Genomic DNA, 57,671 nt, shown 5'->3' on the forward strand with positions numbered 1-57,671 from the left:
CCGGACATGGCTTGCCCGTGCTACAGGTGCATAGTGCGGCGCCAGATCGTGCCTGCTATCTGCAGCGGCCGGATCTGGGGCGTAAGTTGGCGCCGGATGCGCGCTTGGCGCTGCAGGCGGCGGCGCCGGCGGGAGGCTGCGATCTGGTGTTGGTGCTGGGCGATGGCTTGTCGGCGCGTGCCGTGGCCAGCCATGCGCCACGCCTGCTCGAGGCGCTGGCGCCCGCATTGCGCGGCGAGGGCTGGTCACTGGGGCCGCTAGTGCTGGCGTCGCAGGCGCGGGTGGCGCTGGGAGACGAGGTCGGTGTCGTGCTCGGTGCGCGCATGCTGGTGATGCTGATCGGCGAGCGCCCGGGGCTGAGTTCACCCGATAGTCTCGGCGTCTATCTGACCGCAGCGCCCCGGGTCGGTCTGAACGACGCGGCGCGCAACTGCATCTCCAATGTCCGGCCAGAGGGGCTGAGTTATCCGCTGGCTGCATACAAGCTGATGTGGTTGTTGCGCGCCGCATGGCGCGACGGTAGCGGGGTGGCGCTCAAGGATGGCAGCGCCGCCGAGGCGGCGTATCTTGCGCTGCAGGCGATAGAGGGCGGGCAGCGAGGTGGGGGTAAGCCAGTTATCTGCTAGCGCTTCGCGTGTAGAATTTTGACATGCCAAGGCAGCGTGGTTTTTTCATTCTGCGCTTTTAGGCAGAGTTCAGGTTTCAGTGCCTGAATGTAAAAAGCCCGGCGGATGATCCGCCGGGCTTTTTGTCTGAGAAGCCTATGCTTAGCGTGTCTCGTGGGCTGGTGTCAGCGTCAGGGTTTCCAGTTCTGCATCGGCCACCACTTCCGGCTCGTCCGCTTCCAGTTCGGTCTCACCGTTGAGAACGCGGTGCATGCGCGCAACATCCAGTGCATTTTCCCACTTGGCGACCACCACGGTGGCCACGCCATTGCCGATCAGGTTGGTGATGGCGCGCGCTTCGGACATAAAGCGGTCAACACCGATCAACAGCGCCAGCCCTTCGACCGGCAGCTTGCCGCCCAGCGTCGCCAGTGTCGCCGCCAGCGTGATGAAGCCGCCGCCGGTCACCGCCGCCGCGCCCTTGGAGGTCAACAGCAGCACGCCCAGAATGCCCAGCTCTTCGGCCAGCGTCAGCTCGACATTGGTCGCCTGCGCGATGAAGATCGCCGCCATGGTCAAGTAGATCGAGGTGCCGTCCAGATTGAACGAGTAACCGGTCGGAATCACCATGCCGACCACCGGCTTGGCGCAACCCAGGTTTTCCAGCTTGCTCATCATGCGCGGCAGCGCGGTTTCGCTCGACGAGGTGCCCAGCACCAGAATCAGTTCTTCCTTGATGTAGGCGAGGAACTTGATCAGGCTAAAGCCGTGCAGCTTGGCGATGGTGCCCAGTACCACAAACACGAAGGCGAAGCAGGTGATGTAGACGCACAGCATCAGGAAGCCCAGCTGCTTGAGCGAGCCGATGCCGTACTTGCCGATGGTGAAGGCCATCGCACCGAAAGCACCGATCGGAGCCAGCTTCATCAGCATGCCGATGATGCCGAACAGGGCGTGCGAGAACTCGTCAAGAATGGAAACCAGCGGCTTGCCCTTGTCGCCCAGACGGGTGAGCGCCAGACCCAGCAAAACCGAGAACAGCAATACCTGCAGGATCTCGCCGCCGGCAAAAGCGCCCACTACCGTGTCCGGAATGATGTGCATCAGAAAGTCGATGGTGCTCATCTCCTTGGCGCCATCGGTGTACTTGGCGATGGAGGAGGCATCCAGCGAAGCCGGATCGACATTCAGGCCGGCACCGGGCTTTAGCACATTGACCACCACCAGACCGATGATCAGCGCCAGCGTGGTGACCACCTCGAAGTAGAGCAGGGACTTGATGCCGACGCGGCCAACTTCCTTCATGTCGCCCATCTTGGCAATACCGACGACCACCGTGGTGAAGATGATCGGCGCGATCATCATCTTGATCAGCTTGATAAAGGCATCACCCAGCGGCTTCATCTTGGCGCCCAGTTCCGGCATGACGGCACCCAGCGCAACCCCGAGCGCGATGGCGAGCAGGACCTGGAAATACAGGCGGGTATAGAGCGGTTTTTGCGGCATGAGGTGGCTTCCTGTTGGCAATTCTGACGGCACGGTTTTTAAGTCGTGAACGCATGCTAGCTGTCTGGAAGTTGCTGGGTAATTGCGGTTTTCCCCATTAGGGAAAGCCGCAATTGTCTCCAGAAGAGTGCGGGTGAGAACAAGAGCATGCGCGCCAGAAAGCGCTGTCGGTGCGGGAGGAATTCAGTGTTTCAAATGATTTGTTATTTTTGTGACAGGCAGTCTGTTAATGCCTGCAACTGGAATTCTGATTTCTGGCTGCTAGAGTGTGGTTGTCGTTTAGTAAACAGACGATCCTTTACTGGCTTAGCGCTTTCCGGTTGGTGGGGTTGGTGTCTGTTTTCTCAGGCAGGATGGTTTTTGTCTAAACTTTTCTGTTCAATTGAAACGGATTGGGAAAGAGTGATGTCAACAAACAAGAAAATACTGCTGGTGTTAAATGGTGTTTTATCCGGTGAAGACACACCTGCTGCACAGGCCATGGGTCGAATTGTCGGCGCGCTGCTGCAGCAAGGGTTCGAGGCCGAGTATGCCTATACGGTGCAAGATGCTGAAATATTCCTCAAGGAAAGCATGGGCTTAGGCGCGATTGGTGTCTATGTCGCGGCGGCGGAGGAGTCGCCTTGCGGTCTGGCGCATATAGGCGAGATGGTCGGCATGGTTCGTGAGCGCAATGCCGATTTGCCGATTTTTCTGCTGTCGGATAGTAATCATGTTTTTTCCATCTTGCCGCTTGATGTCCTGAAAGAAATTCGGGAATACGTCCATATTTACTCGGAAACGCCCAACTTTATTTCCGAGCGAATAAAAACGGCGGTAGAGCAATATAACAAAAATTTGTTACCGGTTTATTTTAAGGCGCTCAAAGAGTTTACCGAGAGTGGCGATTATTATTGGGATTGCCCCGGTCATATGGGCGGGATGGCATATAAGAAACATCCGGTGGGCGCAGAGTTTCTACGCTTTTTCGGTGAAAACATGTTGCGGGCCGATATTGGCGTGGCGACCAGCGAAATGGGGGATTATCTCGAACACGCCGGGCCACCAAAAGCATCCGAAGCCCGTGCGGCCAAGGCGTTTGGCGCCGAGTGGACGTTTTACTGTGTCGGCGGCTCTTCGGCTTCCAACCGGATCGTTGCGCAAGGCGCGATCGGAGCCGATGAAATCTGTGTGGTCGATCGCAACTGCCACAAATCGCTTAACCATGGCCTGACACTCTCGCATGCTCGCCCTGTCTACCTGCAGCCTACGCGTAATGCGTGGGGAATGATCGGCCCCATTCCGACCGAAAGGCTGGGTAAGGAAAGCGTTAAGCAACTGATTCAGGCCAGTGCACTCTCGCAAGGGGCGGCAAGCGCCGCGCCAAGTTATGCGGTAGTGACCAACTGTACTTACGACGGCTTCTGTTACAACGTGGATGATGTGGTGCGCCAGCTAGGCCAGAGTGTGCCGCGCATTCATTTCGATGAAGCATGGTATGCGTATGCCAAGTTCCATCCTCTGTACCGACACCGCTTTGCCATGGGTGCGGCTTCGGATCAGCCGGATGCGCCAACACTTTTTGCCGTGCAGTCGACACACAAGATGCTGCCTGCGCTGTCTATGGCCTCGATGATCCATGTGAAGAGCAGCCCGCGTGCACCGCTGAGTTTTCATGACTTCAACGACGCCTTCATGATGCATGGCACGACCTCGCCTTATTATCCGATCATCGCCTCGATTGATGTGGCCGTGTCCATGATGGAAGGTGCTTCTGGCGAGTCGCTGTTGCAAGAAGCCATCGATGACGCGGTTGCCTTTCGCAAGGCCGTGGTTGCGATCAAGCGCAAATTCGAAGAGGAAGAGGGCGCAGACAGCTGGTTCTTCGATGTCTTGCAGCCGCGCGAAGTCACGGATCCGCAAACACAAGTGCGCTATCGTTTCGAAGAGGCGCCTGCGGGTCTGCTGGGGCGCGAACCATCCTGCTGGCAATTGGGTGCGGATGAAGACTGGCATGGTTTTGCCAGGGAAGATATTGCCGGCACCGACTGCATGCTAGACCCGGTCAAGGTGACCATTACATGCCCGGGCATGCGCGCTGACGGTACGGTCGAGGCGCGGGGCATTCCCGGTTATGTACTGACCAAGTTTCTGGATAGCCGCAGGACAGAAATCGCCCGCACCGGTGACTATACCTTGCTGATTCTATTCTCGGTCGGCACGACCAAGGGTAAGTGGGGTGCGTTGCTGGAGACCTTGCTGGAGTTCAAGCGCCTGTACGACGAAGGCGCGAGCGTGGCCGAGGCGATTCCCGAGCTGGCGCAAGCGCATGCCGTTTATGCTGACATGTCTCTTAAAACGCTATGCGACACGATGCATGGAAAAATGACTGAACTGTCGCTGTTAAAACAGCTGGATGCAGCAGTCAGCGTGGCGCCACAACCGGTGCTGACACCGGCGGCGGCATTCCAGCAAGTCGTCCGCTATAAGGCTGAGCCGGTGAAGGTCGAAGACTTTGCCGGACGGATCGCCGCCAGCATGCTGGTTCCCTACCCACCGGGAATTCCGTTGCTGATGCCGGGCGAGCGGGTTCCGGCTGGCGACAATCCTATCGTGTCCTATCTGAGTGCATTGCAGGTCTTTGACCGGGCATTTCCGGGCTTCGAGCATGAGGTGCATGGCGTCAGCGTCGACGAGCAGGGCAATTTCTGGGTGCGTGCGCTGGTCGAGGATGCGCGCGAGGCGAAGCCATTTGCCGGCGCCAATCTGACGCAAACACGCTCCAGCGCCGTTAAAAAGGGCCGTCACTAGGTCGGCTTATCCTGTGGAGAGCCCGGGCTGCGGCGCAGCCCGGGCTTTATCCGCAATCTGAATCCATCAATTGGAGTTCAACTCATGTCTAGCCAGAACGCTGCAGGCGGAGAAAGTACGCAAGGAAAATTGGGCTTTTTTGCCCTGATTGCGGTGGTGGTCGGGTCGATGTTAGGGGGCGGCGTGTACAGCCTGCCACAGAATATGGCCCAGGCTTCGGCTATCGGACCGGTGATTATTGCCTGGCTGATTACCGGGGTTGGTGTGTTTTTTATTGCCAACGCGTTTCGCATGCTGGCGGATGCACGTCCCGATCTGCAAGCCGGCATTTATATGTATGCGCGCGAAGGATTTGGTCCTTTTGTCGGCTTTATTTCGGCCTGGGGTTATTGGCTGATGGCGGCCTTTGGCAATGTCGCTTTTGCCGTCATTCTGATGGATGCATTCAACTACTTTTTCCCCGGCGTGTTCACCGGTGGGAATAATCTGAATTCGATCATCTTCGGTTCCATCCTGATCTGGGCTTACAACTTTCTGGTGCTGTCGGGCATGAAGGTCTCTGGCATCGTGAATACCATCGGGACGGTAGCCAAGCTGGTGCCTCTGGTTCTATTCATTGTGATCGCCGGATTTGTCATGAGCCCGCATATGCTGGTCAGCGACTTCTGGGGACATGCGGCGGCAAAAACCAGTCAGGACCTGGGCTCGATCGCCTCGCAGGTGATGTCGCCGATGATTGTGGCGCTATGGGCTTTTATCGGGGTTGAGGGTGCCGTGGTGTTGTCCGGCCGGGCCAAAAATAAATCGGATGTGGGCAAGGCCACGCTGATTGGTTTCGTGGTTGCCTTGCTGGTATATGTCTTGCTCTCGGTGCTGCCGTTTGGTATTGCACCGCAATCGGTGCTCAAGAGTGTCGCCAACCCGTCGACTGCCGGGGTTTTGCAGATGGTGGTCGGTGACTGGGGTGCATGGCTGATGAATGTCGGCCTGATTGTCTCGGTATTGGCCGGATGGCTGGCATGGACGATGTTGTGTGCCGAAATTCCGTGGGCAGCCGGCGTGAATGGCACCTTCCCCAAGGCTTTTGCCAAGACCAATAAAAATGCGTCCGCATCGGTCTCGTTGTGGGTCAGCAGCTTCATCATGCAGGCGGCGATGTTGCTGGTGTACTTCTCGAATAATGCCTGGAACACCATGCTGAGCATTACCACGGTCATGGTTTTGCCGGCCTATCTGGCCGCAACCTTGTTCCTGTTCAAAATGTGCAGAAACGGGGATTACCAGAAGTATGTGGGTAGCGATAAGGGGCTGCGCCTGGCTACGGCCAGCGGTGCCATCGGTTTTGTGTTCTGCCTGTTCATGTTCTATGCGGGGGGGCTGCAATATGTGGCCATGATTCCGCTGCTGCTGACGGTCGGGCTGCCGGTCTATATCTGGTCACGCCGAGAGCAGAATCCTTCGGCACCGGTTTTTCAGGGGCGGGAAAAGATGTATTTGCTGGTGTTGATCGGGCTGGATATTGCCGTCCTTGCCTTGTATCTGGCGGGCGTGATCAAGGTATAAGACGGCCTGTGCTGGCTGGGTGGTTCTCGCCATGGCCATGCAGTTAAAAAGGGAAACGGCAGTGCTGCCGTTTCCCTTTTTTGGATCAAGCTACGTCGAGCTCGGCCCAGTCGTCGATATCACGTTGGGTAACCATGGTCTTCTTTCTGCTTGCCCGCGCAGGTCTTGTTGCCGGCTGGCGAGGCTAGGGATGGAATGCCGGACTTTCCGGCGCGGTTGTCTCCACGATCTTCTCTTGTTCTTGGTGGGGCCGCAGTGCGACATCCGGCGTTTATCCGCCGGGGCGAGAGTTATACCAACGTATTGGTGCGGTGCGCAATAGCAAAGACAGGCTGCTGATCCGGAATGTCACGATGCAACTTGGCCCTCCGGCCGCTAAGAGCGTGTTCACGATCTCGCGAGCGAGGGCGAGACAAGGCGAAAACGGCTGAGAAAGCGGAATGTACAGGTGCTACATGAGCATTTCGAAGCTGTTTTTAACGCCGCATCGCCGATGCGCAGCAGATCGTGAACAGGTTCTAAGCGCAGGCCGTAGGTGCTTTAGCCGGGCTGCGGGACGTCGATGATGCGCGGCACGTGACCGGTTAGCGTGAAAAAGCGCGCGAGCGAATCATGCGGCAAGGACAAGGTGGCGGTATTGACCAGCGGATGCGACAACACGGCATCGGCCGTCCATAAGGCCTGATCAATCACCACTTCGACGGCGTGTTCGGCATCGTTGAAGGCGGCCAGCAGCGTCACGGCGCCCGGGGTGAGCCCCAGGTAGCGCAACAGGCGCTCGGGCGAGGCCATACGCAGGCTCTTGACCTCCAGTATGGGGGCCAGTGCTTTTAAGTCGACGCTGTTTTCGGCCGGCATCGACAGCAGAAAATGGCGCTTGCCTTTGTTGTCACATAAAAACAGATTTTTGGTCTCGGCGCCGGGCATGGCTGGGCACAGTCGCGATGCTTCTTCGCAAGTGAATACCGGCGGGTGTTCGAAACGCTGATGGATAAGCGCGTGCTGGTCGAGAAAGGCGGCGAGGGTATCGGTCATGCATAAAAGATAAATTCTGCTCGCTAAATTTGTCAATAGCGTATTTGTAGCGCTATTCATGCATGCGTGCAGTCGCATGGCCAAGCGTTTGTCTAGAGCGCCGCCGGGCGGGCCTTGCGGGCCGGTGTATGGCAAACAAAAAATCATCGCATAGACTGACTGGGTAGCCGGTGCGGCGCTTTGGGTATACACTTTGCCATGAGCTGGTTTTGGACTGTCGTTTTCATGAAGTCATTCGCGCGTCAAACAAGGAGCTGGATGTATGCAAAGCAAACAGGGTAGTGCGGGCAAGTGCCCGGTGTTGCATGGTGCCAATACCGAGGTTGGCAGCACCAATATGAATTGGTGGCCACATGCGCTCAATCTCGACATTCTTCACCAGCATGACAGCAAGACCAACCCCATGGATGCCGGCTTCAACTATCGGGAAGAAGTGAAAAAGCTCGATGTACAGGCACTCAAGCAAGACCTGAAAGATTTCATGACCCAGAGCCAGCCCTGGTGGCCGGCCGACTGGGGCCACTATGGCGGTCTGATGATACGCATGGCCTGGCACTCGGCAGGCACTTACCGCACGGCGGACGGGCGCGGTGGCGCCGGGCATGGCAACCAGCGCTTTGCGCCGCTCAACTCATGGCCGGACAACGTCAACCTGGACAAGGCGCGCCGCCTGCTGTGGCCGATCAAAAAGAAATACGGCAACCGGCTGAGCTGGGCCGATCTGATCGAGCTGGCCGGTACCATGGCTTACGAGTCCATGGGGCTTAAAACCTATGGCTTCTCCTTCGGGCGCGAGGATATCTGGCATCCGGAGCAAGATGTTTACTGGGGCTCGGAGAAAGAGTGGCTGGGTGCTTCCCGCTATCAGGACGACAAGCGCGACTCGCTGGAAAACCCGCTGGCTGCCGTGCAGATGGGCTTGATTTATGTGAACCCGGAGGGCGTTGGTGGCCAGCCGGATCCGCTGCGAACCGCACAAGATGTGCGCGTTACCTTTGCCCGCATGGCCATGAACGACGAAGAAACGGTGGCACTGACCGCCGGTGGCCACACGGTAGGCAAATGCCATGGTAACGGCGACGCCGGCTTGCTCGGGCCGGCACCGGAAGGGGCGCTGCCAGAAGACCAGGGCTTGGGCTGGGTCAATAAAACGCAGCGCGGCATCGGCCGCGACACCGTCTCCAGCGGCCTTGAAGGCGCATGGACCACGCATCCGACTCGCTGGGACAATGGCTACTTCCATCTGTTGTTGAACTACGAATGGGAGCTGAAAAAGAGTCCGGCCGGCGCGCATCAGTGGGAGCCGGTCAATATCAGGGAAGAAGACAAGCCGGTCGATGTCGAGGACGCCAGTATCCGCTACAACCCGATCATGACCGATGCCGATATGGCCATGAAGATGGATCCGGCCTATCGCGTGATTGCCGAGCGTTTTTATCAAGATCATGCCTACTTTTCGGAAGTGTTCGCCCGCGCCTGGTTCAAGCTCACCCATCGTGATCTGGGGCCGAAAACCCGCTATATCGGCCCCGATGTGCCGGCTGAACATTTGATCTGGCAAGACCCGTCTCCCGCCGGTTCGACCGCTTACGATATCGCCGCCGTCAAAGCCCAGATCGCCGCCAGCGGTCTGTCGGTTGCCGATCTGGTGAGTACGGCTTGGGATAGCGCACGCACCTTCCGTGGTTCGGACAAGCGCGGCGGTGCCAACGGGGGCCGCATCCGGCTATTGCCGCAAAAAAACTGGGCCGGTAATGAGCCCGAGCGGCTGGCCCGTGTGCTGGCACGGCTTGAACCCATTGCCGCCCAAAGTGGCGCCAGCGTGGCCGACGTGATCGTGCTGGCGGGCAATGTCGGTGTTGAGCAGGCGGCACGCGCGGCCGGTTTCGCGATCGAAGTGCCGTTTGCCGCAGGCAGGGGCGATGCCAGCCAGGAGATGACCGATATCGAATCGTTTGCCGTGCTGGAGCCTTTGCACGATGGCTACCGCAATTGGCTGAAGCAGGACTATGCGGTCAGTGCCGAAGAGTTGCTGCTCGAGCGTACCCAGCTGATGGGGCTGACCGCGCCGGAGATGACGGTACTGGTCGGTGGCTTGCGCGTATTGGGTGCCAATTACGGCAATAGCAGTCACGGTGTGTTTACCGACCGCGTGGGCGCGCTGAGCACCGACTTCTTTGTCGGCCTGACCGATATGGCTTATAGCTGGCATCCGACGGGCGACGGCTTGTATGTGCTGCGCGATCGCGCTAGCGGCACCGTTAAATGGACGGCAAGCCGGGTGGATCTGGTGTTTGGCGCCAACTCCATCCTGCGTGCCTATGCCGAGGTGTATGCGCAAGACGATAACCAGGAGAAGTTCGTCCGCGACTTTGTCGCCGCTTGGGTCAAGGTGATGAATGCAGACCGCTTCGACTTGAACAGCTAGCGCTGCGCAAGAGGGCGGCAACCGGTAACCGGCAAGGCTTTACGCCTTGCCGGTTTTTATTTTGTCGGCACCCGCGACAGGCTTTGGGGCCCCGGTTTGGCTGCCGTGACGGGGGGCGAGGCCGGTGATGTAAATTGTTTGGCATAATGTCTGTGCTGAGCATTGTCTGTTTCAGCACCTGCCGGGCACTTGCCCAAATATTGGGAGACACTTCCATGCACATCGCGATCCTCACTTTCGACGGCTTTAACGAGCTTGATTCATTCATCGCGCTCGGGATTCTCCGGCGTATCAATACACCCGCTTGGCGCGTGTCGATAGCCAGCCCCACCGCAAAAGTGCGATCTATGAATGGCGTCGTAATCGAGTCGCACATCTCGCTTGACGAGGCGAGTCAGGCCGATGCGGTAATCGTGGGTAGCGGAATGAAAACCCGAGATATTGTCGCGGATGCGGATTTAATGGCGCAGATGCAGTTTGACCCATCCCGGCAATTGTTGGGCGCACAATGCTCCGGCGCACTGCTGCTCGCCAAGCTTGGCGTGCTGGAGGGCATTCCGGCTTGTACCGACCTGATCACTAAGCCCTGGGTGCAGGAGGCGGGTGTCAGCGTTTTGAACCAAGCTTTCTTTGCCAGCGGCAATGTGGCTACTGCGGGTGGTTGTCTGGCATCACCGTACCTTGCTGCCTGGACGATTGCTCGGTTGGCCGGGCTGGAGGCCGCACAAAGCGCACTGTATTACGTCGCCCCGGTGGGCGAGAAAGAAGCGTACGTCGCGCGTGCGATGCGACATATCGAGCCGTACTTGTTCTGATTTTTCGCAGGCTGCGTGTTTTGCCGCGCGCAAAGTGGGGATGCCGCTCACAGCACGTGCTGCGCCGTTGCCATGGCGCAGCGGGTCGTCGAATACTACTTATGCGAGTAGAATCTCACGTTTTGCCTGTGCGATATCCTGTCATGAAAAAAATCCTGGTGTTGGCCTTGGGCCTTGTCTGCGGCGCATCGCCGCTTCTTGCCGCGCCGGCGCCGGCTGATACTCAGCTGCACGACCGTACGCTGGATGCGCTATCCGGCGATGGCAGCGCACAGCTGGTGCGTGCCCCGGCTCGCCGGCTTAGCGATGCCGGTGGCGAACTGGTGCCCGAGCTGGCGCTCAGGCTGGGCTATGACGAGCTGGCGACACTGAGCCCGGCTGACGGCCTGGCGCTGCGCACCGCTGAGCGCGAGAGTAGTGCGGCGCTGGCCGCGGACAGTTATTTCACACCGCTGTCCGCCAGATTTTCGCTCGACGGGCATACGCTGGCGTTTGCCGCCGGCAGTGGCGGCACGCTGCGCGCACTGCGCTGGCAGGCGGGTAGCCCGCCCGAAGCGCTGGTGCCGGACGGCAGCGCCTGGCTCTCGGGTGTCAGCGCAGTCAGCGACGACGGCAAGGTGGTGGCGGGCTGGCTGCTGCGCACGCGCCAGAGTCTGGCGCAGGGTTTTGTCTGGCGCCAAGGGCAGGGGCTGACGGTGCTGGATGCGGCGCTCAGCCTGCCGCGTGCGATCAGTGCCGATGGCCGCACGCTTGCCGGTACGGGGCTTGACGGTACGCTGGGCCAGTTGCGCCAGGATGCGCTGCTGGAACAGTTTGCCAGCGAAGACCCGCTTGGCGGCAACAAGGCGATTGCCGACTGGGCGCTGGTGGCGGCCAGTGACGATGGTCAGCGTCTGGCGGGCTATGTCAAGCGTGCCGACCGTCCTCTGTGGCAAGGTTTCTTGTGGGACCGCGAAACCGGCTTTGTCGAGTCGCCGCACCCCCCGCTGTTTGATGCCAAGGCCGCTGCGCCGGCGCGTTCTGCCGTTGAGCTTGCCGTACTCAAGGCATATGGGCTGGGGGAGGCCAACCGGCTGGGCGCGCTGCGCAAGCATGCCTGGCGCTGGCAGGATGGCAAGGCTGAGATCCTGAAAAAAGACGCCGAGCTTGAGGCGATGTCGCGCGATGGCAAGACCTTTATCGTACGCGACGGCAAGGGGGCGCTGCTCGAAATCGGCCCGCGCGGCGAGCGTGCGCTGGCGCCGTTGCTGCCTGCAGACCTGCAGGGCGAGCTTGCGCTACGGGCAATCAGCACAGACGGACAGCGCTTGTGGCTACGCGATGAGGCCGGGCGCAGTGTACAGCTGCTGGATGGTCAGGTGCTGGCCCCAACGGTGGCTGAGACACGCGCGCAACCGGCCGCATTTTCCGCTGATGGCCGCACCGTCGCCGGCATCTATGTCAACGACCCTGCCGGCGTACGCCCGGTGTTGCGCTGGGAGGGCGGGCGCGTCGATGCGCGCAGCTGCCGCTCCGGCAGTTCGAGTTACGGTCTGGTATTCCTGTCCGGCGATGGCAAGACGCTGGCCGTCAGCCACCCGGATACCTTTTGTCTGTTTCAGGCATGGTGATGCGCGCATGGATGGTGCCCCTGTTGCTGCTGGCGGCCTCGGCCCAGGCGGCGGCACCCCGGCTGCAGAGCGGCGTGCAATTGCTTGAGCAGTCGGCCGATGGCAGTACCCGGCTGGCCTTGTCGCCGGTGGCGGCTGCGCCGGCCGCGCTGCTGGCCCGGCTTAAGCATCTGCCCGAGCTATTGGGCGAGGAGGGCTACCGCTCCGAACCCCTGCATGCTGGCGCACCGCTGTTCGAAGTGGGCGGGCGGCAGAGCGCGGTGAGCGGTTTTGATTATGTGCAACGGGTACGGCTCAGTCGCGATGGTCGCGTCGCTTTGCTCGGTGCCGGGCAAGACGGTGCGCTGGATGCGTGGCGGCTTGGGCGCGACGGCAAGCGCGAGCGGCTGTTGCCCAAGACTGCTGCCGCGTTTAGCGGCGTGATCGATGCCAGCGACGATGGCAAGACCGCCGTGGGCTGGCTGCAGACATCGGCCGACGCCGTGCCGCAGGGCTTTGTGTGGCAGGCCGGTCACGGTTACCGCCTGCTGCCCGATCCGCTGTGGCTGCCGTTCGCGCTGTCCGCCGACGGCACGCGCTTGCTCGCCAGCAGCCGCCGCCCGGACGCGAACACCTTCGCGCGCCAGCACCTGATGCGCAGCCTGCAAGGGCCGCCGGGGAGCGACTGGGGCGATGCGCTCGCGGTTAGTCACGATGCAAAGAGCGCGGTCGGCTACTATTTCGTGCGTCCGCAAAGCAGCGACCCTGCGGCCACTGGCAGCTACCGCGGCTGGTGGTGGCAGGCGGGCACAGGCTACCGCCACAGCGCGCGCGCGCTGTACCTTGATGAGTCGGAAATGGCCGACCCCGTGCGTTTTGCCGCCTTTCGCAGCCAGTTGCTCGCGCTCGCCGGCCTTGGCGCCGACACTACCGAAACGGTGGCAAGCGGCGTCGCGCAGTGGCGGATAGGGGAAGATATGCGCGAGCGTGTCGCCGATGCGCGGCCGGTGCTGTTTGCGCGCGCGGGCGCGCTTGCCGGGTGGAAGGTGTGGCAGGGCGAGGCGTGGCGGATCACCCTCGCGCACGGCGACGAGACCATCGCCGCCGAAACGCTGGCCGGGGCGGGCTTTGGCGAGGTGTTCGCCGTGCGCGCATCCGCCGACGGGCGCGCGCTGCAACTATTGGGCGAAGAAGGGAAGGTGCGCGTGCGTCGTGCCGGCAAGAAGTTCGACCTGGCAGGTGGCCTGCACATGCTGGGGGCGTTCACGCCGGGTGGCGGCCTCTACCTGTGGCCGGACGGCGAAGGGTTTGAGAACCGCCACGTCAGCTGGATCAAGCTGCAAGACGGTGCCCGGGGCACGCTTGCCGCGTGCCCGCTGGCCGACGGGCATTACAGCGAACTTGCCTTGCTGGTGGGCGATGGCGGCAGGACGGTTGCGCTTGGCGGCGACGCCGGTTACTGCGTATACCGTACCGGCTTAGAGGACGAGACCCGATGAAGCGCATGGCCCTGATCTTGCTGCTCGCCCATGGCGTGGCATCTGCCGCCGACTGCCCGGGCCTGGCCGGGCGTTTCGAAATCCTGTGGCCGGGCGAGCCCCCGCAGGCTATGCGCGTGGTGCAAAGCCGGCAGGACGGGCAACTGGCCTACCGCGTCGAGGTCGCCCTGCCTGACGGGCGCTGGGTGGCGCAGCGCGCCAGTACGCAGGCCAACCGCTACCGCTCCGAGCTTGGGTTGCTGCCGCGCTGCGCGCTCATGGTCGAGGGTTACGGCCTGTTCGCGCGGCATCGCGCCGTAGCGTGGACCGGCTTGCCCGGCGCCGGGCAGGCCGAATGGGTGTTCTGGGCGGACAAGTCGCTGTGGCCGGTACGCCGGCTGGGCGACTAACAGCTAAAGCAGAACGGCAAAGGATCTGCTGGGCGCATGCCTTCGGCGTCACGCATAAAGTCGCTGGCGGCAAAGTCGCGCGGGCAGTCGATGTTGTCCAGCGCCTTGACCCGCAGCCTGGAGAAATTGACGCTACCGTTGGCGCGCAGGCCCAGCACGCCGCCGGCAAGCTTGGGGTCGCTGTGGCGCAGCAAGGGCTGGCCGTCGACCCACGCGGTCATCTGTTTGTTGCACACGTTGACGGCGAGACGGTAGCGGCGGCCGGTAAACAGCTCGAACGCCGACTGCACCTGCGAGGGTACGCCGCGGTCGATGTCCGGCAGGCGCAGGTAGCCGACTCCGGCATAGGCACGCTTATCGATGTCGTACAGCACGAAGCGGGAGAAGCGCACGTCGTGCCACGACAGCATCAGCTCGGCCAGTACGCCCTGATGTACGACGACATCGGTCTCGACACGATAGTTGGCCGGCAGCGGCAGGCGCGAACGCAATACCGCCATTTCATTGCCGCCACAGCTGTTTTTTCGGTGCTGCTCGCTCAGCGGGATACAGCTGCCATGCAAAGTACCATCGGCTAGCGCTTGCCACTGGCCGCGTATCACCTGCCAATCACGGGTGAAGGCGGCGGGGTCGGGGGTGGTGCTCGCGCAGCCGGCGAGCGCAAGGGAAACAAGGCACAGGGCTAGGGCTTTCATGCACCTATTCTAACCCCAATTGGGTTTTATTATTTTTATGAAGTGTGTGAATGCATAAGCGGCGGGGGTGTGCAGCAGCCATACTGGCTCTGGTATGGGCTTCGGGGGGCGCGAGTGCCGATGATTTGTTTCAGGGCACACTGATGCCAGTTGGCGCGCAGTGGCAGCTTGAGCGCTGCAACGCAGTCAAAACGCGTTATCGGCTGGTGCTGCCGGCTGGGGCGGATGCACGGCTGGAACAGGCATGGCGCTTGCGTAGTGGTCATCCCGTGCAGCTGACTTTGCTTGGCGAGGCCGTGGCCGAAGAGGGCGCTTACCGGCTTGAAGTACGCGAAGTGCGTGCGCTGCTATCGGGCAGCTGCCATCTGGAAAGCCTGTTCTGAATTTGGCGAGACGGCGCTTGTTACGCTGGCCAGTTTGATCCGAACCTTTCATAAGGAGAGATACGATGCCCCTCAAAGTCTACCTGGCCGGCCCCGACGTGTTCCGTGTCGACGCCGATGCCTATTTTGCCTGCCTCAAGGCCGAACTTTTTGCTTTGGGTCTGGAGGGCGTCTCGCCGCTGGACGGGGAACTGTCCGCGCATGAATCGCCCGCCGCACTAGCTTACGCCATTTATCACGCGAATATCGCGCGCATCGCCGAGGCGGATGCGGTACTGGCCAACCTTGCGTGGTTTCGCGGCACCGAACCCGACTCGGGCACCGCCTTCGAGCTGGGCTTTGCCGCCGCGCTGAAAAAGCCGGTGTTCGCCTACAACGTGCCGGCGGTGCCGATGCAGCGCCGGCTGGCCGGTGAGCTGGCGCTTGTCGCCGATGGCGACACTTTGCGCGATGCGGCGGGGATGGAGGTCGAGAACTTCGGCCTGCCGCTGAACCTGATGCTCGCCGTGAGCGCGCAGTGTCACGAGACGCGCGAGGCGGCGCTCGCCGCACTCGCCGCCTTCCTGCGCCCGGCAGCGCGTTAGTGCCGACATGACAGGTTTTGTCGCAAGGGCGGGCACCCTAGCATTGGGCTTGTCACTCTTGATGGCGGGGGGCGCACAGGCCGCACTGGTCGGCCCCAGCGGTTTTACCCGCGCTGAAATCGCCGACTTCGCGCGTGAGGTGCAGGACGCGCTCGCCCACGCTGACACCCGGCGCCTGGCGCGCCTGAGCCAGTGGCCGCTCAGGGTCAACGTGGCGCAGGGCAAGGTGCGCCTGCTCGCGCGCAGCGCCTTGCGCCGCGAATTCGGCCGGGTATTCCCCCCTGCGCTGATCGCCAGGGTGCGCGCGCAGGACGCGCACGCCCTGTTCGAGAACGCCGACGGGGTGATGTTTGGCGACGGCGAATTGTGGGCGCACGGCGTATGCGAAGACCGCGCCTGCCTGCGCAGCCGTCTGCTGCTGTTTGCCGTCAACCCGCCCTCTCGGTGAAAAGGCAGGCGGCGCGTGCTGCCTGCCTCTGGCTTGGCTGCTGCCGTTCAGGCCAGCATTACCTGCGCCACCAGCAATAGCGCGCCGAATCCCAGCACGAAACCGACCATGGGCAGCACGAAGCGCACCCAGTGGTTGAAGCGCATGCCCAGCATCTGCGTGGTCGCCAGCACGAGGCCGGTCGGTGCCAGATACAGCATCGCGTACTGCCCCCAGTTGTACGCCGAGACGACGATGTAGCGCGGGACGCCGACGGTGTCGGCCAGTGGCGCCATGATAGGCATCGACAGCACGGCAAGACCCGACGAGGACGGCACCACGAAGCCCAGCAGGGTGAAGACCAGCATCTGCGCGACCGCGAACACGCTGCCGTGCATGCCTGCCACCAGGCCGGAGGCGTAGTGCAGCAGGGTGTCCGAGATCATGCCCTGATCGAGCACGATGTTGACGCCGCGGGCGAGGCCGATGATCAGCGACACCCCGACCAGTTCGGACGCGCCCTTGGTAAAGGCGTCGACCAGATCTTTCTCGGCCTCGCCCGAGATAAACATGATGATGATCGCGATGGCGAGGAAAGATGCGGCCATTTGCGGGAACCACCAGCCACCGGCCATTACCCCCCACACCATCAGCGGGAACGCCGCGACAAACAGCGCAAGGATCAGCTTGCGGCGCAGCGTCAAAGGCTCAGCCTCGGTGAGCGAGCCGCCCTCCAAAAAACGCGCGCGAAAGGCCGCGCTGTCCTCGTAGGTGTAGGAGAAGCTCGGGTCGGCCTTGACCCGTTTGCAGTACCAGTAGAGGTAGCCGATCACGGTGGCGGTGCCGACCACCAGCCCGAATACCCGCCACAGGATGCCCTCGGTAAACACGATGCCGGCCGCGTTCGAGGCGATCACCACCGAGAACGGGTTGATCGTCGAGAAGGTAGTGCCCATCGACGCGGCGAGGAAGATGGCGCCGACGCAGACAATGGAGTCGTAGCCCAGCGCGAGGAAGATCGGCACCAGTATCGGGTAGAAGGCGACTGCCTCTTCTTCCAGCCCGCAGGTGGTGCCGCCCAGCGCCATCACCGTGCATACCAGGGCGACGAACATGAATTCATTGCCCTGCGCCTTTTTGGAGAGCGCGACCAGGCCCGAGTTGAATGCGCCGGTCGAGTTGACCACGCCGATCAGTCCGCCCAGCACCAGGATGAACACGATGATGTCGACGCCCTCGATGGTGCCCTTGACCATGCTCTCGGTGACGTCGGAGAGCCCCTTGGGCGACTGCGGCAGCCGCTCGTAGGTGCCGGGGATGGCGATCGGCTTGCGGATGGTGCCGTCGACGAACTGCTTGACGTCGATGCTGACGCCCAGCCGGTCAAGTTCGGCCTGCGTGGCCGGCACTTTGTGGCTGGCGCCGGTCGGCGGCGTGACCACCAGCGTTTGCGCCGTCTTGTCGTACGAGAGCTTGGCGAAGGCACCGGCGGGTACGATCCAGGTCAGGCCGATGGCGACCAGCATAATCAGGAACAGGATGGTGAAAGCGGACGGAAAGGTCTTGAACAGCCGCCAGCGGGGGTGTGTGGCACTCATGCGAAGCTCCTTATCGAAGTCACCCGGCAAAAACCGGTAAGCAAGGTCGCGCGCGGCAGGGCGGCAGGCGTGTGCCGGCCGGCTGGTCGTGGAGGTGACCCGTGAAATCGATAGCGCTATCGCAGGGGCCACGATACGCCGATGGCGTGGCCAGACAACCCCTTTGGGGTATGCGTCATTTGATTGGCATCAAGTAATAGTAAATTGGAATAAAGTGTTTGAGTGGGTGCGCTGGATTTGATATCCGCTGATGACGCGCACCTTGAGCGATGCGGCGGTCGCCGCGCTCGCCGTCTTCCTATGCCCGGTGGCGCCTTCAATCTGTCAGGCCGGGATGGCCGGAAGGGCTCATGCCGCTACGCGCGGCCGGTTCTCACCGCGACCGCATGGGTCACATCATTGCCTTGGCTGCGAACATGACGGCCTGGTGCGCCTTGCCATTGGTCGAGGCATTTTCCTGGTGTAAAGCAGAACCCCATCATGCGGATTGATCCAATGGATTAGCTGCCGGAGTGTGATTATTCACAATAATGGAAATATGAGTTTATATGAATATACTTTGAATAAGTTTATGCTAACACTCTGGCTGCGGTTGACTCCGCTATTTTGTATCGGCTCTTTAAAGAGGAGTGCCCGTGTTCAAGACCCTGAAATCCAGGCTGGTGATACTGTGCGCCGGCCTGCTGTTGCTGTTGGCCGCAATCCTGTTTGCCATCTCGTTTACCCAGATGCGCCGCGCCTTGATCGACAGCAGCGATGCCGAGATCAGCTCGCTTGCGCGCAGCGAGGCCGCCTTGCTCGGCCAGTGGTATAGCGACGAGCTGCGCGACGCCCGCAGTGTCGAGGACGAAACGCAAGCTGCGGACCTTCCCCGTCTGATCGACCGCCAGGCACGCATCAGCGGTTTCGAGAACCTGGGCGTCGCCTACGCAGATGGCCGTTTTGTGTCCGACCACGGCAAGGTGTTGCCCTCCGGCTTCGACGCCCGCACCCGGTCTTGGTATCAGGCGGCTAAGCAAAGCGGCGAGGCAGCGCTGTCCAAACCTTACGTCGACGTTGTCAGCAAGAAGCTGGCCGTCACCCTGAGCGTGCCGTTCAAAGAAAACGGCGCCTTCGCCGGCGTGATCGCTGCCGACGTGCTGGTTGACAAGTTGTTTGCGCAACTGGCCGAGCGCAAGGTGCGCGCTGACGGCTATGTGTTCCTGCTCGACAAGGACGGCACCGTTATCTCGTTTCCGCAAGCCGAGCATGTGCAAAAGCCGGTATCCGAGCTGGCCCCCACGCTGACCGGTGAAACGCTAGCCCGCATGGCGAGCGAAGACGAGGGGCGTTCCGTCGTCGTCGATGGGCGCGAGATGGTCGTTGCCTTGCACCCGGTCGCCGGCACTGACTGGATCGCCGGTGTGGCGATGGATGAGGCGCTACTCGATACGCCGATCACCCGTTTGAGCTATCTCTTGGGCGGTTCGACCTTTGGCGTGCTGCTGGTGTTGGTGCTGGTCGGCGGCAGCGTGATCGGGGGCATGCTTTCCGGTCTGACTCGCCTGCGTGATGCGATGCGCGAAATTTCGCAGGGCGACGCCGACCTTACCCGTGCGCTGCCGGTGAAGGGCGAGGATGAAATCGCCCAGACCGCCGAGGCGTTCAATACCTTCGTCGCCGGCCTGCGCACGCTGTTCGGCAGCCTGCGCGGCGAAGCGGGTCAAGTCGCCAGCGGTGTCGCCGCGTCCAGTCATCTTGTCAGTGAAGTGGCGGCCGGCTCGCGTGCGCTATCCGATGTCTCCAGCGCCAACGCGGCGACACTGGAACAGATTACCGTCAGCATCGCGCAGATTGCCGATGGCGCACAGCAGGCCGACCAGTTGGTGTGCGATACGCGCGGAGAGATGGAAGAGAGCGCGCAGGGCATTCGCCGTCTGTGCGAGGGAATGGAAGGTACGGCTACCAGCGTGCGTGCGCTGGAGGGCATGTTGGGTGTCCTGAATACCCGCGCGCAGGAGATCTCCGGCATCACCGACGTGATCCGTGATATCGCCGATCAGACCAATCTGTTGGCACTGAACGCCGCAATCGAGGCGGCGCGCGCCGGCGAGCAGGGCCGCGGCTTCGCGGTGGTTGCCGACGAGGTGAGAAAGCTGGCCGAGCGTACCGGGCAGGCCACGCAAGAGATCGCCGGTATGGTGGAAGCGATCCGCGAGGAGACCGAGCAGGCGGTCGGCGACGTCAATCGCACCGTCGAATCGGTTGAAGGGGGCGTCCGCGTCTCGCGCGAAGCGGCCCTCCAGATCGAAGACATCCGCCGTGCGATGGGCGAAGTGGTGAGCAAGATGGGCGAGATTAGCCACTCGACCAGCGAGCAACAGGTGGCGACCACCCTGATCGCGCAGAGCACCGAGCAGATCAATGGCCAGGTGCTGGAAAACGACAGCCGACTGCAGGACGTCAGCAGTACGCTGACCGAACTGGACACCGCCGCCCGCCGCATGGGTGACGAATTTGGACGCTTCAAGCTGTAAGCCGCGTTTCTGCTTGGATCAACATGAGCCGGCCAGACGAGAGTCTGGCCGGCTTTTTGTATGCCATGGATGAGCATGCTATTGACTTGCCGGCGCCGCCGAATGGCAAGGTATTGCCTTGGAGTCACCTGACGGGGTCTCCGTTGAACCCGGTCCGTTCCCGTCAGCATCTGGATAGGGAATGGGGCTTGGGCCCTTCGTTTGCGCCGCGGCGGTGGGGCTCTATAGGAACACCCGTGGTGTCATGGCATGGGGTTTTGACTGAGTGAAAAATCGGCGCGGTGGATCGCTCGGGTGTTGGCGAAGGGAAGGGGCCGGGTGTCGTTTTTTTGCCAAGGGCAGTGCTTGATATTTTTTTAAAAATCCTTTTGTAACAATGGCTTGATATTTTCTTGATATGGCGGGGCGATAACTGATCGTGCGATGAGGACAACATTGGCATGCATGGCTAACTTGATCGACGTTTCCCACCCGGCGCCGGAAATTCCCGGTGCCGGTGGCCTCATCAGTTTCGAAAAAGTGGAATTAGGAAGAGATATATGTTCGCTGTTGCAGAAGCCTGTGTAGTAGACGAGTCGATCGAACTGTTTGCTGAAGACGACGCCCACCTTGCGCCTTGCATGGAAGAGACTGTGCAGGATGTATGGCGTGAAGAGACCACTACGCTGACTCGCATCTATCTCAACGAGATCGGGCGCAAGCCTCTTTTGACGCAGGAGGAAGAGCAGCGACTTGCCCGTCGCATGAAGGCAGGGGACGAACGGGCGCGGTGCGAGATGATCGAGCGCAACCTCAGATTGGTGGTGTCTATCGTCAAGCATTATCAGAATCGTGGCGTTGATTTCCTGGATCTGATCGAGGAGGGCAATCTTGGCCAGATGCATGCGCTGGAGAAGTTCGAGCCTGAACTGGGCTACCGCTTTTCGACCTACGCGACCTGGTGGATCCGCCAGAACGCCGAGCGTGCCCTGCTTAACCAGTCTCGCACCGTGCGCTTGCCTGTGCATGTGGGTAAGCAACTCTCCAAGGTGCAGCGCACCTTGCGGGCGCTGGAGAAGGAGGGCGGAGGCGAATTTTCGACGACTGAAGTTGCACGTCGCCTGGCATGCCCGCGCGCGGAAGTGGAAGGATTGCTTGAATTACAGGGGAGGTGTGTCTCTTTTGAGACCCCGTTGGGAAACAATACCGATCTGACCTTGGTTGATGTCCTGGCCGATGATCTGCAGCGCATGCCAGACCAGTTGCTGCATCGCCAGCAGCTGGATCAGGGATTGCAGGGCTGGTTGAGTGAGCTTACCGCCAGACAGCGTGCGGTCATCGAATTGCGGTTCGGGCTAAATGGGGATGAGCCGCTGACGCTGGAAGTGGTGGGCAAACTGCTGGGCATCGGCCGCGAGCGGGTACGCCAGACTCAGATCGAAGCGCTGGAAATCTTGCGCAAGGTCTTGTGTCGTAATGGTATCGATGCGGCCGATGCAGACTGAACGAGTGGTTCGTTCCGTCAGGCTTGTGAGCCTGCGCCTAAAAATGGCGCGCCTCCAATTGCAAGTTGGCCGTTGAGCTTGGCACGATGTAAGGCCTTGTCCGTAACGCATTTTGCCGGGGTTTCGTGTGTTTTTACGACCAAGGGGCTTGTTGCTGCAAGCCCCTTGGTCGTGCCTGTTTCCTTGTGTCGCAGTATCCGGTCCACGTTAGTGACAAGCTCAAACATGGCCGCGCAGCGGACACGAATGCCGAAATTCAAACTCCTTTTGAGGTAACTTCCAGAAGCCACCGCTTTCGCTCTTCAAGCATTAGTAAGGTGTTGATTTTTTATGGTTAAATTTATAATGAGTCGATTGATGGCGGTTCATGTAATGTTGGTGCTTAAAAAGCATGGATTATTTGTATCTCATATGTTAAAATGCTAATTTAGCGAATATTCAGTGGCTATTAATGTCGGAAGCATGCTACCGGGTGGGTGATTGGCTGTTTCTGAGCGAACAGGGGTTATTGCGCGACGAGGCACGTGCTGTCGAGGTGGTGCTGACGCCGCGTGCCGTGCAATTGCTGAGTTATCTGGTCGAGCACGCCGGTGAAGTATTGGGACGGGACGAGTTGATCGATGGTGCGTGGACGCGCGGCGAAGTAACCGACCATGCGCTGACGCAGGCTATTTTCGAATTGCGCCAGGTACTGCGTGGTGAGCGCGATAATGCGGCCTGCTATATCCAGACCGTGCCCAAGCGCGGTTATCGTCTGGTGGCACCGGTTGAGCGCTGTGAGAATAAGTTGTCCGGTGTCGCGCCACCAGCGGCGGCAGTAGCGGACCCCGGGCCTTCTGTTGTCACTGCGGCCCTTGGCGAAAGGCAGTATCCGTGGCGTCGTCCCGTGCAGCTTATTGGGCTGCTGTTTTTGGTATTGTCGTTGGCGGGCTTCTTTCTATGGCCCACATCCGCGACGGATGTGTCGATGTCGGATGTTCTCCCCAACACTCAGCGCATCGCCATTCATATTGAGCCGGCTGGCGACGAGCGCTTGACAGCCTTGCAGTATGGTCTGGGCGGTTTTGCCGCCCATATCCTGTCCATGCGCACGCCTTACGAGGTGACGCAGTTTGTGCCGTCCGGCGACGGGGCGAACTGCTGCCAGAATAGCGCGCGGGTGCTCCGGCTGAGCGTCGAGCGCGTCGGTGAGGCCGATTTCATACATGCGCGTTTCGAACACCGGCTGCGGGGGCTGTCACTGTTTGACAAGCGTTACCCCTTGCTCCCACTTCATGGTGTGATGTCCGCCCTGAGTGCAGACCTGTTGCAGGCCTTGCATTATCCGCGTCCGGCCAAGCCGTTGGCAGCGCCGCCCGCTAAAGACCCTCATAATGCTGAACTTTTCTTCCTAGCGTATTACCGGATTGCCAAGGGCGATAAGGTATCGCTGCGCATGGCGCACGCGACACTCCTGCAGATGACGAACCATCCAAGCCCCAGAACCGAGCTGCTTGCACTGCGCGGCATCGTTGAGCTCGCCTTGAGCGATCTGGATACGGGTGAGGGTGAGCGCTGGTTGAAAGCGTCGGATACGACTTTCGCTATGTTGTCCCAGCAGGAGGACACACCGTATTTTGCCTACCCGGTAGTCTTTGAAGCACGGGCGATGCATGCCTTGTATCAAGGGAGGCAAACCGAGGGTAGAGCGTTAGTTGAGCAGTCGCTGAATCTGCGTGAAATCTGGCGTGCACAGGTCGTGCGCGGCAAGCTGGCCGAGCTGGATGGCCGTCTGGATGAGGCGGCCGATGCCTATAGCCGCGCCTATCTGCTCAAGCCGGATGCCGGCACGCTCGCCTGGATTGCCCATTTGGGCTTTGAGACCAAGCTGGCCGAGCTTGCTCCGCGTCTGAGTGCCCTCGAGGCGCCGGCTATCAAACAGGCTGCTGAGGCGAAGTGAGATGAAGCTGATTCGGCGTTTGCTTGCACGCTTCAGCCGGGACAGGCAGGCGCCAGCTGTCATGGACGATGTCCAGCCCGCCATCGGGTTTCAGTTGGGGCGTTGGCGTTTTCTGGCCCGGCATGCACGGCTGCACGATCCGGTTTGCGGGCGCGAGCGGCCGCTGACCCCGCGCGCGGCCCGCTTGCTTGCCTGTCTGATTGAGCAGCCCGGCATCGTGCTTGCTCCGGCCGAATTGGCAGCGGCGTGTGGCGTCGATGGGGCAGGGCATGCGTTGACCCAGGCGGTATCCGAATTGCGTCAGGCGCTGCGCGACGGCTGTGACGACGCGCCCTGCTATATCCAGACCGTGCCCAAGCGCGGCTACCGGCTGGCGGTGCCGGTCACTGCCGTGACCGCGAGTGCGTGCCCCGCCATATGGCTGGGGGGGCGCTGGCTGTTGTTTGGTGCTTTGCTGGCAAGCTTTTGCGTAATACTGGCCATAGCGTGGCCGCTGCGCATAGTGGATGCTAAGGTGCACCGCTTGCAGGGACTGCCCAATCCCCGCCGCATTATGGTGGTGTTCGAGCCAACGAAGGACGAGAGTTTGAACGCGCGTCTGGTCGGTTTGGGCTCGCTCGCCGCATATACGATTGCCAAGTATTCCCCGTACGAGGTGGTGCAGTCGATCAGTGAGCGCAGTCGGGTGAGCATCCGTAGCGCACGCAGCCTGCAATTGCGCGTCGTGCAGGTCGGGCAGGTTCCGTATCTGCATGCGCGGTTGAGCCATCAGCTTATCGAGCAAGTTCTGCTCGACAAGCACTACCCGCTGCAGTTGCAGGCGCCTGCCATGACGGCGCTGGCCGGTGATGTGCTGCGCGCGCTGCACCAGCCGGTGCCGGAGCAGTTGCCCGGAGCGGATATCGTCGATGACTTGTACGCAAGTGAGCTGTTCTATCAGGGGTATTACCAGTTCTTCAAGGCCGATGCCACCTCGCTGCGCGAGGCGGTCAGGCTGCTGGAAGAGCTGCGCGCGCGCTATCCAACACGTCCGGAAGTGCTGGCACTGCTGGCCACGAGCATGCTGGTGCTGGGCGACTTGGCCACCGATGGCGAGCCGCCCCCCAAGCGTGCCGAAGTGGATGCCATCATGGCGGTGCTGGCAGCGCAGTCTGCATCGCCGCGTTACCAGAGTCTGCTCGTGTATGAGGCGCGCGCGCTGTACGCGCTATACCGTGGCCAGCCGCAGCAGGGGCTGGCTTTGCTTGAGGAGGTCTTGCGCAAGCGGGATAGCTGGCGCGCGCAGGTCATTCGCGGCAAGCTTGCCGAACTGGCCGGGCAGCTTGACATCGCCGCCGATGCCTATACCCGCGCCTGGCTGCTTAGGCCGAACTCCACCACACAGGTCTGGATCCGGCAAATGGCGTTCAAGAGCGACCTTGCCACTGTCGCTCCGGGCTTGGTCGATCAGCACCTGCATGATGCGGATGTCTACGTCAAGTGAATGAAAAGCGCTTAACTAGATGTTAGGTCCCGATCGAAGTCTGGACAGGTGACATGACTTACATTCCGACTGATGAAAGCGGATTGTATCTGACTGATGAGTGCGTCAATCGTGGACGCCACGGTTTGGGACGATTTCTATGCTGCGTGTTCAAATGCCCGTGCAAAAACAGCTGGAGCAACGTCGCCTAAACGGGAGTGCCGGTGCTGACGGTTGTAGAAGATTTCAATGTACTCTGTCATCTCCTCCTGCACGCGCTGCCGGGTTTCGGCGTGACTGTGGTGCACTAGTTCGTTCTTCAGTGTTCCCCAAAAACTTTCCATTGGTGCATTGTCGTAACAGTTGCCTTTGCGTGACATCGATGGCAATAGCCCAGCTTCAGCGATTTGTCGCTGATAATCGTGCGAGCAATATTGGCTTCCTCTATCCGAATGCAGAATCAGTCCGGCAGCAGGACGCTTTTGCGTGAGGGCAAGCGTCAACGCTGCGCCAACCAGCGCCTTGGACATCCGGATTCCCATCGCATCGCACACGATTTCGCTGGTAAAAACGTCTTTGATACCGGCCAGATACAGCCCGCCTTCCGCTACGCGTCACACCCTGAGCCGTTCCTCGGCATACATCTTCTTAAGGCGGCAATTCTCATCTTCCAGTTCTTTGAGCCGAGTCACGAGTGACGCATCCATACCGCCGAACTTGGCATGTCACTTGTAGACGATGGCGGAGCTGATGTCGTATTCACGACACAGCTCCGGTATAGGGCTGCCACCCTCTGCTTGTTTGAGGATGGCGATGATCTGGCTGTCTGAAAAGCGGGATGTCTTCACGCAAAATTCCCTTCAATCCTGATTGGAGAAAATGCTGTTTCAGACGGCAACTAATTTCTGGGGGGATTACCATGGGCGCCGCCCGCCTGCGGCGCAGCCCTTGCTAGAGCCGGGCAGACCCGGTCGGCCACGGCGCCGCACGCTCGAGCTGGGCGGCGAGCCTGAACAGCAGGGCTTCGGCGCCCAGGCGCGCGGTGAACAGCGAGCCGACCGGCAGGCCTCCTGCGGTCCGGTACAGCGGCACCGACATCGACGGCTGGCCGCCGATATTGGCGACGACGGTGAAGCCGGCGGCAGCGGTTGCCGCGCGCGTGTAGTCGTCCATAGGCTGCGTCAGCGCGAGCGCGCCCAGGGGCGGCGCGATCGTCGAGGTGACCGGCGAGAGGATCACGTCGAAGCCGCCGAAAAAACCTTCCATCTTGCGTGACACCTCCTCGAAATTCTGGCGGGCCCGGAACAGGTCTTCCGCGCTGAGCGACGCGGCCCACGCGAGTAGTTCGCGGGTGACGGGTTCCAGTTCTTCCTTGCCCATCGGTCGCGCGAGCTCGCGTTCGCGGTCGAGCACCGCCGTGCGCAGCGCGGTGCGGGTGACGACGCCCTGCGCGCCGAACACCAGTTGCGCGTCGACCGGAAAGACGGCAGGCTCGACATGGTGGCCCAGCGTCTCGAGCAGCCTTGCCGCGTTCTGCAGCGCGGCGCGGGTGTCGGCGTCCAGCGGCGCGCGGGTCAGGCTCTCTTCGACAAGTGCCACGCGCAGCCGGCCCGGTTGCCGGCGGGCTTCTTCCCGGTAGGGCCGCGCAAGCGGGCTGGCCCAGTACGGGCTGCCTGGCTCGTGTCCCTGGGCGATGTCGAGCATCAGCGCCGAGTCGCGCACGCTGCGGGTCAGCGCGTGGCCGACGCTGGCGCCGAACCAGCCTTCGAAGCGGCCGGGGCCCTGCGGGGTCCGGTAGCGGCTGGGCTTGAGGCCGAACAGGCCGCAGTGCGCGGCCGGGATGCGGATTGACCCGCCGCCGTCGGTCGCGTGCGCGACCGGTACGATGCCGGCGGCAACGGCCGCCGCCGCGCCGCCCGAACTGCCGCCGGCCGAGCGCGCGAGATCCCACGGGTTGCGCGTCGCGCCCCACAACTGGGATTCGGTGGTCGGGGTCAGCCCGAATTCTGGGCTCGCGCTCTTGGCGAAGCCGACCATGCCCGCCTGTTCCCAGCGCTCGATCAGCGTGCTGGTCAAGGGCGAGATACGCCCGGCGAACAGGCGGCTGCCGTTGCTGGTGACAGTGCCGGCAATATGGGTGTTCAGGTCCTTCACCAGTAGCGGCACACCGGCGAGCGCTCCGGCGGGGCTTGTGGCGGCGAGGGTGCGGGCACGCTCGTCGTGGCGCAGTACCACGGCGTTGACGGTGCCGTTCAGGGCGTCGCAGCGCGCGAGCGCGGCATCCAGCAGTTCGGACGCGCTAAAGTCGCCCCGGGTCACGCCTTCTGCCATCGCCGTCGCGTCAAGCGCGAGGTAGTCGGCCATCGACAGGCCGCCGCTGCCGGCTGCGCGGGCGGGACGGGGGAATAGGGCGGATACGCCCGCGGCGAGCGCGCCGCAGAGCACGCTGCGGCGGGTGGGGTTGTCGGCTTTGGACGGTTTCATCGAGGTTCTCCTTGTTGGGCTGTCTGCATCCAGCTTTGCAGGTTGCCCCAGCCTGGCGCGCCGGTTGCGCTGTCGCGTGCGACCACCATTGCGTCGCGGAAGGGGTTGAGCCGCGCCACGCTCGCGGGGGTGCGGCAGTCAGCGAAGTACTCGCCATCCAGATGCAGGCGGCCGCGCCACTGGCCGACGTACTGCCCGTCAAAGCCGTGGTAGAGACCGCCGCCCAGGTGAAATCCGGTGTCGGAGATCGGCTGCACGGCCAGCGTGCGCGCTGTGCCGTCGGCCATGGTGAGGTGGAAGTTGCCGCCGGCGAAGCGCTGATTGACGGGGGTGAATGCAAGTTCCGGCCGGATTGCGAGCACCGCTTCGCGCCGCCCGTCCGGGTATTCGAAGTGGCCCTGGGTCAGCGCGTGCTCGAAGCCGGGGCCGCTGTAGCGCAGCAGGTACTGGTGGAAGGCGTAACGGCTGCCGTCGGCGCGCTCAAACAAGAGCGGGTTCCAGATGGCCAGCACATCGATCGCGTCGCTGTCCATCGCCTCGGGTTCAATCTCGGTGAGCGGTGCGCCGACGCCGGGGCGGATCCCCCACGAGTGGTCGCGCGTCATCACCCAGCTATCCTGTGTGACCTCGGTGCGCATGCCCTCGACTTCGATCCAGCCTTCGGCCACACCGCTCTGGTGGTAGCGGATCTGGTCGGCGGTGCGCCGGTAGCCGCTGCGGCTGCGCCTGTCCTCGCGCGCCTCGGCAAAGCAGGGTACGGCACCGGTGAGTAGCAAATCAAATGCGACAGGCTGTACCGCGTTCGCCTGCAGCATCACCCGTACCTGGCGCAAAGGCTCGATGACCTGATAGCGGATCGGGCCCACGTTCACGCTGTCCGGGTCGGCGTCGAGCGCGCGGCTGGCGCGCACGTTCCACTGCTCTGCCTGCCGCGACACGCCGGCGTAGCCGTCGACCACGTTGCGGTTGGCGTACTTGCCGAAGCCGAAACCCACCTGCAGCGAGCCGTCGCGCGCGCCGACCATGCCGCACACCTTCTCGGCCCAGCCGGGGTCGGTGTGCAACACGGTCGCGTGCGTCTCGACGATCTGGTGGTTGAAGCCTTCGTCGGCGCCGGTCAGCGGGCCGATGGTGCCGCCTTGTTGCATGGTCTGCCTTTTCTCGGGGGGTATCGGTGCGACACTAATCCGAAGCCGGCCGGCCGGCATGGTCTTGATGGACGATGCCGACCCGCATGGCCGCCGGTATTGATGGCGGTAATCCGGGATCATTCACCAGCAGGAGCCACCCGATGCGCAAGCCCGTCACACCGACCCATCTCGACCCCATTCGCCACGAGGCGTGGCTTAACGAGGAGCAGGTCAACCGCCAAATGCGCGAACTGCGCGCAAGCTGTCCGGTCAGCTGGTACGAGCGCGCACCGTACCGGCCGTTCTGGCTGGTCACCCGCCACGCCGACATCAAGGAAGTGATGGGGCAAAATGCGCTGTTTATCAACGAACCGCGGCTCGTGCTGGTGGACACGGCGGTCGAGGAAGCGACCGAACAGGCGTACGGCGGGCGTCGCTACGCGGTGCGCACCGTGCTCGACATGGACGGCGACGAACACCGCAGCTACCGCGAGCTTACCCGCGCCTGGTTCATGGGGCCGGGCGTGGTCAAGCTGCAGCAGCGCATCGACGCGCTGGTCGACCGCTATATCGCCACCATGCGCGAGGCGGGCGGGCAGATCGACTTCGCGCAGGAGGTGGCGAGCCAGCTGCCGCTCAGGGTGATCCTGTCCATCCTCGGCCTGCCGGAGAGTGAGGCACCGTTCATCCTGCGCATCACCCAGCAGCTGCTGTCGTCGGCCGACCCCGAGCTGCAGCGCTCACGCGAGGGTGGTGCCGACGTGATGCCCGAAGTCGCAGCCTACTTCGGCCAGTTGCTGGCACAGCGCCGTGCCGACCCGCAGGACGATCTGGCCAGCGTGATCGCCAACAGCCTGGTTGGCGACGAGGCGATCGGCGCGCTGGAGGCGATTTCCTACTACCTGCTGGTGTCGACCGCCGGGCACGAGACGACCGCCGCGTCGATCGCCGGCGGCATGCTCGCCTTCATCCAGAACCCGGAACAGTTGCAGAAGGTGCAGGGCAAGCCCGCCCTGTTGCGTAACGGTGCCAACGAGATCGTGCGCTGGGTGTCGCCTATCCGCCACTTCATGCGCACGGCAACTGAGGACTACACCTTGTCGGGCGCCGACATCCGCGCCGGCGACTCGCTGTGCGTGCTGCTGCCTTCGGGCAACCGCGACGAGGCGGCGTTCGATGCGCCTGACCGCTTCGATATCGAGCGGCCAAGCGAGGGCCACGTCGGCTTCGGCTGGGGCGCTCACGCCTGCCTGGGCCGCCAGGTGGCGCTCGCCGAGATCCGCACCCTGTTTGCCCGCCTGCTGCCGCAGCTCGCTTCGGTGGAACTCGCCGGCACGCCGCGGCCGATCCAGTCCAATTTCACCGGCGGCTACAAGTCGCTGCCTATCCGCTACCGCTTCAGGGACGCCTGATGGACGCGCTGGAACTGGCGTTTCTCGACGAAGGCCCGCGGGAAACGCCGGTGGTGGTGCTGTTGCACGGCTTTCCCGATTCGTCCGCGCTGTGGCGCGCCCAGGCAGCCGCGCTGGTGGCGGCGGGCTTTCGGGTCGTCGTGCCCGATTTGCGCGGTTTTGGCGACAGCCCGGCGCCGGCGGCCACCGACGCTTACGCCTTGCCCTTGCTGATGGCCGACGTGCTGGCCTTGCTCGACAGGCTGGGCGTGGGCGAGGCCGCTCTGGTCGGCCATGACTGGGGTGCCGCGCTGGGCTGGGTGCTCGCCGCGTACCATCCGGCGCGCTTCACGCGCTTTTGCGCGGTCTCGGTCGGCCACCCGTCGCTGCTGTGGGACCTGTCGCTGACCGGCGTCGAGCAGATGGAGCGCTCGTGGTACGTGTGGCTGTTCCAGTTCGAGGACGCGGCCGAGGCGCTGCTGACGCGCGACGACTGGGCGCTGTTTCGCGCGTGGGCGCGCCACCACCCCGAATGCCCGCGGCAGATCGCGCAGCTCTCGCGTCCCGGGCGGCTTTTTGCGGCGCTTGCCTGGTACCGCGCGAACAGCCGGCCGCGCGCATTCGCCGAGGGCGGCTTCAGCCTGCCCCGCCTGCAGGTGCCGGTGCTGACGGTGTGGGGCGAGTCCGATCCGTATGTGGGCGAGGTGGCGCTGCGCGACGCGCATAGGCTGGTCGACGCGCCGTGCACGCATGTGCGGCTGCCGGCCGGCCACTGGCCGATGCTGGATGCGCCGCAGCAGGTCTCGGCGCTGTTGTGCGACTTCGCAGCGGGACGGTTGCCGGGCTAGGGCGCAAGCGAGCCGCGGCAGGCGGCAAGCGTGTCCGAACCCACGCCGCCTGCCGCGAGGTAGGCGTCGACGCTGCCGTAGCGCGTGTCTAGCGCGGCGAAGGCGTCGCAGAGGTAGGCGGCGTCCACGCCCGAGAGCACGGCGAGCGCGGCGTCGTCTGCAGGCACGCCCAGATGGCGGGCGAGGCCGGCTCTCAGGCGCACGCCGCCCGCGCCTTGTGCGGCGCCCTGGCCGTGGCGCAGGTAGTCAAGGACGACCTGGGCTGCGGGCACCCCCATGGCGCGGGCGACCAGCGCGCAGGCGAAGCCGGTACGGTCCTTGCCGGCGGTGCAGTGCACCAGCAGGGGCTCGCCGCGCGCAAGTGGCGTAAAGAGGGCAGGCAAGTGCGGCAAGAAGGCATCGGCGAAGCCGCGATAGAGCGTGCGCATCAGCGCGTGCGCGGACGGCGCATCGGGTGCGCACCGGAAGCGGCCGATCAGCGCCTCGATTGCCGCGTCTGGCGCGCGCACGTCGGTGTCGACCGGTGCGCGCACGCTAACCACCCCCATCAGCGCGCCCCACAGTGACAGTTCGCGGTCGCGTTCCTGCATGCTCCTCAAGTCAAGCACATGGCGGATGCCGAGTGCGCGCGCCGGCCCGATCAGCGCTTGGCCGTGCATCGTGAGCACGCCGGCGCGGTAGAGGCGGCCGCGCGCGAAGGGCAGGCCGGGGGCGACGTCGGCGGGCAGCATCATGTCCACCCCGACGCAGCGTGCGGCCCGAGCAGCATCTGCTCGAGCACGCCGTGCCCGTTGCGGACCGGCTCGCCGTCGACCGTCAGGGTCGCGCGGGTCAGCGACTGCAGGTGGACCTGCGCGAAGTCGTTGGGGGCCAGCGCCCGGCAGTCGCGCGTCTCGCCGTGCACGGCGAACTCGCCGTGGTAGCGGCCGTGCCCCCACTCGGGGTGGTGGTAGCCGGCGCCCTGCATATAGACGCGCTCGCCGCATTCGAGCGCGAGCGTCGCGCCGCGGCCGTCGGCGAGCGTGCCGCAAACGCGCGCGCGCGCAACTTGCCGGCTGCCCGCGGCGTACTCGACGTGCACGAGCGGCTGGGACAGGTGGCAGGGCGCGCCGCCGTCCGTCGGCACCAGTACGCACTGGCGGTTCCAGCCGTTGCCGTGCGCGTCGTCGTTGGTATGGAAATGCACCACCCTATCGTCGAAATGGGTCGGCCCCCACAGCCAGAACCACTGGGGTGGCGCGGCGGGCAGCAGCGGCTGGCCCTCGCGCACGCCGACCGGGCGGATGCCCCACGAGCGGTCGCGCGTGCCGCGCCAGTTGTCGAGGATGACGCGCTCGCCGTCGACGGCCAGTTCGCCCTGCCACAGGCCGAGCTGGGTCATGCGGGTGAGGTCGAGCACCGTGCGCGTGCCGTCGTGCCAGACAAAACGCGGCTCCTCCTGCGGCGCTGTGCGCGCGCTGAACGACAGCGAGCCCTCGAGCCCGAGTCCGGGTGCGTCGACATGCACGGCCAGGCGCGCGAGCGGCTCGACCACCTCGACGCGGATCGGGCCGACCCGGGTGTCCATGCGCTCGGCGCCCAGCGCGCGCGAGGCGAATACGCAGCGCTGCACGCCGTCCCGCTGCACGAAGACATGCGCGTCCATCAGCCCGAGGTAGGGGTAGACGCCGAGCGCGGCGGCGAAGTAGACGCCGCCGTCGCTGCGGTAGGCGTTGAAGTAGTAGCGGTCGTAGAAGTTGCGCTCGCTGCCGGCGTCGGCGAGCGGGACCGGCCGCTGGTGGATCGGGTAGTCGTCGCCGCGGCTGAGCATCAGGCCACCTCCTGCTCGCCGGCGTCGGCCATCAGGCGCGCGAGCACCGTGTAGCCGCCGTTGCAGGTGTCCATCTCGAAGCCTTCGGGCAACAGCCCGCGATCGGCGAACAGCTTGCCCAGGCGCGCCATGATCAGCGCGAGGCGGGTGGCGGCGAGCATCTCGAACCACGGCAAGCCGGCGGCGGACAGGCCGCTGGCGGCCTCCCAGCAGGCGATGGTTTCTGCGCGGGAGGGCAGGTGGGGAAGGCGGGGCGTGCCGTAGCCCTCGCATAGCGAGCAATCGAGTACCAGGAACCAGGCCAGGTCCTCGCGCGCGTCGCCGATATGCGCGCCTTCCCAGTCGAGCGCGGCCTCGACGTGGCCTGCCTCGCCGAACACCAGGTTGCCCAGCTTGGCGTCGCCCCATACCAGGGAGGCGTCGCCCGCGTGCGGGCGGTTGGCGGCAAGCCAGGCAAGCGCGCGGCGGATCAGCGGGTAGGGGCGCGCCTGCGCCTCGGTCCAGTCGAGGAAGGCCGCCAGTTCCGCCAGTTGCGCCGCGAGCGGGTCGGCGTCCGGCGCGAGCCAGGCGAGGCCGGTGGCGCGCCAGTTCACGCGCGCAACCTGCGCGCAAGCGGTCACGCCGGCAAACCAGTGGCTGCGCAGCGCTTCGGGCGACAGCTCCGCCAGCCAGCCCTCGACATGGTATTGCGGGTTCTCGTTCGGCACGCGCCCCGCCACGCGCCGCATCAGGTAGAAGGGGCGGCCGATGAACGAGGGATCTTCCTCGTAGCCGATGAGTGCGGGCACCGGCACTTCGCTGTGCGCCAGCGCAGCCATCACCCGGTACTGCAAGGAGAGGTCGTAGTGCGGGAACAGCGCGTCGCCCGCGGGGGCGGTACGCAGCACCATGGCCCAGTCTTGCCGCCGACCATCGACGGTGAGCGTCGCGTCGACCAGCCAGGTCTCGTTCGAGTAGCCCTGCGCGGGCGGCGTCACCCGGCCAACTTCGGGCGCGCTGCCCGGGTAGCGGCCGGCGAGCCAGCCTTCGAGGGCGCGGGCGAGCGTCACGGGCTGCATGCGGCCTCCTCTTGTTTAGCAGCGCTGCGCGAGCCGTCGCGCCCGGCAATCAGCGCGGCCGCGCGTTCGCCTATCATGATCGCGGTCGCGTTGGTGTTGCCCGAGATCAGCCGCGGCATCACCGACGCATCGGCGACGCGCAGACCCTCGACGCCGCGCACGCGCAGCTCGAGGTCGACCACCGAGCGCGCGTCCGGCCCCATCCGGCAGGTGCCGACCGGGTGGTGGCCGGTCTGTCCGCCGCGGCGGGCGAAGTCGATCAGCGCGTCGCGATCGCGCACATCCGCGCCCGGGTAGACTTCGGCCGCGAGCAGGGGGGCGAGCGAGGGCGCGGCGGCGATGCGGCGCGCCCACTCGATGCCGGCGAGCGTGGTGTCGACGTCGTAGTCGGTGCTCAGGTAGTTGAAGCGCAACTCGGGCTTGCCCGCCGGGTCGCCCGCGCGCAGCGACAGCGTGCCGCGCGAAGTCGGCCGGCACACATTGGGCGCGATGGTGAAGCCTGGCCAGCGGTGCAGGGCCTTGTGCTCGCCGTCCAGTTCGCCCGACACCGGCAGCAGGTGGTACTGCAGGTCGGGGCGGGTCAGTTCCGGGCGGCTCCTGAGGAAGATGCCGACTTCGGCCGCCGGCATCGTCATCGCGCCCTTCTTGCGCCACAGGTAGCGCAGCACTTCGCCGAGCACCCGGACGCCGCCCAGCTTGTGGTTGAGCGAAGGCGCACCGTCCTTGAGCCGCCACATCAGCGGCAGCACCAGGTGGTCCTGCAGGTTCTCGCCGACTTCGGGCGCGTCGCAAAGCAGCTTGATGCCGGCGCGCGCAAGCGCACCGGCCGGACCGACGCCGGAGCGCATCAGCAACTGCGGGCTGCCGACGGCGCCTGCGCAGAGGATGATCTCGCGGCCGGCACGCACCTGCCGGCGCTGCGAACCCTTGCGGTACTCGATGCCGACCGCCCGGCGCCCGTCAAACAGTACGCGGTCCACTTCGGCGCCGGTGAGCACAGTCAGGTTCGCGCGCGGCGACGCAAGATAGGCGTGCGCGGTGGATACCCGGCGGGCGTCCGCCAGCGTCGCCTGGTAGTAGCCGACGCCTTCCTGGCGCGCGCCGTTGAAATCATCCGTCTGCGGGATGCCGGCCTCGACCGCCGCGTCGATCAGCGCCCTGGCCAGCGGTGTCGGGTCGACCTGGTTGGCGATCCGCCACGGCCCTGCGTGCCCGTGCGCGTCGCCTGACAGGTCGCGGTTGTTCTCGGCGCGCAGGAAGTAGGGCTCGACGTCCCGCCAGCCCCAGCCCGTGCAACCCTCGCGCGCCCAGTCGTCGTAGTCTTCGCGCTGGCCGCGCACGAAGAGCAGGCCGTTGATCGACGAGCTGCCGCCGAGCACCTTGCCGCGCGGCAGGTCGATCTGCCGGCCGGCCAGACCCGGCTCGGGCTCGCTCTGGTACGACCAGTTCAGCGGATGGCCCGGTCGTTGGGTGACGCCCCAGCCGGCGGGCATCTCGACGATCAGCTTGCGGTGGTCGCCGCCCGCTTCGACCAGCAGGACGTTCAGCCGGCTGTCCTCGGCGAGGCGCGCGGCAAGCGCGGCGCCGGCGCTGCCGGCGCCGACAACGATATAGTCTGGAGCGGGCATCTCAGTCCTCCTTGATCGCTAGCGCGAAGGCGTCGACGCTGCGGCCGGTACGCGCGCGGTTGACCGGCGCGCCCGGGTCGGCGTGGCCGAAGGAGACGCCGAACAGCAGCTGCCAGCCTTGTTCGATGCCGAACTCGGCGCGCACGAGGTCGGGGTGGAAGCTCAGCGCGGTCTGCGGGCAACTGGCGAGGCCTTCGGCGGCGAGCGCGAGCATGAAGGTCTGCGCGCACATGCCAAGGTCGGCCGCTTCGCGTGTGCCAAAACCCGGCGCGAGGAAGAAGAAGGCCACGTGCGGCGCGCCGAAGAACGCGTAGTTCTGCATGAACTGGTAGGTACGGGCGGCCTTGTCGTCGCGCGCGATGCCGGCGGCGCCGTACAGCGCCTCGGCCGCGCCGAGCTGGCGCTCGCGCCAGACGCCTTCGTAGCGGCCGTCGTAGGGCAGGTCAGGCGCCATGCGCCCGGCGGCCATCTCGGCGCCGATGGCGGCCGCAAGGCGGTCGCGGCACGCACCGGATGCGATGGCGATGCGCCAGGGCTGGGTGTTGCAGTTGGACGGTGCCTGGCAGGCGAGCGCGGCGAGGCGTGCTATCGTCCCGCGCGGCAGTGCCTGGGGCAGGAAGGCGCGCGTGGCATGGCGCGCGGCCACGACCTGTCCGAAAACGGCCGCGCCGTTCGGGTGGATTGCTTCGGGTGCCGACATGTCTACCTCCATCCTTCGCGGCGCGCTAGCGGCCGCGCCACAGCGGTTTGCGTTTTTCGTTGAAGGCACGGATGCCCTCGACCACGTCTTCGCTTGCGCGCATGCGCTCGAGCGCCGGGTAGCCGCCGCTGTCCTGCAGGGCGATCGCTGTTTCAAGCGGCAGCGCAAGCCCCGCCTCGACGCAGGCCTTGGTCGCCCTGAGCGCGAGCGGCGCGCCAGCACTCAGCCGGCGGCACCAGCGCGCGACGGTCTCCTCGAGCGCGGCCGCGTCGGCGACCTCGTTGACCAGACCCCACTCGCAGGCGGTCGCCGCGTCTATGCTCTGGCCGGTGAGCAGCATCTGCATCGCGCGCTTGCTGCCGATCTGGCGGGGCAGGCGGTGCATGCCGCCGGCGAAGGCGACCGCGCCTATCATCGGCTCGGGCAGGCCGAAGCGCGCGTTGTCGCGAGCGACGATGATGTCGCAGGCCAGCGCGATCTCGAAGCCGCCGCCCATGGCGACGCCCTCGACAACGGCCAGGAGCGGCTTGTCGAGGCCGTGGCGGCTGGTGAGTCCGCCGTAGCCTGAGGGTGGAACCTTGTACTCGGCCTTGCCCTCAAGCGCGTCCTGCATCGCGCGGATGTCGCCGCCCGCCGAGAAGGCCTCGCCGCCGGCGCCGCGCACCACGGCGAGCCACAACTCGTCGTCCGCCGCGTAGCGGTCGAAGGCGGCGCTCATCAGCGCATGGGTTTCCGGGTCGAGCGCGTTCATGCACTCGGGGCGGTTGATGGTGACGGTCAGTACGCGGCCGTCGACGCGGGTGAGCACCTTGCTCATGCCGTCGCACCAGCCGCTTCGGCGCGCTCGCGCGCCCAGCGGTAGTTGGCCTTGCCGGCGACCGAACGGGAGAGCTCGGCCTCGAACACGATGGTGCGCGGGATCTTGTAGCCGGCGAGATGCGCGCGGCAGTGCGCGGCGAGGAGCGCCGCGTCCTCCCTGCCCGGCGCGCGGCGCAGGCTGACCACCGCGGCGACGCGTTGCCCCCAGCGCTCATCGGCGACGCCGACCACCAGCGCGTCGGTGACGTCCGGGTGGCGGCGCAGCACGTCCTCGACTTCCTCGGGGAATACCTTCTCGCCGCCGGTGTTGATGCACTGCGAGCCGCGGCCGAGCAAGGTCGCCGTCCGGCCATCCGCCTCCAGCCGGGCAGCGTCACCCAAGAGCGCGTAGCGCACGCCATCGAGCACGATGAAGGTGTCGGCGGTCTTCCTGGCGTCGCCCCAGTAGCCGACCGGCACGTGGCCGGAGCGGGCGAGGATGCCGGTCTCGCCCGGCGCGACGCGCGCGCGCCCGTCCGGCGTCAGCACCGTGAGTGTGGCGTCCAGCGTTAGCTTCATCAGCCCGTCGCCGTCCGGACGCGGCCCCTGCCCGATGATGCCGCCTTCGCTGGTGCCGTAGCCGTTGCCCATCTGCGCGTTCGGCATGTAGACCTTGATCGCGTCCTGCAGGTGGCGGGCGATCGGCGCGCCGCCCGAGCCGAATACATACATGGCCGACAGGTCCCAGCGGCCCGGGTGGGCTTCGAGCGCGTCGCGGATCGGCATCGCCATCGCGTCGCCGACGATCGCGCTGATATTGACCTTTTCCTTCGCCATCACGTCGAGCACATGGCAGGCGTCGAAATGGAGCTTGTCGGAGCACACCACGGTCTGCCCGGCGTAGAGCGCGCACAGCGTCGCCCACATCGCCGCGCCGTGCATCATCGGTGCGACCGGCATGAAGCGCAGCGCCGGCGCGCCCTTGGCGTAGCCGGCCAGCTCTTCGGCGCTCGCCACCGGCTGGCCGGAGCGGCGGTAGAGGTCGCCGCCGCCCAGCGCGCCGAAAAAGAGCGCCGCGTGCGGCCACATCACGCCCTTGGGCATGCCGGTGGTGCCGCCGGTGTAGAGCAGCATCAGGTCGTCGCCGCTGCGCCCTTCTGACGGAGCGGGCAGCGCTGCGCAGGCGAGCGCTGTTTCCAGCGCGTCGCCGGTGGCAATCGCCGTGTGCAGGGTGGGGAAGCGCGACAGCAGCGGCTCGACGGCAGGGGCGAGCGACGCGTCGTAGACGAGCGCGGAAAGCTTCGCGTTGTCGAAGATGTAGGCGAGCTCGTCGGCGACGTAGCGGTAATTGATGTTGACCGGCAGCGCGCCGAGCTTGCACGCGGCGAAGAAGGTCGCCAGATAGTCGGCGCCGTTGTAGAGCAGCAGCCCGACGGTGTCGCCGCGTTTGACGCCGCGGGCGGCCAGGTGCGAGGCAAGGCGCTCGGCGCGCGCCTCCAGCGCCGCGTAGCTGGTGCGGGCATCGCCCGCCACCAGCGCGAGCCGGTCGGGGACAGCGGACGCGACCGCCGAAAAGAGGTCGGCGAGGTTGAAACGGGTTTGCGACATGGGTCTTCCTCCGGAGTTTTTATGGTCAGTTGCCGCGCTGGCAATCGGCTTCGGTGAAGCCCGCCTCGGCGTAGAGCCGCGCATTGTCCTCGCCCAGCCGTGGCGCCTCGCGGCGCACTCCGAAGGCGTGACCGCTGATCGAAAACGGCGGGCATAGCCCGGGGTAGGCGCCAAACAGCGGGTGCTCGGCCGCGAAGGCGACGCCGCGCGCGCGCGCGTCGGCCTGCGCTTCCTCTAGCGTCAGCACCGGGCTTACGCAGGCGTCCAGCCCTTCGAGCCTGGCTATCCATGCAGCGAGCGGCAGCTGGCGGATCTCGTCGGCGAGCTCGGCGCGCGCCGCGCGGCCGGCCTCGCCCGAGAGGTGGCCGCGCGCAATCAGGTCTTCGCGGCCGATGCGCTGGCAGAACGCCTGCCAGAACTTGAATTCGACCGCGCCGACCGCCAGGTGGCGCTCGTCGGCCGTGCGGTAGACGCCGTAGCTGGCCAAGGCCCCGGCGAGGAAGTCCTCGCCACGCGGCAGCTTGCCGCCGGCGGCGGCAAGCCCGGCAAACGCCGGGACATTGAGCACGGTCGCGCTGTCGGCCATCGCGACCTCGACGCGCCGCCCGGCGCCGCCGCGCGCGACGTCAAACAGCGCAGCCAGCACGGCTACTGCCGCGGATAGGGCGCCGCCGGCGATGTCGGCCAGCGGGAAGTTGCCGCTGACGGGGTCTTCGCCTGCCGCGCCGTTCTGGTCGAGGGTGCCGGCGAGCGCCTGATAGTTGAGGTCGTGGCCGGCAAGCATGCTGCGCGCGCCGCTTGCGCCGTAGCCGGTGACCGAGCAGTAGACGAGCTTGGGGTTGACCGCGTTGAGCGCGTCCCAACCGAGGCCCAGCCTGTCCATTACGCCGGGGCGGAAGCCCTCGATCAGCACGTCGGCGCCGCGCACGAGCGAGACGAGCAGCGCGCGCCCTTCGTCGGTCTTCAGGTCGACCGCGAGCGAGCCCTTGTTGCGCGAGAGCATGCAAAAGAGGGCGGAGAACTCGGCCTGGCCCATGCCGCGGGCGGCGTCCCCCCCCTTGGGCGGCTCCACCTTGATCACCTCGGCGCCGAGGTCCGCCAGCTGCAGCGTGCACAGCGGGCCGGGCAGCAGTTGCGTCAGGTCGAGCACCCTGACGCCGGCAAGCGGCGCGCTCATCGTGCTTCTCCCTTGCGCCTGGCCGGCGGCGTGAGCGCCCGCTTGCCGTAGAAGCTTTGGCCGGAGCGCGCCATCTGGTAGACGAGTTCGGGTAGCGCGTAGCGCTCGGCCGACACGTCGCGTGCCAGTTGCTCGCTGCGTTCGATCAGGCGGGGCATGCCCAGCGTATCCATCGCGGCGAACGGGCCGCCCAGATAGGCCGGGAAGCCGACGCCGAGACAGGCGCCGACGTCGCCGTCGGCCGCGTCCAAGAGCACGCCGTCCGCCATGCAGCGCGCGGCGTCCACCAGTTGCGCGTAGAGCATGCGCGCCTTCACCTCTTCGAGTGAGGGCTGGTTTTCGGCCCGCGGCCAGATGTCGGCGAGGCCCGGCCACAGCCGCTTGCCGGCCGCGTCGTAATCGTAGAAGCCCTGTCCGTTCTTGCGGCCGTGGCGGCCGTGGCGGACGACGAGCTCGCTGATTACCGGCACCGACGCGCCCGGCTTGTAGCCGGGGCCGCCGTCACGCGCGCGCTGCAGGGCCCCCTTGTAGGCGAGGTCCAGCCCGACCTCGTCTGAGATGGCGAGCGGGCCGACCGGGTAGCCGACCAGACGGGCTGCCTGTTCGATCAGCGCGGGCGCGACACCTTCTGCGACCATGGCGACGCCCTCGTTGATGAAGGCGCCGATAAAGCGGCTGGTGAAGAAGCCCGGGCTGTCGTTGACGAGGACGGGGGTCTTGCCCAGCTGGGCGACAAAATCGAGCGCGTGCGCGAGCGCCTCGTCCGAGGTGTCGTCGCCGCGGATCACCTCGACCAGCGGCATGCGCTCGACCGGCGAGAAGAAGTGCAGGCCGATGAACGCGTCCTTGCGCGCGAGGGTGGAGGCCAGGCCGGTGATCGGCAGCGCGGAGGTGTTCGACGCGAGCACCGCGCCCGGTGCGAGCGCCGCTTCGGCGCGGGCGAACACCTCGGCCTTCACCGCGCGGTCTTCGAACACCGCCTCGACGACCAGCGACGCGCCGTCGAGCAGCGCGTAGTCGGTGGCGGACACGATGCGCGCGAGCGTCGCGTCCATTTTCTCCTGCGTGCTGCGGCCCTTTTCGACGTCGCGTGCGAGGCGGCTGCGCGCGTAGTCCTTGCCCTTGTCGGCGGCCGCCTGGTCGCGGTCGATCAGCACGACGTCGACGCCGGCCTCTGCGGCCACTAGCGCGAGCCCCGCACCCATCAGGCCCGCACCCAGCACGCCGACCTTGCGGTGGACGCGCCGCTCGACGCCCTGCGGGCGGTGCATCAGGCGGTCGGCCTTGCCCTTGTTGATGAACAGGGTGCGGATCATATTGCCGGCGACCGGGTCGAGGTTCAGCTTGACGAAGTACTTGCACTCGATGTCGAGCGCCTTGTCCATCGGCAACTGCATGCCCTCGTACAGGCAGGACAGGATGGCTTGCGGGGCGGGCAGGTTGTAGAGCGTGCCCGCGCCGGTTGCCGCGTTGCTGCCGAGGAAAAGCTGCGCGATGGCGGGCTCCAGCGGGCTTTGCCCGCCGGGGACGCGAAAGCCCTTGCGGTCCCACGCCTTGGTCGGGTCGGGGCTGCCCAGCAGCCAGGCGCGGGCGGTTTCGAGCAAGTCTTCGGCCGGCACCACCGCGTCGACCAGGCCCATCTCCAGCGCCGCCTGCGCCTTCAGTTGGCTGCCCTGCAGCAACAGCGGCAGCGCGCGCGCGACGCCCAGCATGCGCAGCAGGCGCTGGGTGCCGCCGGCGCCCGGCAGCAGGCCGACGCCGACCTCGGGCAGGCCGACGCGCAGGCTGCGCACGTCGGCCGCGCAACGGTAGTGGCAGGCAAGCGCGATCTCGAAGCCGCCGCCGAGCGCGGCGCCGTTCAGCGCGCACGCGAAGGGTTTGCCGCCGGTTTCGATGCGGCGCAGCAGCGCCGAGAACGGGCGGCATTCGGCGTACAGCGTCGCCGCGTCCTTGGGTTCGGCGAGCGACGCCTCCAGCGTCTTGAGGTCGGCGCCGGCGACAAACGATGACTTGGCCGAAGTGAGCAATACCCCCTTGACCGCGTCGTCGGCGAGCGCCGCGTTCACATGGTGTTCGAGGCCGTCGATGAAATGGCGGTCCATCACGTTGGCCTGCGCGTCAGGCTGGTCGATGGTCAGCGTCAGGATGCCGTCGGCGGCGAGTGCGCGCTTGAAGTAGTCGATCATGGCGGGGCCTCAGACGAGTTCGAGAATGGTGGCGGTGCCCATGCCGGCACCGACGCACAGGGTGGCAAGTCCGGTGGCCTGGCCGCGGCGCTCCATTTCGTCGAGCAGGGTGCCGAGGATCATCGCGCCGGTCGCACCCAGCGGGTGGCCCATCGCGATCGCGCCGCCGTTGACGTTGATCGAGGCGTGGTTCACGTTCATCGCCTCCATGAAGCGCAGCACCACGGCCGAGAACGCCTCGTTCAGCTCCCACAGGGCTATGTCGCGGGCGCTCATGCCGGCGTTTTTCAGCGCGCGCGCCGCAGCCGGCGCCGGGCCGGTCAGCATGATGGTCGGCTCCGAGCCGATGCTGGCGAAACTTTTGATGCGCGCGCGCGGGGTCAGCCCCAGCGCGCGGCCGGCTTCCAGCGTGCCGATCAGCATCGCGCAGGCGCCGTCGACGATGCCCGAGCTGTTGCCTGCGTGGTGCAGGTGGTGGATCTTCTCGACTTCCGGGTAGCGGGTCAGCGCGACCGTGTCGAAGCCCGCCTTGGCGCCCATCTCTGCGAACGAGGGCTTGAGCGCGGCGAGCGTCTCGACGCTGGTCTCTGGGCGGATCATCTCGTCCTTGTCGAGCAGCACGCGGCCCAGAAGGTCGGTGGCTGGCACCACCGAGCGCGCGAAGCGGCCCTCGCGCCAGGCGACGCTTGCGCGGCGGTGGCTCTCGGCCGCGTAAGCGTCGAGCATTTCGCGGCTGTAGCCGTACTTGCTGGCCAGCAGGTCAGCCGAGACGCCCTGCATCACGAAGCGCGTCGCGAAGGCGACCGCCGGGTCGATAGCCCAGCTGCCGCCGTCGGCGCCCATCGGCACCCGGCTCATGCTCTCGACGCCGCCGGCGACCACGAGGCCGGCCTGGCCGGCCATCACCTTGGCCGCGCCCTGGTTGACAGCCTCGAGGCCGGACGCGCAGTAACGGTTGACCTGCACGCCGGGGACGGACTCGTCGAAACCGGCGGCGAGCGCGGCGATGCGCGCGATATTGCCGCCCTGTTCGCCGACCGCGACCACGCAGCCCAGCGTCAGATCCTCGACGTGGCGGGTGTCCAGATCGTTGCGCCGGGCAAGCGCCGACAGGGCCTGCGCGGCCAGCGCGACCGGGGTGAGTTCGGCGAGCGCGCCGTCGGCCTTGCCCTTGCCGCGCGGCGTGCGCACATGGTCGAAGATGTAAGCGTCAGTCATCGATCTTCCTCATGAGGGGAGGGCGAAGCAGCCCGTCTGGCGGACATCGTTACCCAGATGACTGGCGCCGTTCATCGTCCGTATGGAGGTGGTAGCCCTGAGTTGGAACGGAGTGCAAGACATCATCTCGCCGGTACGGTCTCGTACATTTTATCGGTGCACTATTGCGGCTATTTTGTTGACATTCTTGCCGCCTTGCCGCCTTGCCGCCTACGCAAGCCATTTCTGCCGCGTCTGTCCGCTAAGCGGCCAGATCGCCGCGATGGGTGTTGCTGCTGGCAACCCTGATGCATCGCCCGCTTCACCGGCTAACCGGGCAAGCTCCTGCCCGAGCGCTAGAAGTGCCTCGCCACGGCGAGGCATATCGATTGCCGCGACCATATCGGCATTTTCCTTGAAACCGCATTCAACACAGCAAAACTGCGCTTGGGCCTGACGCTTGTCTTTTCAAGGCATGACCGCAGGCCGGGCATGTGCGGCTGCTGTGCTGTGGCGGCACCACAATCAGATATCGCCATCCCATCCCCGCTTGTACCTGATCGGGTTTGCAGCCTTGCGGATAGCAGAAGCTGTCGTTTTTCCATTTCCTTTTGAACTTTGGAAGTTGTTATGGCGCACTGAGCTTGCGTGTTGCGCGGTAGTTCGCCGTTGGGCATGCGTCCGTATTGGCAGGTTGGGCGTCGTTGTATGATAAAGCCATGCCTATTTGACGCATCACCGTGCAAGGTTATTTCAGATTAAACGAATGCCTACAGCGCACACGCTATCCATGCTGGCCGCAAATGACGAGGTTTTTGGCGTGCCGGATAAGTTTGAGTATTCGCTGCATGTAGTCTTTCCGGACGATGTAGCAGCTTTCGTTACTGATCAGATTGATATGCAAGGGGCGCCGTCAGCAGACTGTCCCGGAGCCGGAGTACGACAGGAGTGCGATGTGCATAGTGCAACACCAGGGTGGATGCCGGTGCTGTAAGTCTGCCTGTTGCTGCTGTCGCTGACGATGATCGGTAACCATTTTGTATGGCATCGCCTACGTCGGCTACACCTGCTCAGACTTGGTCAACCATTCGCTGGGAGATTGAGGCTATATGTCGGCTTAACGTACAGCGTCTAACCCTGACCTGAGAGTAAAGGAGATCCGTTATGCAACAACAAGCACTTCGTATCGCAGCCACTGGCGCATTCGTTTTATTTTCTGCGCATGCAATGGCTGCTATTTCTGCCTCCGAGGCTGCGCGCTTGGGTAAGGATTTGACCTGTGTTGGAGCCGAGAGGGCAGGTAACGCCGATGGATCAATCCCTGCTTTTTCCGGTAAATGGCTGGGGGCACAGGCGAACCCGGGCTGGAAAATGAATGCAGGTAGTCACGCGAGCGACGTCTATCCGAACGACAAACCATTATTCGTGATTACGGCTGCCAATATGGAGAAGTATGCTGACAAGCTCAACGAAGGGCAGAAAGCATTACTGAAAAAGTACCCGGACAGCTACAACATGCCGGTCTACCAGAGTCGACGTGATTTCCGTTATCCAGACTATGTGTGCGATACCGTACTGGAAAACGCCAAAACCGCCAAGGTGACCGATAACGGTATGGGTGTTGATGCGACTACCGGTGCGATCCCATTCCCGATTCCGAAAAATGGCATTGAGGCGCTCTGGAACATGCTGTTGCCACATCGCCCGTATACCGTTCAGACGGTACGCGATAACGCGACGGTTACTGGCAACGGTATTGTCTGGGGGCGACTGAAGTCGGTAGGTCTGACGCCGGCGTATGATCCGAAGGTGCGCAGCAAAACCAGCGACGGCGTTTTCTCGTACTACATGACGAGCACCTTGCTACCCGAGCGGGAGAAAGGTGGCGTGACCGTATCGCACGAACCGTATAATTTTGCCAAGAATTACCGCCTGGCGTGGCGTTACGATCCAGGCACGCGCCGCGTGCGTCAGGTTCCGGGTTTTGGTTTTGACCAGCCGGTAGCTGCAGTCAGTGGCAGCATGGTGATCGATGAGGATCGCCTATTTAATGGATCCCCCGAACGTTACGACTGGAAACTAGCTGGTAAGCGCGAGATATACATTCCGTACAACGCCTATCGTGTGGCCAGCCCCAAGCTCAAGTACAAGGACTTACTCACGCAGAAACATCCGAATCCGGAGCCGATGCGCTACGAGCTGCACCGGGTGTGGGTGCTTGAGGGTAAGCTCAAGCCAGGCATGCGCCACCTGTACCCGAAGCGCGTGATATTCCTTGATGAGGATAGCTGGCACGGTGTGTACTCAGACCAGTACGACGGTCAAGGTAAGCTGTGGCGTGCAGCGATTGCACACCACTACTACTCGCCAGACTTCAGCGGCCAGTTTAACTCGACGACGTTCTACCATGACCTCAACTCGGGCTCCTACGTTGCATACGGGATGCTCAACGAGCAGTCGAAGTCCGACGTGCTCAACGCCGGCGGGCTCAACCCCGAGGACTTTACTGCGGACTCTGCGCGCCGCGTCGGGAAGTAATCACTGACAGGGTAGGCCCGGTTTCACTGGGCCTACTGATCCGGCCAAATGAAATATGGATTCTCTGCAGCGTATTTGACGCAATGATCTTGGCGGACGCTTTGGGCCGTTCAGGTGGTCCTTTGCGTTTGGCTACATGATTCATGGCGGCAATTTACTTTGGTCTTGATGCTGCATGAGAGACCTGATGGTCTGAGCCCAGCTTCACCTCGTTTGAGTAAAGCCGCACATTTGCAATGCCAAGCATGGCAAAACTTACCCTTGAGCATTCCGGAGTCCACACCATGCCGCCCAGCCTTAAGCCGTTTGCTGCGATAGTCGCGGCCGCCTTCACCTGCGCCGCCCCCGTCTACGCTGCACCGGCGGCGCGCCCGAACATTCTGGTGATCATGGCCGACGACGTCGGCGTCACCAATATCGGCGCCTACAGCCATGGCATGATGGTGCCGACCCCGAACATCGACCGCCTCGCCCGCGAGGGCATGCTGTTCACCGACCACTACGCCGAACCCTCGAGCACGCCGGGCCGTGCGGCCTTTCTGACCGGCCAGTTGCCGATCCGCACCGGGCTGACCACGGTCGGGCTGCCCGGCAGCAAGCTGGGGCTGGACGCACGCGACCCGACGCTGGCCGAGGTCTTGAAGGAACAGGGCTACCGCACCGGCCAGTTCGGCAAGAACCACCTGGGCGACCGCAACGAACACCTGCCGACCGTGCACGGCTTCGACGAGTTCTACGGTAACCTCTACCACCTCAATACCGAAGAGGAGCCGTTCCGCCCGGACTGGCCGCAGGATCCGGGCTTTGACGCACGCTACAAGCCGCGCGGCGTACTCGACTGCAAGGCGACGGCCAGCGATGACACCACCGAAGACGGCCGCTTCGGCAAGGTCGGCAAGCAGGCCTGCCGCGACACCGGCGCGCTCTCGCCCAAACGGATGGAGACGGTTGACGACGAATTCGAGGCGCGCGCCGTCAACTTCATGCAGCGCGCCGTCAAGGCGGACACGCCGTTCTTCGTCTGGCACAACCCGACGCGCATGCACATCTACACCCACCTGCGCGACGAGCACAAGGCGCTGGCCAAGCCCTATTCGTCGGAGATGGACATCTACGGCAGCGGGCTGATCGAGCTGGATCGCTCGGTCGGGCGCATGTTGAAGAAGCTCGACGACATGGGTGCCGCCGACAACACCATCGTGATCTTCACCTCGGACAACGGGCCGATGTCGCAGTGGTGGCCGGACGGCGGCACCAGCCCGTTCCGCGGCGAGAAGGCGACTACCTGGGAAGGCGGCGTGCGCGTGCCGATGCTGGTGCGCTGGCCGGCGAAGATCAAGGCCGGCAGTGTCAGCAACGGCATCCAGGACAATACCGACCTCTTCACCACCCTGGCCTCCGCCGCCGGCCGCCCGCAGGTCGCGTCCGAGCTGAAGGCGAAGGACAAAGTGTATATCGACGGCGTCGACAACCTCGCGCACTGGCAGGGGAAGGCACCTTCGGCGCGCAACTTCCACCTCTACTACAACGAGCGCGAGCTCTCTGCGGTACGCATCGGCAACTGGAAGAGCCACCTGAAGACCCGCGAGGGCTTCTTCGACGAGAACAAGCCGGCGGCGCTGATCTTCAACCTTCGCATGGACCCGTACGAGCGTCAGAGTGGCTGGAAGTCGCAGGAAATCGCGATGAAGCTGGGCATGGCGTGGGGCGGCCAGATCCGCGACGTGGTCGGCGCGCACCGCGCCTCGCTCGCCCAGTTCCCGCCGCGCCAGGCCGGCGGTTCGCTGCGTGTGGAGTAAGCCCGTGCCGCCGACCCTCCAACCGCAGGCGGCCGTGCGCCGCCGCTTCCACGTGATGGTCAAACCGGCCGGCGCCCTGTGCAACCTCGATTGCAGCTACTGCTTCTACCTGCACAAGGAAACCCTGCTTGGCCAGCCCAAACAGCCGCGCATCAGCGACGAGCTGCTCGAGGAACATATCCGCCAGTATATCGAGGCGCAGGACGGCGAGCGGGTGGTGTTCTCCTGGCAGGGCGGCGAGCCGACCGTGCTGGGCCTGCCGTTTTTCGAGAAGGTCGTCGCACTGCAGGCGAAGTACCGCCGCGCCGGCCAGGCCATCGATAACGACCTGCAGACCAACGGCGTGCTCTTGACCGAAGAATGGGCCGCTTTTCTGGCCCAGCACGGCTTCATGGTCGGTTTGTCGGTCGACGGCCCGGCGCACCTGCACGACAAGCACCGCCCGAGCAAGGGCGGCAAGGGCTCGCACGCGGGGGCACTCGCCGCCGCGCGCCTGCTGCAAAAGCACGGTGTTCCGTTTGCCGCGCTGGCGGTGGTCAACCGCGACAGCGCGCGCGAGCCGCTCGCCGTCTACCGCCATCTGGTCGACGAGCTGGGCGCATGGCGCGTGCAGTTTACCCCCTGCGTCGAAGCGAAAAATTTCCGCGAACAGGCGCCTTGCCTGTGGCCGAAGGACGCGCGCGCCGAAGTCGGTTCACCGCGCGCGCACCCCGGCCACCCGCTGTCGGTGGTCACCGAATGGTCGGTCGACCCGGACGACTGGGGTCGCTTCCTGGTCGCGGTATGGGACGAATGGTTCGCCCGGGACCTGGGCCGCGTGCACGTCAACCTGTTCGAGACCGCCGTCGCGCAAAGCATGGGGCTGCCGGCGCAGACCTGCACCCAGTCCGAGTTCTGCGGCAAGGCGCTCGCGCTCGAGCACGACGGCTCGCTCTACGCCTGCGACCACTTCGTCTACCCCGAATTCAGGCTGGGCAATATCCGCACGCTGGATGAGGGCCGCGCCGCCTTCTCTGCGCGCCAGCAGGCGTTCGGCTTCGCCAAACGCGACACCCTGCCTTCCGACTGCCGGCGCTGCCCGCACCTCACACTGTGCTGGGGCGAGTGCCCGAAAAACCGCCTGCTGACCACCCGGGGCGGCGAGTCCGGCCTTAACTACCTGTGCCGCGGCTGGCAGGCGTTCTATACACATATCGAACCGGGGCTTGCCGTTATCGGCGCGCAGCTTGGTAAAATGCCTCAGCACACCCGCATGATGGAAACGCCGCCATGAAGGTTCTTGCGCTGCCGGTTTTAGCGGTCCGGCGAGCCTGAACAGCGGATCTGAGACCCCGGGCAGCGGGGCGTGCGGCGAGAGGTGAGTCACCCGTCGTCCGGCCGCGCTCAGATAAATGGCGTGTTGCAGCCGGATCTTCTCTAGTTTCGACAAAGTTCGTTGCAAAGCGGCAATCGGGGCATCGCAAACCTATGCAGGAGTGGAGTAGGGGCTTTTGCAGATTTGTCCCCGATTACGCTGCGTGTAGGTGAGGGACTTCATACTCTCGCGGCCAAAGCGTTGAACAGGTGTGCGGATCATATGTCAACAGCTCTTAGAGCCTGTTCACGATCTGCTGTGCATCGACGATACGGCGTTAAAAACAGCTTCGAAATGCTCATATACCATCTGTACATTCCGCTTTCTCAGCCGTTTTCGCCTTGTCTCGCCCTTGCTCGCGAGATCGTGAACACGCTCTTAGCCACGGGATTAGCTTAGCTCGCGAAACGGTATTCCCTTATCCGTGCGCGGCTCGCCGGGCAGACCCAGCACGCGCTCGCCAACACTGTTCTTGACGATTTCATCAGTGCCTCCGGCAATACGCATGCCGGCTGCGCCGAACCACAGATCTTCAACATTGCTCCAGCTGTCGCCCAGCAGCTCGGACGTCACCATTGACTGCTGACCTTTAAGGTCAAACGCGAGATAGGCGAAGTCCTGCAGGGTGCGCGCACCGACAATTTTAGCGACAGACAGCTCGGGGCCCGGCGCCTCTCCACGTCCAAGTGCAGTTAGCGCACGCGCCTGCATCAGCCATAACCCTTGTGTGTTCATATAGAGTTCGGCCAGCCGCTCGCGCATGCGACCGTCCTCGATCGCCGGCGCGCCGTCAAAGCCCGGTGCTTCGCGCATCAGTGCGAGGCCCCGCTGCCATAGCCCAGGCGGGATTACTCCGCCAATCGACAGACGCTCGCTCATCAGCGCCGTCATCGTCACCTTCCAGCCTGCGCAAACCTCACCGATCCTTTGCGTATCCGGCACGAATACTTCGTTGAGGAAAACCTCGTTGAATTCGGCCTCGCCGCTGGCCTGGCGGATCGGCCGCACTTCGACGCCGGCAGCATGCATGTCGACGTAAAAGCAGGTCAACCCGTCAAACTTGGGCTTGTCCGGGTCGGTGCGCGCCAGCACCATGCCGAAGTCCGCGAACTGCGCGTAGGTGGTCCATACTTTCTGCCCTTTGAGTAGCCAACCGTCGCGCCCGTCGGTGCAACGCTCGGCACGCGTGCGTACCATGCCCAGGTCGGAGCCGGCATCCGGTTCGGACAACAACTGACACCACAATTCGCGCCCGTACAGCGCAGGCTCGACAAAGCGCGCCCGTTGCGCATCGCTGCCGTGCGCGGCGAGCGCCGGGATGACCATGCCCAGACTGACCGCAAACGCGTTGCGCGGCACCAGGAACTGCCCCTCTTCCTCGCGGTAGATCATCTCCTGCATCGGCGTGCCGCCTAATCCACCGAGCGCCTTATCCCATGTGATCGCCCCGAAACCCGCGTGCGCCTTGCACGCCTGCCACGCGCGTGATGCCTCAACCATCTCGGCCTGCCCCAGACCGCGTCCGTACAACTCGTCTACGCGCTGCTTACGCTCGGCATTTGCCTCCAGCCACGCGCGGCACTTGGCGCGGAACGCCGCCTCTGGTGTGGAATCCTTGAAGTCCATGCTCACTCTCCCGCTGTTTGTTCAAGCGAACGCACCAGCGCCTCGCTCCACAGATGCCGCCCGCCTAACAGCACTGCGCTTGCGCGCGCATGCTTATAAAACAGCTGGCAATCCATATCCCAGGTGTACCCCATGCCGCCGTGGGTCTGGATGTTTTCCTGTGCGGCGTAGCTCAGCGCATCGGTCGCCGCGATGCGCGCGGCAGCGGCAGCGCACCCCAGTTCAGGAGCATCGGCGGCAAGTGCCCAAGCGGCGTAGTAGCAGTGCACACGTGCCATTTCGTTCAGCGTGTACACATCGGCAAGCTTGTGCTTGATGCCCTGGTACGCGCCGATCGGGCGGCCGAATGCCCGACGCTCGCGCGCGTAAGCCACCGCCATCGCCAACGCGCCATCGGCGGCACCTAGCTGCTCGAACGCGCTAAATACTGCCGCACGCTCGCGTACGCCGAGCAGAACCCGCCCTGCATCGCAGGACAGGCGCGTTGCGGCCGTGCCATAAAAATCAAGCCGCGAGCAAGGCAGTACGGCGTCGTGTACCGGCAGCGCCGTTCGGGAGACGCTGGCGTCCAGGTCGCACACGACCAGACATTCCCCGCCGTGCGCATCACGCGCGAGCACGACAGCGAACGTCGCCGTGTGACCATCCAACACCAAAGAACTACAACCTGTCAGCCGCTGCCCGTCAAAACACGGCAACTCGCCTGTCTGACCATCCAGCGGCGCTGCGAAGGTTGACGCCTCTCCTGCCGCGATGCGCGGCAGCCATAATTGTTGTGCCGCTTCGTCTGCGCTGATCAGCAGCGCTTGAGCCGAGAGTCCAAGCGTCGCCAGCCACGGCAAAGGCGCGAGCACGCGGCCAGCTTCTTCAGCAAGCAAACATAATTCGAGCGCACCCAGACCATGACCACCACAATTTTCAGGAAGCATCATCGTGCTGGCTCCCATTTCGCCCAGTGCCCGCCAAGCAGCCTGCCCCGCACCCGCATCGTCAATTGCCATGCGTACAAGCGATCGTGTCACTTCCTTGCTCATGAAACGGCGCAATGCCTCACGCAACTGCTTTTGTTCGTCTGAAAAATCGAAGTTCATTTTCCCTCCTTTGCTTGCCGCGCTCAGGGATGCTCGGCTAGTTTGCCCCACTCATCGGCTACCTTCTTGGCTGCGACCAATACCAATCTCGGCAGGCTAGTCATCTGCATGGCATCCCCACTGAAGATGCAATCAATTTTTGCGAAAGAACGGGTGAACGTGTAAGGAGTATGCAGGCTTGCGCTACTTGGTCATGGCCGGATAGCCACCAACGTCACCGGGATGCAGCCCTGCATCAGTAGTGATGGCATCCATCATCGCGTCACGCTCGGCCAAATACCCCGACCTCACCTTGAGGAGGGCGTGCTGCAGTGGTGCTGACTGCATGTGGGGGCGGGTAGGAGTCGAAGAGCGCACTGTTCATTCCTGTTAGGTTTGCCTGCATGATCTTCCGCCCGCACGCCCGCCGCCTCATCGTCCGACAGGACTAAGTGGCTGGTTTGTCGGGCGCTTACGTTAAACGGGATGTCGCGTAATGTCTGCAGCTCTTGGTGAATGCGGAGGCGCTGCTGTGCATGGATGGGGTCGTGGTTGATCGCACATTGGCGCGCAGGCAAGGCCGCACTCCCCAAATCGTGCAAGCCAAGCCAGACTTTCGTGTACGAGGGTCTGCCATATGCGGAGTGCGAATAGCTAGCGCCGACACCCAGAAAGACTGGATGTACGTTTTCACGGCGCAGCAGGCAAATGTCTGCTCAACTAGAGGTGGCGGCATATGCCGAAATAGTTAATGTCGACAGCGCCAGCCCGTGCACAGCCTGCCGGAGCCGTGAGGCTACGGTGAGCAAGGCGCAATGGGGGACGAGCATTTGGCAAGGAGAGATGGCGATGCGGGGATGGCAACAAGGGTTTCTGGTGTGCGTGTGCGTGCTTGGCGCGTGGCCGGTATACGCCAAAGCGGACGAGGTGCCGCTGGCTTTGGTGGTGCTTTCGCGGCACGGGGTGCGGGCGCCGACCCAGCATGCGGACACGCTGGCGCAGTGGAGCGCACGGTCGTGGCCTGCATGGACGGTGGGGCGGGGCGAACTCTCCGCGCGCGGCGCGGCGCTGGCCGAGCCTATGGGGCGTGCCTATGGCGCGCGACTTGGGCTGGCCGGCTGCCCGGCAGCGGCAGAAATTTCGCTGTATGCGGATGTGGACGAGCGTACGCGCGCCACCGCCGCCGCGATCGCACGCGGGCTGTCTGCCGCCTGCCCGCCGCGAGTGGCGTCGGCCAGTGGCAAGCTTGATGCGCTGTTTCACCCGGTGAAGGCCGGCGTGTGCGCGATGGATCGCGCGCAGGCGACGGAGGCGATGCTTAAGACGGCCGGCGGCGATCTGGCGCATTATGCCAACAGGCAGGCGGCGTCGCTGGCGCTTATCCAGCAGGCGCTGGGGCCGACGCCCGATGTGCTGTGCGCGCGGGAAGGCGCGCAGGCTCCGTGCACGCTGACGCAGCTGCCAACGCGCATCGTGCCGCGCAGCGAGGACGGTCACGCCAATATCGCGCTGGGCGGTGGCCTTGCGCTGGCATCGGACGCAGCCGAAGTGCTGATGCTGGATGCCGTCGAGCGCCCAAGCCAGGACAAGGTCGGTGCGCCCGCGCTCTCGCGCATGCTGGACGCGCATGTGGCCGCCTTCGGCCTGACGCAATGGACGCCTTACCTTGCGCAAAGGCGCGGCTCGGCGCTGCTTGCCCGGCTATCTGCCGAGCTTGCGCGCGCGGGGATGCCCGGTGCGCCGCGCCTGAGCGTGCTGGTTGGCCACGACACCAACCTGGCCAACGTCGGCGCCTTGCTCGGCGCACGCTGGCAGGTTGCCGACTGGCCGGCGCGCGCGACGCCGCCGGCCGGTGCGCTGGTGTTTGCCGTGTACCGGGGTGAGGGTGGTGCGCGTACCGTACGGGTCGAGTATTGGGCACAGCCCTTGTCCGGCCTGCTTGCCGGCGGCAGCGATATCGCGCCCGAGCGTGCGCGCGTGGCGCTTAATGCCTGCCCGGATGGCCGTTGTTCGCTGGATGCGCTACTGGGCTCAATGCGACCGATGGCCGATGCTGCCTGCGTGCCTTAGCGCGCAGTTTTCTACACAGCAAAGCCGGCCCAAGCGCCGGCTTTGCTGTTGGCAAAGTTGCTGCGGCCTACGCCGTGTATTGCGCGAAGCTCACGCTGGCGCGGCCCAGACGGTCGCGCACGGCGGCCCATTCGGGCGTGGCCGGCGGCATTTCGACCAGAATCAGCGCGCAGCCACTTTGGTCCGCCTCATGCAGCGTTGCGTACAGTGCCTGCGCATAGTCGGCCGGATGGGGCGGTAGCACGCGCTGCCAGCCGGCTACGGCCTGGGTGTGGCCGAAAGCGAGCAGCGCGGTGCGGGCCCAGTCCCAGCCGGCGGGCAGCATGGCCAGTTCGCCGGCCTCCAGCCGGTAGCAGCGGCGGCGTGGCGCATAGTGGGCGGCCAGCGCGCCCGGTACGCGCGGAGCGTTGGCCGGTGCGTGCTCGGCGAGAGTGAGCCAGGGAGCGAGTGCGTCTGCGGAAATCTGTCCGGGGCGCAGGATGGCCGGGGTGGGGCTGGAGAGGTCGACAATGGTCGACTCGATGCCGATGCGGCACGGGCCGCCGTCAAGTACCGCAGGAATACGGCCTGCCATATGCTCGAGGATATGGGGCGCCGAAGTGGGGCTGATGCGGCCAAACGGGTTGGCGGAAGGGGCAACCAGCGCTTCGTCCAGCTCGTCGAGCACCGCCTGCAGCAGCGGGTGGTCGGCCCAGCGCACGGCGACCGTGGCTTGAGCGCCGTTGACCAGCGGCGAAACATGCTCCGCTGCCGGCAGCACCATCGTCAGCGGGCCGGGCCAGAAAGCGTCGGCCAGTTGCCACGCAATGTCGGGAACCTGCGCGGCCCAGTGCGCAAGATGGCTTTTGGACGGCAGGTGGACGATCAGGGGATGGTCGGCCGGCCGACCCTTGGCCGCGAAGACTTTGGCAACCGCTTCAGGCTTGCTCGCCAGCGCGGCGAGCCCGTAGACGGTTTCGGTCGGAATGGCGACCAGCTCGCTGGCGCGCAATAGGGCGACAGCCTGTTCAATGTCGGCGCGGGTGTCTGTCAGGTGAAGCATGCTGCGGTTTTCCGTGTCTTGGGAGGGCGGCGCGTATTGTGCCATGACGAAAGATTTTTGGCGGCACAGGTTTCGCACTGCGCGCGGGCGAAAAGCGGGGCGGTGCGGCAGGAAAACATTGTCTCGAACGGTAGCGGGCCGGGCGCGGGCAGATGAAAGAAGGGGAGGAAGCCGTCGCCAGGCTGTTTTGCCGCACGGCCAGCAGCCTGCGTCGGGGCGGCATGAGCGCTTAAACCGCCCCCGCTTCGACCCGGTGCCGGCCGTGCTGTTTGGCGCGGTATAGCGCCGCATCGGCCTGTTCAATCAGCATGGCGGGCGTATTGTCCGGCCCCGGCGTCAGGCTGGCCACGCCCACGCTGGCGGTCAGAAAACCAAGCGGGCTGCCGGCATGCGGCAGCGCCAGCGCGTCAAGATCGGCCAGAAAATCGCGGCAGATGGCTTGTGCCTGCTCAAGCTTGCAGCCGGGCAGCAGCAGTGCGAACTCCTCGCCGCCATAGCGGGCGGCCAGCTCCCCGCTGCGACGGGCGTGTGCGGCCAGCTGCCGTGCCAGTGCCTGCAGCGCCTGGTCGCCGGCGAGGTGGCCGTAGCTGTCGTTGTAATGCTTGAAGTAGTCAACGTCGACCATCGCCAGCGTCAAGGGTTGCGCATGGCGACCCGCGCGCTGCCACTCTTCGGTCAGCCGGGTATCGAATAGCCGCCGGTTGGCAATATGGGTTAGCCCGTCGGTCTCGCTTAGCGCCGCGAGCTTGCGGTTAGCCTCTTCCAGTTCGGCGGTGCGCGCGGCCACTTCCGACTCGAGCAGGTGATTGCGTTCGGCCAGGCTTTGCAGCGGGTACACCTCGTCACCGGCGATGCCGACTTGGTAAGGCCGCGAGATACCGCTGTGGGCGACTTTCCATGCGCCGTCTTCGCAGCGGAAGATCAGCGTCGAATTTTGACCACCCAACAGCGTCCAATTTTGACTAGGCAAATCAGCCCTCCCGCTTGCGTTGTTTAAAGCGATAGGAATCGTTGCCGGTCTCCAGAATGTCGCAGTGGTGTGTGACCCGATCCAGCAGTGCCATCGTCATCTTGGCATCACCAAACACGCTAACCCACTCACCAAAGCTCAGGTTGGTGTTGATGATCAGCGAGGTCTTCTCGTAGAGCTGGCTGATCAGATGGAACAGCAGGGCACCGCCCGATGCAGGAAACGGCAGATAGCCCAATTCGTCCAAAATGACAGCATCAATCTGCTGCAACTGCTTGGCCAACTGCCCGGCACGGCCAGCTTGTTTTTCCCTCTCTAACAGATTCACCAGATCGACCGCGTTATAGAAACGTACCCGTTTGCCCTGGTGGATAGCGGCGACGCCCAGAGCGGTCGCCAGATGGGTTTTACCCGTCCCAGTGCCGCCGACCAGAATCAGGTTATAGCTGCTGTCGAGGTAGCTGCCGCTGGCCAGTTGCCGGATGCGCGCTTCTTGCAGTGGCGTTCCTTGCCGGTAAATACCGTCTCGACCACGGTCTTGAGATTGTCGTAGAGCATCTTCTGCGGCACGCCGCCGAAGAAGGCAAAGGCCTGTGCATGGGCATCCAGCACCATTTCCTGAGTTTCACGCGGATAGGCCACGGCAAACATCTGCCGACTGCAGGCCAAACGGAAGTGTGCCAGCTTGATGGACTGCGAGACCCCACCCAGTACCACATGCTCGTAACTCCAGTCGAACTGGCCAACCTCGCCCGGCGCAAACGACAGCGGCACAAAGGCCTGCGTGACCGTTGTCGTTGTACGGTTCGCTTTCCAGGTCTTGGTAAAGCGCTGGATGCTGTCGTAAGCGCCGCGATAGCCCTCGGTCTGTACAGGCGGCGGGCGGTACGGCGCTGCACCTTGGGAAGCGCGCGGTCGTGCTCCAGCCATTCGGTCAGTCGCGCCTGGAAAGCACCGAGTCGGGGTTGGGGTTGTTTCTGGCGTAGGTAGGCAGGTGAATCCTTGGCCTTGATGTATTTCTTGACGGTATTGCGGGAGAGGTTGAGCGAGCGGGCAATCGCACTGATGCTCTCGCCACCAACCAGATGGCGGCGGCGGATCTTGCCGATGGTTTCCATGCAAAGCACTCCAGGTTGATCTCCGCCCAAAGGGCGGAGTGTGGCACACCCGGGGTGGTCAAAATTCAACGCTGTTTACCCCGGGAACCTGGTCACTTTTGCACGCTGTTTAACACATAGCCAAGCCACTCCGCCAGCTCGACCTGTCGGACGCCGTAACTTGTGCGCAACTGGTGTAGATACTTGGAGAAGGGGCTCATGTTGACCGGTGGCTAAGGTGAATATCACCGGTAAGAGTAGTTTTTCATAAATGATTTGTCAAAAATAAGCACATGTTTTTAAATGGCTTATTTATATTATTTTGCTGCAAAAAATTTGGGAGCCATATCAGGCTTTACTTGATTTCCAACGTCAGAAGCACGTTGGGGTGGACAATGCTTTCCGTCATGTACGTGTGCTAAAATTAATGCTTTTGGCCTGAGGTGGAGTTCGTTGAGAATCGATTTGGGGTAGTCGTGGGTAACTGACGAGCCCTCAGGGCTATGCATACTCACGGCCTGGGCTTCTTGCACACACGCAGCTCAACGTGAGTGCCGTGGTTGCTGCTCTTACGAGATGATTGCTTCCTGGCTCTTCAGCCTTGCGCTTGCTGGCAAACTGCTCGGCATGGAATTTACACCTGCTACGACAGCAGGTGGTGAGCTGAAATGTCCGTTTAGAAATTCACCTTCCTGCCCCGCATGCGAGTAAGTACTCATCGTTGGGGCTGAGGGCGGTTTAATTATGGTATGTGCCAGAACTTACATAAGAGAGAGACGGGGA

At 64.1% G+C, this 57,671-nt stretch carries 41 protein-coding genes and 5 pseudogenes (1 of these 46 running past the window's edge); 21 read left to right on the top strand and 25 right to left on the bottom strand.

The genetic code is table 11. From position 1 onward, the window contains the following. A protein-coding gene (gene eutC / locus M3P88_RS04680; RefSeq protein ID WP_249614890.1) for an ethanolamine ammonia-lyase subunit EutC crosses the window boundary here: on the top strand, window positions 1-626 show its 3' portion. The gene continues 208 nt to the left of window position 1, outside the view; only the last 626 of its 834 coding nucleotides appear in the window; the start codon falls outside the window, past its left edge; the stop codon is at window positions 624-626. A 141-nt stretch (window positions 627-767) separates the two neighbouring features. On the opposite strand, the gene M3P88_RS04685 is transcribed toward eutC, so the two are convergent. Further along, window positions 768-2,111: a dicarboxylate/amino acid:cation symporter gene (locus M3P88_RS04685; RefSeq protein WP_249614891.1), complete on the bottom strand. Its 1,344-nt coding sequence runs from the start codon at window positions 2,109-2,111 to the stop codon at window positions 768-770. Window positions 2,112-2,516: 405 nt separating this feature from the next. Here M3P88_RS04685 and M3P88_RS04690 point away from each other — a divergent pair, with 405 nt between their 5' ends. Both M3P88_RS04690 and M3P88_RS04695 read left to right on the top strand, forming a co-directional pair. Further along, window positions 2,517-4,901: an Orn/Lys/Arg family decarboxylase gene (locus tag M3P88_RS04690; protein ID WP_249614892.1), complete on the top strand. Its 2,385-nt coding sequence runs from the start codon at window positions 2,517-2,519 to the stop codon at window positions 4,899-4,901. A gap of 84 nt (window positions 4,902-4,985) precedes the next feature. After that, a complete protein-coding gene (locus tag M3P88_RS04695; RefSeq protein ID WP_249614893.1) occupies window positions 4,986-6,464 on the top strand; it encodes a basic amino acid/polyamine antiporter in 1,479 nt (492 codons plus the stop codon). Window positions 6,465-7,004: 540 nt separating this feature from the next. Here the strand turns inward: M3P88_RS04695 and M3P88_RS04700 are convergent. Beyond that, window positions 7,005-7,499: a prolyl-tRNA synthetase associated domain-containing protein gene (locus M3P88_RS04700; protein WP_249614894.1), complete on the bottom strand. Its 495-nt coding sequence runs from the start codon at window positions 7,497-7,499 to the stop codon at window positions 7,005-7,007. Between the two features lie 262 nt (window positions 7,500-7,761). Here M3P88_RS04700 and katG point away from each other — a divergent pair, with 262 nt between their 5' ends. The 5 genes from katG (at window position 7,762) to M3P88_RS04725 (ending at window position 14,219) form a co-directional block, all read left to right on the top strand. After that, window positions 7,762-9,927 carry a catalase/peroxidase HPI gene (katG, locus tag M3P88_RS04705; protein WP_249614895.1) on the top strand — a complete coding sequence of 722 codons (2,166 nt, stop codon included), beginning with the start codon at window positions 7,762-7,764 and terminating at the stop codon, window positions 9,925-9,927. A gap of 215 nt (window positions 9,928-10,142) precedes the next feature. Continuing rightward, window positions 10,143-10,742 (top strand): DJ-1/PfpI family protein, encoded by a 600-nt coding sequence (locus tag M3P88_RS04710; RefSeq protein WP_249614896.1) that lies wholly within the window; start codon window positions 10,143-10,145, stop codon window positions 10,740-10,742. Window positions 10,743-10,885: 143 nt separating this feature from the next. Beyond that, complete coding sequence (locus tag M3P88_RS04715) at window positions 10,886-12,352, top strand: hypothetical protein (RefSeq protein WP_249614897.1); 1,467 nt, start codon at window positions 10,886-10,888, stop codon at window positions 12,350-12,352. Next, complete coding sequence (locus M3P88_RS04720; protein ID WP_249614898.1) at window positions 12,331-13,830, top strand: hypothetical protein; 1,500 nt, start codon at window positions 12,331-12,333, stop codon at window positions 13,828-13,830. Before M3P88_RS04715 ends, M3P88_RS04720 begins: the two co-directional genes overlap by 22 nt. After that, the gene (locus M3P88_RS04725; RefSeq protein ID WP_249614899.1) at window positions 13,827-14,219 is read left to right on the top strand and encodes a hypothetical protein; all 393 of its coding nucleotides are present in this window, start codon (window positions 13,827-13,829) and stop codon (window positions 14,217-14,219) included. The genes M3P88_RS04720 and M3P88_RS04725 overlap by 4 nt, the downstream gene beginning before the upstream one ends. Here the strand turns inward: M3P88_RS04725 and M3P88_RS04730 are convergent. Beyond that, window positions 14,216-14,914, bottom strand: coding sequence for a hypothetical protein (locus tag M3P88_RS04730; RefSeq protein WP_249614900.1), 699 nt, complete (start codon window positions 14,912-14,914; stop codon window positions 14,216-14,218). The two genes, M3P88_RS04725 and M3P88_RS04730, sit on opposite strands and share 4 nt — an antisense overlap. A gap of 50 nt (window positions 14,915-14,964) precedes the next feature. Between M3P88_RS04730 and M3P88_RS04735 the strand changes: the two genes are divergently transcribed. From M3P88_RS04735 to M3P88_RS04745, 3 genes are all read left to right on the top strand, one after another. Then, a complete protein-coding gene (locus tag M3P88_RS04735; RefSeq protein ID WP_249614901.1) occupies window positions 14,965-15,297 on the top strand; it encodes a hypothetical protein in 333 nt (110 codons plus the stop codon). Window positions 15,298-15,362: 65 nt separating this feature from the next. Beyond that, window positions 15,363-15,881 (top strand): nucleoside 2-deoxyribosyltransferase, encoded by a 519-nt coding sequence (locus M3P88_RS04740; RefSeq protein ID WP_249614902.1) that lies wholly within the window; start codon window positions 15,363-15,365, stop codon window positions 15,879-15,881. Window positions 15,882-15,888: 7 nt separating this feature from the next. After that, the gene (locus M3P88_RS04745; protein WP_249614903.1) at window positions 15,889-16,329 is read left to right on the top strand and encodes a hypothetical protein; all 441 of its coding nucleotides are present in this window, start codon (window positions 15,889-15,891) and stop codon (window positions 16,327-16,329) included. Between the two features lie 47 nt (window positions 16,330-16,376). Here M3P88_RS04745 and M3P88_RS04750 read toward each other — a convergent pair whose 3' ends face one another. After that, window positions 16,377-17,906: a YfcC family protein gene (locus tag M3P88_RS04750; RefSeq protein ID WP_249614904.1), complete on the bottom strand. Its 1,530-nt coding sequence runs from the start codon at window positions 17,904-17,906 to the stop codon at window positions 16,377-16,379. A 635-nt stretch (window positions 17,907-18,541) separates the two neighbouring features. On the opposite strand from M3P88_RS04750, the gene M3P88_RS04755 reads away from it, so the two are divergent. The 4 genes from M3P88_RS04755 (at window position 18,542) to M3P88_RS04770 (ending at window position 25,328) form a co-directional block, all read left to right on the top strand. Continuing rightward, window positions 18,542-20,422, top strand: coding sequence for a methyl-accepting chemotaxis protein (locus M3P88_RS04755; RefSeq protein ID WP_249614905.1), 1,881 nt, complete (start codon window positions 18,542-18,544; stop codon window positions 20,420-20,422). A 539-nt stretch (window positions 20,423-20,961) separates the two neighbouring features. Then, window positions 20,962-21,906: a sigma-70 family RNA polymerase sigma factor gene (locus M3P88_RS04760; protein ID WP_249614906.1), complete on the top strand. Its 945-nt coding sequence runs from the start codon at window positions 20,962-20,964 to the stop codon at window positions 21,904-21,906. A 451-nt stretch (window positions 21,907-22,357) separates the two neighbouring features. Further along, the gene (locus M3P88_RS04765) at window positions 22,358-23,845 is read left to right on the top strand and encodes a winged helix-turn-helix domain-containing protein (RefSeq protein ID WP_249614907.1); all 1,488 of its coding nucleotides are present in this window, start codon (window positions 22,358-22,360) and stop codon (window positions 23,843-23,845) included. A gap of 1 nt (window position 23,846) precedes the next feature. Continuing rightward, the gene (locus tag M3P88_RS04770; RefSeq protein WP_249614908.1) at window positions 23,847-25,328 is read left to right on the top strand and encodes a winged helix-turn-helix domain-containing protein; all 1,482 of its coding nucleotides are present in this window, start codon (window positions 23,847-23,849) and stop codon (window positions 25,326-25,328) included. Between the two features lie 137 nt (window positions 25,329-25,465). Here M3P88_RS04770 and M3P88_RS16045 read toward each other — a convergent pair. The 4 genes and pseudogenes from M3P88_RS16045 to M3P88_RS04785 form a co-directional block, all read right to left on the bottom strand. Further along, a pseudogene (locus M3P88_RS16045) lies at window positions 25,466-25,912 on the bottom strand (IS3 family transposase); the annotation flags it as partial. 15 nt (window positions 25,913-25,927) lie between these two features. Continuing rightward, window positions 25,928-26,155 (bottom strand): annotated as a pseudogene (locus M3P88_RS16050) (transposase); the annotation flags it as partial. Window positions 26,156-26,258: 103 nt separating this feature from the next. Further along, a complete protein-coding gene (locus M3P88_RS04780) occupies window positions 26,259-27,791 on the bottom strand; it encodes an amidase (RefSeq protein WP_249614909.1) in 1,533 nt (510 codons plus the stop codon). Continuing rightward, a complete protein-coding gene (locus M3P88_RS04785) occupies window positions 27,788-28,939 on the bottom strand; it encodes an Rv3169 family protein (RefSeq protein ID WP_249614910.1) in 1,152 nt (383 codons plus the stop codon). Before M3P88_RS04785 ends, M3P88_RS04780 begins: the two co-directional genes overlap by 4 nt. Before the next feature lie 143 nt (window positions 28,940-29,082). On the opposite strand from M3P88_RS04785, the gene M3P88_RS04790 reads away from it, so the two are divergent. Together M3P88_RS04790 and M3P88_RS04795 are read left to right on the top strand one after the other, a co-directional pair. Beyond that, on the top strand, window positions 29,083-30,333 hold the full coding sequence (locus tag M3P88_RS04790) for a cytochrome P450 (RefSeq protein WP_249614911.1): 1,251 nt from the start codon (window positions 29,083-29,085) through the stop codon (window positions 30,331-30,333). Continuing rightward, window positions 30,333-31,160: an alpha/beta fold hydrolase gene (locus M3P88_RS04795; RefSeq protein WP_249614912.1), complete on the top strand. Its 828-nt coding sequence runs from the start codon at window positions 30,333-30,335 to the stop codon at window positions 31,158-31,160. The genes M3P88_RS04790 and M3P88_RS04795 overlap by 1 nt, the downstream gene beginning before the upstream one ends. On the opposite strand, the gene M3P88_RS04800 is transcribed toward M3P88_RS04795, so the two are convergent. From M3P88_RS04800 to M3P88_RS04845, 10 genes are read right to left on the bottom strand one after another with little or no spacing between them, the layout of a single operon-like run. Further along, on the bottom strand, window positions 31,157-31,894 hold the full coding sequence (locus M3P88_RS04800) for a tyrosine-protein phosphatase (protein ID WP_249614913.1): 738 nt from the start codon (window positions 31,892-31,894) through the stop codon (window positions 31,157-31,159). The two genes, M3P88_RS04795 and M3P88_RS04800, sit on opposite strands and share 4 nt — an antisense overlap. Then, window positions 31,891-32,970, bottom strand: a complete 1,080-nt coding sequence (locus M3P88_RS04805; protein ID WP_249614914.1) for an Rv3169 family protein — start codon at window positions 32,968-32,970, stop codon at window positions 31,891-31,893. The genes M3P88_RS04800 and M3P88_RS04805 overlap by 4 nt, the downstream gene beginning before the upstream one ends. Continuing rightward, window positions 32,970-34,028, bottom strand: coding sequence for a phosphotransferase family protein (locus M3P88_RS04810; protein ID WP_249614915.1), 1,059 nt, complete (start codon window positions 34,026-34,028; stop codon window positions 32,970-32,972). The genes M3P88_RS04805 and M3P88_RS04810 overlap by 1 nt, the downstream gene beginning before the upstream one ends. Then, on the bottom strand, window positions 34,016-35,656 hold the full coding sequence (locus tag M3P88_RS04815; RefSeq protein ID WP_249614916.1) for a GMC family oxidoreductase: 1,641 nt from the start codon (window positions 35,654-35,656) through the stop codon (window positions 34,016-34,018). The genes M3P88_RS04810 and M3P88_RS04815 overlap by 13 nt, the downstream gene beginning before the upstream one ends. 1 nt (window position 35,657) lies before the next feature. Next, window positions 35,658-36,356, bottom strand: coding sequence for a nitroreductase (locus tag M3P88_RS04820; RefSeq protein ID WP_249614917.1), 699 nt, complete (start codon window positions 36,354-36,356; stop codon window positions 35,658-35,660). A 25-nt stretch (window positions 36,357-36,381) separates the two neighbouring features. Next, a complete protein-coding gene (locus M3P88_RS04825; RefSeq protein WP_249614918.1) occupies window positions 36,382-37,173 on the bottom strand; it encodes an enoyl-CoA hydratase-related protein in 792 nt (263 codons plus the stop codon). Then, complete coding sequence (locus M3P88_RS04830; RefSeq protein WP_249614919.1) at window positions 37,170-38,762, bottom strand: AMP-binding protein; 1,593 nt, start codon at window positions 38,760-38,762, stop codon at window positions 37,170-37,172. Before M3P88_RS04830 ends, M3P88_RS04825 begins: the two co-directional genes overlap by 4 nt. A 25-nt stretch (window positions 38,763-38,787) precedes the next feature. Continuing rightward, the gene (locus tag M3P88_RS04835; RefSeq protein ID WP_249614920.1) at window positions 38,788-39,939 is read right to left on the bottom strand and encodes a CaiB/BaiF CoA transferase family protein; all 1,152 of its coding nucleotides are present in this window, start codon (window positions 39,937-39,939) and stop codon (window positions 38,788-38,790) included. Continuing rightward, a complete protein-coding gene (locus M3P88_RS04840; protein ID WP_249614921.1) occupies window positions 39,936-42,125 on the bottom strand; it encodes a 3-hydroxyacyl-CoA dehydrogenase NAD-binding domain-containing protein in 2,190 nt (729 codons plus the stop codon). The genes M3P88_RS04835 and M3P88_RS04840 overlap by 4 nt, the downstream gene beginning before the upstream one ends. A gap of 9 nt (window positions 42,126-42,134) precedes the next feature. Beyond that, window positions 42,135-43,343, bottom strand: coding sequence for an acetyl-CoA C-acetyltransferase (locus M3P88_RS04845; protein WP_249614922.1), 1,209 nt, complete (start codon window positions 43,341-43,343; stop codon window positions 42,135-42,137). Window positions 43,344-44,486: 1,143 nt separating this feature from the next. Between M3P88_RS04845 and M3P88_RS04850 the strand changes: the two genes are divergently transcribed. From M3P88_RS04850 to M3P88_RS04860, 3 genes are all read left to right on the top strand, one after another. Next, window positions 44,487-45,860 carry a DUF1329 domain-containing protein gene (locus M3P88_RS04850; RefSeq protein ID WP_249614923.1) on the top strand — a complete coding sequence of 458 codons (1,374 nt, stop codon included), beginning with the start codon at window positions 44,487-44,489 and terminating at the stop codon, window positions 45,858-45,860. Window positions 45,861-46,144: 284 nt separating this feature from the next. Beyond that, window positions 46,145-47,659 (top strand): arylsulfatase, encoded by a 1,515-nt coding sequence (locus M3P88_RS04855; protein WP_249614924.1) that lies wholly within the window; start codon window positions 46,145-46,147, stop codon window positions 47,657-47,659. A 4-nt stretch (window positions 47,660-47,663) separates the two neighbouring features. Continuing rightward, entirely contained in the window at window positions 47,664-48,932 is a 1,269-nt protein-coding gene (locus tag M3P88_RS04860) for an anaerobic sulfatase maturase (RefSeq protein ID WP_249614925.1), read from the top strand. Between the two features lie 471 nt (window positions 48,933-49,403). Here M3P88_RS04860 and M3P88_RS04865 read toward each other — a convergent pair whose 3' ends face one another. After that, entirely contained in the window at window positions 49,404-50,639 is a 1,236-nt protein-coding gene (locus M3P88_RS04865) for an acyl-CoA dehydrogenase family protein (protein WP_249614926.1), read from the bottom strand. 2 nt (window positions 50,640-50,641) lie between these two features. Next, the gene (locus M3P88_RS04870) at window positions 50,642-51,730 is read right to left on the bottom strand and encodes an acyl-CoA dehydrogenase family protein (protein WP_249614927.1); all 1,089 of its coding nucleotides are present in this window, start codon (window positions 51,728-51,730) and stop codon (window positions 50,642-50,644) included. Window positions 51,731-52,558: 828 nt separating this feature from the next. Between M3P88_RS04870 and M3P88_RS04875 the strand changes: the two genes are divergently transcribed. Next, the gene (locus M3P88_RS04875; protein ID WP_249614928.1) at window positions 52,559-53,779 is read left to right on the top strand and encodes a histidine-type phosphatase; all 1,221 of its coding nucleotides are present in this window, start codon (window positions 52,559-52,561) and stop codon (window positions 53,777-53,779) included. A gap of 67 nt (window positions 53,780-53,846) precedes the next feature. On the opposite strand, the gene M3P88_RS04880 is transcribed toward M3P88_RS04875, so the two are convergent. The 5 genes and pseudogenes from M3P88_RS04880 to M3P88_RS16055 all read right to left on the bottom strand — a co-directional run. Beyond that, complete coding sequence (locus tag M3P88_RS04880) at window positions 53,847-54,821, bottom strand: L-threonylcarbamoyladenylate synthase (RefSeq protein WP_249614929.1); 975 nt, start codon at window positions 54,819-54,821, stop codon at window positions 53,847-53,849. Between the two features lie 229 nt (window positions 54,822-55,050). Further along, the gene (locus M3P88_RS04885; RefSeq protein ID WP_249614930.1) at window positions 55,051-55,791 is read right to left on the bottom strand and encodes a GGDEF domain-containing protein; all 741 of its coding nucleotides are present in this window, start codon (window positions 55,789-55,791) and stop codon (window positions 55,051-55,053) included. Window position 55,792: 1 nt separating this feature from the next. Further along, window positions 55,793-56,299: pseudogene (gene istB / locus M3P88_RS04890) on the bottom strand (IS21-like element helper ATPase IstB); the annotation flags it as partial. Next, window positions 56,278-56,721: pseudogene (locus M3P88_RS04895) on the bottom strand (DDE-type integrase/transposase/recombinase); the annotation flags it as partial. The pseudogenes M3P88_RS04895 and istB, both read right to left, overlap by 22 nt. An 86-nt stretch (window positions 56,722-56,807) precedes the next feature. Continuing rightward, window positions 56,808-56,909, bottom strand: a pseudogene (locus tag M3P88_RS16055) (helix-turn-helix domain-containing protein); the annotation flags it as partial. Between the last annotated feature and the right edge of the window lie 762 nt (window positions 56,910-57,671).

Source organism: Craterilacuibacter sp. RT1T, assembly GCF_023502145.1.
Lineage (GTDB): Bacteria > Pseudomonadota > Gammaproteobacteria > Burkholderiales > Chromobacteriaceae > Craterilacuibacter.

Coding starts and splice junctions, on each gene's coding strand:
- M3P88_RS04760 (WP_249614906.1), top strand. CDS start 20,962: ATGTTCGCTGTTGCAGAAGCCTGTGTAGTAGACGAGTCGATCGAACTG.
- M3P88_RS04835 (WP_249614920.1), bottom strand. CDS start 39,939: ATGAGCGCGCCGCTTGCCGGCGTCAGGGTGCTCGACCTGACGCAACTG.
- M3P88_RS04845 (WP_249614922.1), bottom strand. CDS start 43,343: ATGACTGACGCTTACATCTTCGACCATGTGCGCACGCCGCGCGGCAAG.
- M3P88_RS04800 (WP_249614913.1), bottom strand. CDS start 31,894: ATGATGCTGCCCGCCGACGTCGCCCCCGGCCTGCCCTTCGCGCGCGGC.
- M3P88_RS04850 (WP_249614923.1), top strand. CDS start 44,487: ATGCAACAACAAGCACTTCGTATCGCAGCCACTGGCGCATTCGTTTTA.
- M3P88_RS04805 (WP_249614914.1), bottom strand. CDS start 32,970: ATGCTCAGCCGCGGCGACGACTACCCGATCCACCAGCGGCCGGTCCCG.
- M3P88_RS04785 (WP_249614910.1), bottom strand. CDS start 28,939: ATGCAACAAGGCGGCACCATCGGCCCGCTGACCGGCGCCGACGAAGGC.
- M3P88_RS04740 (WP_249614902.1), top strand. CDS start 15,363: ATGCCCCTCAAAGTCTACCTGGCCGGCCCCGACGTGTTCCGTGTCGAC.
- M3P88_RS04700 (WP_249614894.1), bottom strand. CDS start 7,499: ATGACCGATACCCTCGCCGCCTTTCTCGACCAGCACGCGCTTATCCAT.
- M3P88_RS04690 (WP_249614892.1), top strand. CDS start 2,517: ATGTCAACAAACAAGAAAATACTGCTGGTGTTAAATGGTGTTTTATCC.
- M3P88_RS04715 (WP_249614897.1), top strand. CDS start 10,886: ATGAAAAAAATCCTGGTGTTGGCCTTGGGCCTTGTCTGCGGCGCATCG.
- M3P88_RS04865 (WP_249614926.1), bottom strand. CDS start 50,639: ATGGACTTCAAGGATTCCACACCAGAGGCGGCGTTCCGCGCCAAGTGC.
- M3P88_RS04735 (WP_249614901.1), top strand. CDS start 14,965: ATGCATAAGCGGCGGGGGTGTGCAGCAGCCATACTGGCTCTGGTATGG.
- M3P88_RS04750 (WP_249614904.1), bottom strand. CDS start 17,906: ATGAGTGCCACACACCCCCGCTGGCGGCTGTTCAAGACCTTTCCGTCC.
- M3P88_RS04855 (WP_249614924.1), top strand. CDS start 46,145: ATGCCGCCCAGCCTTAAGCCGTTTGCTGCGATAGTCGCGGCCGCCTTC.
- M3P88_RS04815 (WP_249614916.1), bottom strand. CDS start 35,656: ATGCCCGCTCCAGACTATATCGTTGTCGGCGCCGGCAGCGCCGGCGCC.
- M3P88_RS04870 (WP_249614927.1), bottom strand. CDS start 51,730: ATGAACTTCGATTTTTCAGACGAACAAAAGCAGTTGCGTGAGGCATTG.
- M3P88_RS04840 (WP_249614921.1), bottom strand. CDS start 42,125: ATGATCGACTACTTCAAGCGCGCACTCGCCGCCGACGGCATCCTGACG.
- M3P88_RS04790 (WP_249614911.1), top strand. CDS start 29,083: ATGCGCAAGCCCGTCACACCGACCCATCTCGACCCCATTCGCCACGAG.
- M3P88_RS04725 (WP_249614899.1), top strand. CDS start 13,827: ATGAAGCGCATGGCCCTGATCTTGCTGCTCGCCCATGGCGTGGCATCT.
- M3P88_RS04765 (WP_249614907.1), top strand. CDS start 22,358: ATGTCGGAAGCATGCTACCGGGTGGGTGATTGGCTGTTTCTGAGCGAA.
- M3P88_RS04880 (WP_249614929.1), bottom strand. CDS start 54,821: ATGCTTCACCTGACAGACACCCGCGCCGACATTGAACAGGCTGTCGCC.
- M3P88_RS04830 (WP_249614919.1), bottom strand. CDS start 38,762: ATGTCGCAAACCCGTTTCAACCTCGCCGACCTCTTTTCGGCGGTCGCG.
- M3P88_RS04730 (WP_249614900.1), bottom strand. CDS start 14,914: ATGAAAGCCCTAGCCCTGTGCCTTGTTTCCCTTGCGCTCGCCGGCTGC.
- katG (WP_249614895.1), top strand. CDS start 7,762: ATGCAAAGCAAACAGGGTAGTGCGGGCAAGTGCCCGGTGTTGCATGGT.
- M3P88_RS04710 (WP_249614896.1), top strand. CDS start 10,143: ATGCACATCGCGATCCTCACTTTCGACGGCTTTAACGAGCTTGATTCA.
- M3P88_RS04770 (WP_249614908.1), top strand. CDS start 23,847: ATGAAGCTGATTCGGCGTTTGCTTGCACGCTTCAGCCGGGACAGGCAG.
- M3P88_RS04745 (WP_249614903.1), top strand. CDS start 15,889: ATGACAGGTTTTGTCGCAAGGGCGGGCACCCTAGCATTGGGCTTGTCA.
- M3P88_RS04825 (WP_249614918.1), bottom strand. CDS start 37,173: ATGAGCAAGGTGCTCACCCGCGTCGACGGCCGCGTACTGACCGTCACC.
- M3P88_RS04875 (WP_249614928.1), top strand. CDS start 52,559: ATGCGGGGATGGCAACAAGGGTTTCTGGTGTGCGTGTGCGTGCTTGGC.
- M3P88_RS04695 (WP_249614893.1), top strand. CDS start 4,986: ATGTCTAGCCAGAACGCTGCAGGCGGAGAAAGTACGCAAGGAAAATTG.
- M3P88_RS04820 (WP_249614917.1), bottom strand. CDS start 36,356: ATGTCGGCACCCGAAGCAATCCACCCGAACGGCGCGGCCGTTTTCGGA.
- M3P88_RS04810 (WP_249614915.1), bottom strand. CDS start 34,028: ATGCAGCCCGTGACGCTCGCCCGCGCCCTCGAAGGCTGGCTCGCCGGC.
- M3P88_RS04685 (WP_249614891.1), bottom strand. CDS start 2,111: ATGCCGCAAAAACCGCTCTATACCCGCCTGTATTTCCAGGTCCTGCTC.
- M3P88_RS04780 (WP_249614909.1), bottom strand. CDS start 27,791: ATGAAACCGTCCAAAGCCGACAACCCCACCCGCCGCAGCGTGCTCTGC.
- M3P88_RS04795 (WP_249614912.1), top strand. CDS start 30,333: ATGGACGCGCTGGAACTGGCGTTTCTCGACGAAGGCCCGCGGGAAACG.